We start from the raw sequence: 56,005 nt of genomic DNA, 5'->3' as shown, positions 1-56,005 counted from the left end.
GTCGTCGATGCGGCTGTTGGGATGGCCGTTGACGATGCGGGTGATGGTCTCAGTGAGGTAGGCCTGGGGTTCAACGCCGTTCAGCTTGCAGGTCTCGACGAGCGAGGCGATGACGGCCCAGTGTTCGGCCCCGCCGTCGGAGCCGGCGAACAGGGCATTCTTCCGGGTCAGTGCCAGGGGGCGGATGGATCGCTCGACGATGTTGTTGTCGAACTCGATGCGCCCGTCATCGAGGAAGATGCCAAGTCCTGGCCAGCGCGAGAGCGCGTAGCGGATCGCCTCGGCGAGCTTGGTCTTCTGGCTGATCAGGGCGAGCTTTTGCCGTAACCACGGCTCCATGGCGTCGATGATCGGCTTGCTCCTTTGCTGCCGTGCGTCCCGGCGCTCCTCGGGGGGACGGCCACGGATATCAGCCTCGACGCGATAGAGCTCGGCGATGCGCAGCAGGGCTTCACTGGCAATCGGCGCAGGGCCGGTCTGGGCCAGCTCGTAGAAGCGCCGCCCAGAACGCCAGGCTGACCGCGTTGCGCCCGGCCAACGTCTTGTAGCCGCCATAGCCATCGACCTGCAGGATGCCCGTAAACCCCTCTTTGCGGTCGGGGCATAGACATAGGCGACGGCGGGCGGATCGGCTCCGCCCCAAGGCCGGTCATCGCGGGCATAGGCGAAGAGCTGGCCCGTCTTGGTCTGGCCTCGCCCGGGATCGAGCACCGGCGCCGTGGTCTCATCGGCGAACAGCTTGGGCGAAGCTTTCAGCACCGCCAGCATCCGCTCGTGCACGGGCCGCAGCAGGAAGGCCGTGCGCCCGACCCAGTCGGCCAGCGTCGAACGATCGAGCGTGACATCCTGACGGGCATAGATCTGGGCCTGACGGTACAGCGGCAGATGATCGGCGTATTTCGAGACCAGCACCTGGGCGACCGTCGCCTCGGTCGGGATACCACCCTCGATCAGCCGGGCCGGCGCGGGCGCCTGCACCGCGACGTCTTGGCAGGACCGGCAGGCGTATTTCGGCCGGCGCACCACCAGCACGCGGAACTGCGCTGGCACGATGTCGAGCCGTTCCGCCACATCCTCACCGATGCGATGAAGCCGACCGGAACAGCAGGGGCAGATATCGCTCTCGATATCGACCACCGTCTCGATCCGCGGCAGATGGGCGGGCAACGCGCCGCGGTTTGCACGACGCTTTGCGACCCGCTCGGCCCTCGTAGCCGGCGCGTTCTCCTCGCATGCCGCAAAACCTGCGGCCTCGACCTGCTCGGCCTCTTCCAGGGCGAGGAGAAGCTGGTCCTCGGGTAGCGTCTCGGCGCGACGGCCGAAGCGATGGCGCTGCAATTCCTTGATGATCTGGCGCAGCCGCTCGATCTCCGCTTCCCGGGCGATCAGCATCGCCTGGAGCGTCTCGGGATCACGGGGAAGCTCGGAGCGGAGCGAAGCCATGACACAGATTCAATCATATTTGCCAGTGGCTTGCGAGGGCTTTCAGCTCGCCGCGACCGGTATCGTTGTCCGTTGTGGCTCATGCACCCGGCGCCAGTCCAGCCCCTCGAACAAGGCTTCCAACTGCGCCGCCGTCAGCCGCAGCGCGCCGTCCTCGATCTTCGGCCAGCGGAACTCGCCATCCTCCAGGCGCTTGGCGACCAGCACCACGCCGGTGCCGTCCCAGAACACCAGCTTCACCCGATCAGGACGCTTGGCGCGGAACACATAGACCGTGCCCGAGAATGGATCGGCACCCATCGTCTCGCGCACCAGGGCGGCCAGGCCTTCGGCCCCCTTGCGGAAGTCGACGGGCTTTGTGGCCACCATGACCCGGACCGCGCCGGTCGGCCCGATCACGACCCGGCCTTCAACGCGCCGAGCACCGCCGCGATGGTCGCCGGTGAGGCCCCGTTCTCGATCGTCACGCGGGGGTCGGCGACCTCAATCTCGATGGCCGCGGCGCGACATTGCCGGCCACGCCTCTTTGGGCGCGGGGGTGCAGACGGGGGCTCGGATGCCGGAGCAGGTTCAGGCGCGACCACAGCCGGCACGAACGCCGGCAGCGTCTCCGCCGCCTTGCGTGCTTCGCGTCGCCAGGTGAACAGCTGCTGCGGCGTCAGACCGTGGCGGCGCGCCACGGCGCTCACCGTCACATCCGGCTCGAAACTCTCCGCCACGATCCGCGCCTTATCTTCGGCCGACCAATCCCGACGGCGCCCCGCGCCCGTGAACACCTCATACCGCCGAACCGGGTCGGCGACGCTGGATTTAAGCGTAAGCTCAGAAATCGTCATGTGTCCAAGCCCTCGGGGCTCAGAACATCAACGATCACGCCAGCGCGCGATAGGTGGGGCCAAGACGACGCTTACTCCGCTTCAATAGCCGCATTTGTCCTTCCGGCCACAGATCGCCTTCTCGTCACCTTCCATTGTTTTGGTAGTCGTCGAGGTAACCGTAGAACTCAGGCGATATTTCGTTGAGGGCAAGCAGTGTCCGAGACTCCTTCGGGCGAACGCAAATGCTATCCGCCCAACCTCTCGGCCGGCGTCTCCCGCAGGAAGCTTGCCGTCGCCATCAAGGCGCGTTGGCTGTGCGAAAAGTCCCAACAGCAGATGTAGGAGGATTGGGCCTCGATCATTTCGAGGGCCGCTCTTGGCGCTGCCTTCACCACCATGCCCTGACGAGCATGATCTATGCCTGCCTCCAGCATCAACGCCTCGCAGAGCAGAGCCATCCTCAACGCGATGACCTCGGTCTGACCGTGCACCTGTTCCCACTTCTGGGCCATCTGAAGACCCAACCTGATACAGCCAGTATACCAGACCTCACCACCCGAGCCTGACAATAACGGGCTGCACGATCGCCCTGGCGATCAAAATGCCAAACAACGCCCCGAGGCTGCTGGCGAGCCAGTTCTCGAAAAGAGGGCTGCGTCCGGGAATGAGAATCTGCACGAACTCGAATATGGCCGAGGCCGCGAAAAAAGGGAGCGCTAGCCAGATAGTGGGCGTGGAGCGGAACGTGAGCGCTGTGATGGCCCCGGTGCCAAAATAGGCCATGAGGTGCTCCATATCGCTAGAATAGCCGGTATGGGGCCGTTCGCTTCCGGGCACCAGTGAGAGCCCGGCTATCACAATCCATAGCGCTGCGGCGACTGTCAGCCAGACCGAAAAATCGCGGCGCACCATCTCCTTCGACACCTCCACCTCCGCTACCTCCGCATTTTGTTGCGGTGCAGGATAGGATACGTTCAGTGCATCTCCAAATCCAATCGAGCAACTGTCCCGTCCGGGGCGACTCTTTTCGCCACCGGTAGACCGAACCGCCCCGGCTTCACCGGAGGCCATTTGGTTTAAGTCATGCCGCCATGGTTGTCTCACCGAGCATGGCGTAGTAGCGTTCCTCGGTTTCGGCCGGCGGGATGTTTCCGATAGGCTCCAGCAGCCGGCGATGGTTGAACCAGTCAACCTAGGTTAGCGTGGCGAACTCGACGGCCTCGAAGGATCGCCAAGGCCCCCGACGATGGATGACCTCGGCCTTGTAGAGGCCATTGATCGTCTCGGCGAGTGCGTTGTCATAGCTGTCACCGACGCTGCTGACGGAGGGCTCGATGCCGGCCTTAGCCAGCCGTTCGGTGTAGCGAATGCTCACATGTTGCGAGCCGCGGTCGCGATGGTGCACCAGGCCGTCGCGATGAGCGGGCCGTCGCTCGTGAAGGGCCTGCTCCAGCGCATCCAGCACGAAGCTGGCATGCGCGGTCCTGCTCACCCGCCAGCCGACGATGCGGCGGGCATAGGCGTCGATCACAAAGGCGACGTAGACGAAGCCCGACCAAGTGCTGACATAGGTGAAATCGGACAGCCAAAGCTGGTTCGGCGCCGGCGCATGGAACACCCGTGTGTGGATGCCCCCGGTTTTGCAAGGGGATTCTTCTGACGGGCTTCAGCGGCTCGGTGCTTCTATCGGTCGTGTGTCAGGCCTCTGGTCGTGACCTGCGCCACGGGGCCGGTATGCAGTTCGAAGAACAGGGTCCACATCGGTTCAGAGAGCTTTGCGCTCGAGCCCCGGGACTGGTTTTCCCCGTCCTGAACATTGAAGTCCTTGCCGCATAGGTCGTCAGTCGATCTCCTTGCCGGGATCCGAGGACCCCGAGGCGATAGCTGTCCCCTCCTGAGGAAGGCAACGGCTCACGCCATCCTGTAATTTTCCTCCCTTGTCATGATCGCCCAGATGATCCTGGCCATCTTGTTCGCCAAGGCGACGGCGGCGACCATGCGAGGTTTGCGCCCTACAAGCTGTCCGAGCCAACTGTCCGGTAACACGCCCTTGCGGATGATCCATCGAATCCGGCTCATGGCGCCAATGATCAGCAGCTTGCGGATGTCGGTCTGTCCCATCTTGCTGACCCCGCCGAGCCGTGTCTTGCCACCGGTCGATCGTTGCTTCGGCACGAGCCCCAGCCAAGCCGCAAAGTTCCTGCCGCTCGAGAAGGCGCGCAGATCGGGGGCGAAGGCGAGGACAGCGCCAGCTGTCACAGGACCGACACCGGGGACCGTGCAGAGACGGCGCATCTCGGCATTTTCCTGGGTTGCATCCCTGAGCCGGCGATGCAGCTCTTCGATTTTGCGCGTGAGAACGTCGATCTGATCGAGGTAGAGCCGGACGATCTCCCTGACGGCGTCCGGCACCTCCGGCCCTGCTTCGTCGAGCAGTTCGATGATCTGCTTCAGGTGAGCGGGTCCCTGGGCGACGATCAGCCCGAACTCAGCCAGATGGCCACGCAGGGCATTGATCAGCTGGGTACGCTGGCGGACAAAACACTGGTGGGTCCGGAAGGCTGTACGCCTACGGTCTAAACCGCCTTTCGAACTGACCGGCGCGGTAAGAGACTGCGCGTATGGACGTCCATAAGCACAGTGCCTTCGAGCGTTTGGAGATCGTGGAGACGGGTCGTCGTCGCCGTTGGAGCGAAGACGAGAAGCTCCGGATCGTGATGGAGAGCCAGTCGGCACCGCGTCTGGTGTCGGCGACGGCGCGGCGTCACGGGATTTCGCGCTCCCAGTTGGGGACGTGGCTGCGCAGCTTTCGCACCGAGCAGCCTGCCACAAAGCCGGAGCCGGCCTTCGTTCCGGTTCTGATGGCCCCTGGGGCTATGTCCGACCCCTTTGCGGCCGCCGATGACACGGCGATCGTAGTGGACCTGCCGGGTGGCAGTCGGCTGCGGATTGCCGCCTCGACGCCGCCGGCGCTGGCGGCTGCGGTCCTGAGGGCGCTGCGATGATCCCGTCGCGGGCGCGGGTCTGGATCGCGATGGGTCACACCGACATGAGGCGGGGCATGCAGGGTCTGTCGCTCCTCGTCCAGGAGGGGTTGAAGCGCGATCCGAACGGTGGCGATCTCTTCGTCTTTCGGGGCCGCAGCGGATCGCTGGTGAAGATCCTCTGGCATGACGGGGTTGGGCTGTCGCTTTACGCCAAGAGGCTGGAGCGCGGACGCTTCGTCTGGCCCTCGGCCAAGGACGGCGTCGTGGCTCTGACCCACACGGATCTCGCCTGCCTGCTCGACGGGATCGACTGGAGGAACCCGCAGAGGACGTGGCGTCCGGAAGCGGTGGGATAGCGCACAAAAGTCTTTGCATTGCAGGGCTTGCGTGACAGAATCTGTCTGTCGCGAACGAAACTTTCGAGCGCTGTGCATGGCCGATCTGCCGGAAGACATCACCGCCCTGAAGGCCGCGCTGGCGGCATCGGAACGGCGTGCCGACTTGGCCGAGATCGAGCGGGACGAGGCTCTCGCGGATGCGGCCAATGCGAAGGCGAAGGCCTCCGGCATCGAAGCCCTCGTCGCCCATCTGACGCTGCGGATCGAGAAGCTGAAGCGCGAGCTCTACGGCACGCGCTCCGAGCGCACGGCCCGACTTCTCGATCAGTTGGAGATGCAGCTTGAGGACGCCGAGGCGGCTCTGAGCGAAGACGAACTCGCCGCAGAGCATGCCGCGGTGAAGACGACGACGGTGGCCTCCTTCGAGCGCCGTCGCCGCGGCGGCCGCAAGCCGTTCCCCGAGCATCTGCCGCGCGAGCGCGTCGTGGTACCCGGTCCCTCCGCATGCTCCTGCTGCGGCTCGGATCGCCTGCGCAAGCTTGGCGAGGACGTCACTGAGACGCTGGAGGCGATCCCCCGCCGGTGGAAGGTGATCCAGACGGTACGCGAGAAGTTCACCTGCCGGGACTGCGAACGGATCAGCCAGGCGCCGGCACCGTTCCACCCGACCCCGCGAGGGTTCCTCGGCCCCAACCTCCTGGCGATGATCCTGTTCGACAAGTTCGGACAACACCAGCCGCTGAACCGGCAGTCGGAGCGCTATGCCCGTGAGGGGATCGAGCTGTCGCTGTCGACGCTGGCCGACCAGGTAGGCGCCTGCGCTCATGTCCTTCAGCCGCTGCACGACCTCATTGCCGCCCACGTCCTCGCCGCCGAGCGCCTGCATGGCGACGATACGACGGTGCCGATCCTGGCCAAGGGGAAGACCGTGACGGGCCGGATCTGGACCTATGTGCGCGACGATCGTCCCTTCGACGGCCAGGGCCCGCCGGCGGCCCTATACTATGCCTCCCCGGACCGCACGGCCGAGCAACCCCAAGAGCATCTGGCGGGATGGACTGGCATTCTCCAGGCCGATGCCTACTCGGGCTATGGTCGCCTCTATGCTGAGGATCGAAGTCCCAGACCGCTCATCCAGGCGCTTTGCTGGAGCCATGCCAAACGGAAGTTCTTCGAGCTCGCCGACATCGCGAAGAATGCCCGGCGCGGAAAGAACGCGGCGTCGATCTCGCCGATGGCGCTGGAGGCGGTCAAGCGCATCGATGCACTGTTCGCAATCGAGCGCGAGGCGAACGGTCTGCATGCCGCCGAGCGTCTGGCGATCCGCCGCGAACGCTCCCTGCCGCTCCTCGCCGACTTCGAGAACTGGATGCGCACCGAACGGGCGCGCCTGTCGCGCCACGCCGACGTCGCCAAGGCGATGGACTACATGCTGACCAAGTGGGACGCCTTTGCCCGCTTCACGACCGACGGGCGCATCTGCCTGTCGAACAACGCTGCGGAGCGAGCCCTGCGCGGCATCGCCCTTGGCCGCCGCTCGTGGACCTTCGCCGGTTCGAAGCGCGGCGCCGATCGCTGTGCCTTCATGCTGACGATGATCGCCACCGCCAAGCTCAATGATGTCGATCCGCAGGCCTGGCTCGCCGACGTCCTCGCCCGCATTGCCGACATGCCCCAAAGCCGGCTGCCTGAACTCCTGCCATGGAATTGGGCCGCGGCACCCCATCAGGATCAAGCCGTAGCTGCCTGACTGCGGCCTACGCCGGATGCGTACGGAAGGCTACTGCACGAGCCTGATGCTCGGCACTCTTGACCGCGACGCAATGCATGTTCGGGCGCAGCGCAGCTTCGGCGATCGCGGCCGCGTCAGCGGCATCGTTCTTCTGCCGCTTCACAAAGGGCTTCACGTAGATCGGTGGAACCAGCCGCACGTCGTGTCCAAGGCCTTGAGCAAACCGGCCCCAATAGTGGCTCGTTGCGCAGGCTTCCATCGCCACGATGCAGGGCGGCTGCGCGCTCAACAGCTGGATCAGCTTCGTGCGGGACACCGTTCGGTTGAACAGAACCGCCCCGCCCCGATCCGTGCCGCAAACCTGGAAACTCCGCTTGGCCAGGTCGATCGCAAGGACATGAACATCTGGCATGTGCTCCTCCCCTGAAAGCGCCACCACGGCGCTGCCCGGACACAATACGTGCCCGCTGGAGGGGGCATCCACCCCATCAATTCAATGCTGCTCAGATCTTTGGTACTCTGCCCATGCTCTGTCAACTTCGGCGACGAATTGAGCACGATAACGCGCCGCCGAAAATCGCTCGGCATTCAACCGACAGGCCTCCGACGAAATTTTGTTGCTGTTCGATTCGAAAAGTCGCACTGCATCCGCCAGTGCTTGGGGGGTCTGTTCGTCGAAGAACACCCCTGTCGGTTCTGGGGCATCTAGCCCGCGCATGGAATCGAGCACGCCTCCTTTTCCGAATGCAATCACTGGTATTCCACAAGCCTGCGCTTCGACGGGCGCGATACCAAAGTCTTCCTCTGCCATGAATAGGAATGCCCGCGCACCTTGGATTTCATCGCGCATTGCATCCAGCGGCAAGTATCCTCGGATCTCCACATTAGGGCCCGCGGCCTTTCTGCAAAGGCCCATGTCGGGGCCATCACCGATAACTACAAGCCGCCGGTCAGGCAGGGCCCTGAATGCCTCGATGATCTTATGGATCATCTTGTAGGGGACCATTCGTGAGGCGGTGACGTAATAATCACCCCGCGTGCGGACCGGATCGACCGAAAAATATTCGATATTGACGGGAGGGTGGATTACCGCAGATCGACGCCTGTAAACCTTCCAGATGCGTCGCCCAATAAACTCAGAGATAGCAATAAAGCGATCGACACTATTGCACGTGCGACAGTCCCAGAGTCGGATGTAGTGCAAAAAAATCCGCACTAGCATGGATTTCATTCCGCGTGCAATGCCGGCCTCTTCCAGATAGCGATGCTGGAGTTCCCAAGCATAGCGAATCGGCGTGTAGCAATAGCAGACATGGAGCTGGTCGGGACCGGTGACAACGCCCTTAGCGAGGGCCCAAGAACTTGAGATCACGAGGTCGAATCCGCTCATGTCGAGCTGCTCGACCGCTAGCGGCATCAGCGGCAAGTAGGTGCGATAGTGTTTCTTTAGGAACGGCAAGCGCTGCATAAAAGTCGTCCGTGGCTGGCGCCCGCCAAGGAACGCCCGTTGACCCGCGGGTAGGACATCGAACAGCGCGAACACCACGGCATCAGGGTAGCAGAGTAGCATCTGCTCCAGACACCGTTCTGCACCGGTGTACGTCGCGAGCCAATCGTGGACGATTGCAATTTTCCGCGGGTGGTCCGGAAGCCGCATTCCCGTCTGTCCATCTGCATAGTAAGCACAAGACATCCAACACCCCATTTCGATAGCCCAGCCAATCCAGCTCATTCAATGGGTCTGGCGCCACCGTATCGTCATGCGGTAGCCCCGTGAGTACCGTTGGTCAACCCACTCGGGCGGTCCGCGATCATATCCTCCTTCAAAGGAAAAGGCCCGCCGTTGCCGATGGGCCAGTCGTTCAGGGAGGCGGGTATTCAGTCGCGATGGGGAAGCGTCGTCGACCCCCATAATCTGCGGCGAATGTGCCTTCTCGACCATAGCCGTTAGCCACTGTTTGCAGACAACGCTTAGCCAACTTAGCTGCAGCCAACTTAACCTGTGCAATGTTTCTCCCACCTGCGGCTGGGCCGAAAAGTTGTCAGAGGAGGGTCTCCACCAACGTACTTCCTCATCTGTCACGACCGCCATCTTTTCTCACCGCCGAAGCCGTGGCGCGCATAGCTGTGACGATGCTGCACTTGACGAACCGGATTTGCCTATATTATTCACTTGAGTGGGCGTCGCATCAGTAGCAATAGCTTGGTAGGATTGGCATGAATATCGTTCGCGCCGCTAGCCGCATCTTGATGAGATTTCCGAATCTTAATAAGGCATTAAGAGACACGCGCGAGCAAATGCATTTGAAGTCTCTGAAATGGGGGCGGGTTCCTGGTTACAATTTTAAGATTTTAGGTGGTGGCTGGCTGGTGGCGGGAGTACACGGCGAAGATATGCACGAGCTTAGAGAGCTGGAAATTGTCGGTAAATATTTAGGCACGGCAGATTATTTTATTGATATTGGTGCAAATTCAGGAATTTTCTCGTGCCTTTCCGCAAGTTATGGCATTAAATGCTTCGCATTTGAGCCAATGCCTGCAAATTTGAAGATTTTACTTACGAATATACGGGAAAATAATTTCAATCGTCTCGTTGAAGTGTTCCCGCTGGCGGTTTCTTCCGAGGTCGATATATTGCCAATCTTCAATCGGGGGCAAGGCGCGTCGCTGACCCGGGGATGGGGCGGGGGAGATACAACCGATTGTATTTTCGTCCCCACCAATACACTTGATGGCGTATTGTGGAGTCGGGTTCGTGAAAAAAATGTCGTTCTAAAAATAGATGTGGAGGGAGCCGAGTATTCCGTGCTCTCGGGCGCGTCTAATATTCTGTCCAGGAAGCCGCCCCTTTTGCTTGAGCTGTCGCTAATGCGAAATCATCCGAATGGTTTCAACCCCAATTTTGAAAGGGTGTTTCAATTGCTTTGGTCGTACGGGTATTCTGCCAGTATTGTTGATGAAAAGAGAACCCCGGTCTCTGAGGAGATGGTTAGTGAGTGGGTAAATAGTCGTGATATTGATATTGGAACCGAAAATTTCTTTTTTGAGTAGTTCGAACGCTTCGGTGCGACGGACTAATAATGGGTGTCGGTCGATGTGTGACGTGCTCCCCATTTTTTAGGCCAGTTTGAGCTGGAATTTTCCACTTATGATCCCCGGCTCGGGGACGAGGAGAGTTCCATGAAGGCATCGAAGTTCACGGAGGCACAGATCGCGTTCGTTCTGAAGCAGGCGGAAGACGGAACACCGGTGGCGGAGGTGTGCCGGAAGGCCGGGGTATCGGACGCGACGTTCTACAACTGGCGCAAGAAATATGCGGGGCTGATGCCTTCGGAGATGCGGCGTCTGCGCCAGTTGGAAGACGAGAACGCCAAGCTGAAGCGGATCGTGGCGGACCTGTCGCTGGACAAGGCGATGTTGCAGGACGTGCTGTCAAAAAAGCTCTGAGGCCTGCGCGCAAGCGCGAGCTTGTGGACAGGCTGCGCGAAGACTGGAAGGTGTCGGCCAGGCGCGCCTGTGCCACCCTGGCGGTCGATCGTGCGCTCTATGCCTACAAGTCGAAGCGGGGCACGCAGGCCGAGCTGAACCAGCGGATCAAGGAGATCTGCGAGACACGCGTGCGGTATGGCTATCGCCGCGTGCACATCCTGTTGCGGCGGGAGGGGTGGGCGGTCAATGCGAAGCGGATCTATCGCCTTTACAAGGGCTTGGGCCTTCAGTTGCGGAACAAGGTGCCGAAGCGCCGCGTGAAGGCAAAGCTGCGTGACGACCGGCGTGCGGCGACGCGGAGCAACGAGACCTGGGCCATGGATTTTGTCCACGACCAGCTCGCCACGGGCCGCAAGATCCGGGTTCTGACCATCGTCGACACCTTCACGCGGTTCTCGCCGGCGGTGGATCCGCGGTTCAGCTATCGGGGCGAGGATGTCGTGCTGACGCTGGAGCGGATTTGCCGGAGCACCGGCTATCCGCAGAGCATCCGGGTGGATCAGGGATCGGAGTTCGTCAGTCGGGATCTCGACCTATGGGCCTATCAGAAGGGCGTGGTGCTCGACTTCTCGCGGCCCGGCAAGCCCACGGACAACGGCTTTATCGAGTCGTTCAACGGCAAGCTCCGGGCGGAATGCCTGAACACGCACTGGTTCATGAGCCTTGACGACGCGCGGGCGAAAATGGAGGCTTGGCGTAGAGACTATAACGAGGTTCGCCCGCACAGCGTGATCGGCAACAAGCCGCCGATCGCGCTCATGAATGGCTCTCTGGCATCCCCGCAGGAATGAGCCCTAACCCCGGAATTTTCCAGGTCCGGTTGGCCTAGAAACGGGGAGCACGTCAGTTACTATAACCGCGCGAGGCCCCCCTCGGCCCTCGGTGGCAGAACGCGGAAGGAGGCGCACATGGTTTGCGACGGCACCTACATGGCGTCATATAAGATACCAGAACCAAGCTTTCCAACGCCGCCAAACTGACCGCAGGATGGGAGTGCGTCGGAAGCTAGCTTAACAAGGCCGCCAAAGAGGCTCCTCAAACTTTAGGCGGATCAGATTTATGCGTCCAAATCAAGGATTATGCTCTTAATTCGCTCAGAATTTTGCGAGTCTGTCACGCCTTGCAAGGCGGGCGATCGTGATGATAGACAGTCGAACGCTGCCGTTGTGAACGAGCATTCGCGGGTGAGGTTGTGGGATGAGAAAGAAAGCAATCGTCACGGGCGCCACGGGCCAGGATGGGGCTTATTTGTCCCGCTACTTGCTCTCGCTGGATTACGAGGTACATTGTGCTGTCCGGCGGACATCGGCCTTTCACCCTTGGCGTCTCCAAGAAGTCGGAATCGTAGACCGCGTAAAGTTTTTTGAACTTGATCTCGCCGAATTTTCGAATATTCATCGCTCGATCGATAAGATCAGGCCCCAGGAATTCTACAATCTTGCAGCGCAGAGCTTTGTTGGTACATCGTTCGAGCAGCCGATCTTTACGGGCGATATCGATGGGCTAGGCGTTGCCCGGATCCTTGAGTCAATTCGTCTCGTTGACCCGAGTATTCGCTTTTATCAGGCATCGACCTCGGAAATGTTTGGCAAGGTCCAGGCTATCCCGCAGACAGAGACGACCCCATTCTATCCGCGGAGCCCCTATGGCGTCGCCAAGCTCTATGGCCATTGGATGACGGTGAACTACCGCGAGAGCTACGGTATCCATGCGTCGTCAGGCATCCTTTTCAACCATGAGTCACCGCTCCGAGGACCTGAGTTTGTGACTCGTAAGATCACTATCGCGCTCGCCCGGATTAAGCTGGGCCTTCAGGATGTGCTGGAGCTTGGCAATCTCGATGCAAAGCGCGACTGGGGCTTTGCTGGCGACTATGTCGAGGGGATGCATGCCATGCTTCAGCAAGCAGATGCTGACGACTACGTGCTAGCTACCGGCGAGACACGTTCAGTGCGGGAATTCGTAGACGCCGCTGCCGCTGAGCTCGATCTGCCGATCGAATGGAGCGGCGAGGGGGCGCAGATGATTGGCCGAGACCGAGATACAGGAAAAACCCTCGTAAAGGTCGATCCCGCCTTCTTTCGGCCAGCGGAAGTAGATCTCTTGATCGGGAGTGCCGCCAAGGCCGAAACGAAGCTCGGCTGGCAACGCAAGCAAGATTTTGCAGGTTTGGTCGCCATGATGGCTCGAGCAGACTATGACCGCGCCAAAAGGGCGTGAGTCGCTGACCGGAAATGATTTGGTTCTGTGGTGAGCCGGCATGAATTATCTCTATGTGTGTCGGGGCTTGAAAACGATTCACGAGGGGATGAAGGCGCCTGAAAATTTGAAAGCATCCCGTCAATGCCGATCTCCACACCCGAATTGCGCTCGGGCTGCGCAAGCAACCGCCCATTACGTGTGCTTCTTGTATCGCCTGATTATCCACCGGCACTCGGTGGAATTCAGCGCCTGCTTCATAGGATCACATTAGCCATGCCACAGGCCGAGACCCGGGTGATTACACTTGATCATCCGGCGGCCATGGAGTTCGATTCCACACAAAGTCAGGAAATTATTCGCATCGGCATTGGTGTGACTCGTGCGTCTGTCCGTAATGCCCTTTTCAACGCGGCTGCCATAATCAGGGCTCCTCGATGGCAGCCGGATGTGATCCTGAATGGCCATGTCGTGACGGGTCCTGCCGCAACAGTGTTGGCTCGACGCTATCGTGCGAGGAACGTGCTTTACACCTTTGGTAAGGAGGTTGCCGGCCGACCAGAAATGACTGCATGGACCTTGCGGCGGTCCGACGCGGGGATCGCTGTGAGCGATTTCACTCGGAGCCTAGTCGTAGAGGCATTCGGTGGTCGTCCACTTCCATGTCCGGTGTCAGTGATTCATCCCGGGGTAGAGGTTCCTCCGGCTCCAGAAACTCATTCGACCGTCCGGCCGACAATTTTGACGACGGCTCGCCTGCGCGATTGGTACAAGGGGCATGATAGAATTCTTGAAGCCTTGCCGACCGTACTACAGTCTATCCCTGACGCGCAGTGGATCGTGATTGGGGATGGACCGATCAGGCCGGTTCTGGAAGAGCGCACCCGAAGGCTCAACCTTGGCGATAGTGTACGCTTTCTCGGCGCTGTAAGCGACGAAGAGCGTGATCGTTGGTTGGCCTCAGCCAATGTTTTCGCCATGCCTGCCCGCTACCCTAAAGGTGAAATTGGAGGAGAGGGCTTTCCGGTTGTTTATCTTGAAGCCGCAGCTTGGGCCCTGCCGGCCATTGCTGGCAATGTCGGAGGTCCGCGTGAAGCTGTTTTGAACGATCAGACAGGCCTTTTGGTCAATCCTGAAAGCAGCAACGAGATTGCTCACGCCCTAATCCGCCTGTTGTCCGACCCGACCTATGCTAGGCGGTTAGGCAAGCAGGCGCGATCACGTGTCGAAGACGGTTTTCGTTGGGAGCAGGTGGGAGCACAACTCGAAAATGTTCTCCGTGCGACGATCGGGGTCGATCGGCGATGACCAGAAACATCAGACACGCCGTGGTGATTGGATCGTCCGGATTTCTCGGTTCTTGGCTCGTTGACCGCTTGGTTCGTGAAGGCACTCAGGTGACCGGCATTTCCCGAAGAAAGGGGCCAGTGCTTGATTCCCTTGCGGAACCCAGCACGTGGACTTCAGCTGACATCGTCAATGCGCCACCCGATACCTACCTGCCAGAATGTGATACGGTCTTCTTCTTGGCCGGCATTGCGTCGGTGCCTGCCTCGCTCAAGGATCCGGTTGCGGACCTTGATGGTAATCTACGCTCCGCCCTGCGCATTCTTCAGACGCTTCGCGAACGTGACACTGGAACAAGCTTTATTTTTGCCTCTTCGGCCGCTGTTTACGGCTCCGCTCTCGTGTTGCCGATGGCAGAGTCCCACCCCCTGCAGCCTTTGTCACCCTACGGAGTGTCCAAGTTGGCGGCGGAAGCGTATGTGCGTCTATACGCGACGACCTTCGGTATTCCAGGTGCTTCCGCCCGGGTATTTTCTGTATACGGGCCAGGCCAGCACAAGCAGGTCGTCTATGACTGGGCACTCAAAGTAGCCACCAACACGCCTCAGCTGTCATTCTTTGGTGCACCTGAAGTGTCTCGAGACTTCATTTATGTTTCTGACGCTACCGCAGCATTTGCTCAAATCGCCAAAAACGCCCCTCTCAAAGGGGAGGCGTACAACGTCGCCTCAGGAACCGAAACAACGCTCGAAGGCTTAGCTCGAAATCTCCTGGCAATCAGCGGGGCCTCTGCCAGGTTTTCGTTCTCGGGAGACGTGCGTGTGGGGGATCCTGTTCGGTGGCAGAGCGATATCGCTGCACTTCAGCGATTAGGATTCCAGACTGAGGTCTCTTTGCTCGAAGGTCTGCGAAGGACTTATCTCTGGGCCACGGGTAAGTCTTTCATATAGCCGAGGCAAACGGCGTCTCGTCTTCTATTTTCATTCTTTGTCGGGCAAGGATTCTGGGAATTGACTAGAAAGCTTCCCATCGGTCCCATGGCCCGAAACTTGTTTGCCACAGCGGGCGTGCAGATCGTCGTGGCGCTTCTCTCGCTGATTTCGGGGCCCTTGCAGGCCCGTGGCCTTGGCCCTGAAGGGCGTGGGCAGTTGGCGGTTGTCTTGGTCATCGGTCAGATCGCCGCATTCCTTAGCGATGCGGGAACGCTCGGCTACGTTATTCGCGAACGCGCTCGTGGGCGCCCCCGAGGTGTGCTGATCGGCTCGGTCCTCCCAATCCTCGCCGTTTCGTTTGCGTTATGGGCGATTGCGGCGTGGCCGTTGGCCCTGGTGTTCGGAAAAGGCGATCCGACGCTTACGATTATGATCCTAGCACAATTAACGCTATTGCCGTTTACCGCAGCCACCCAATTGGGTAGCGGAGTCGCGCTCGCCGAAGAACGATGGCGGATCATGATGATCATTCGCCTCACTGTTGCTGTCGTTCCGGTGTTGGGGCTCCTGGTTTTGTTCCTTTCGGACCGCATGAGCGTCCAATCCGCTTGCATTTGCTATTTTGTAGCGACGATTATCGCTGCAATCCCGGCTTTGGCTCTGTGCTTGAGATCGCGTCCACTTGTCTTTAGCTGGTCGATTACGCTGGACGCTTGGCGGTTCGGTCGCGTGTCGATGCTGACCATCCTCATTACAATGGGCAACACGCGCGCCGATGTCCTGATCGTTTCCCAATTTCTGTCTCTTCGGGATGCGGGCCTCTACGCCGTCGCATCCATCCTGGCTAGCATGCCATTGATGCTGACTAGCGCCGTGGCTCAATCGCTCTCGCGGCGTCTTTCGCTCAGCAGCCTCGGCGCAGAGACCGCCCGCGCATCTCGCCTTCTATTGCTCGTCATGGCCGTGATCTGCATCGGTGTTGCAGGTGCTGCTCCATTCGTTTTGCCTTGGTTATTCGGGTCTGCCTTTCGAGAGTCGGTGCCCATTCTGTGGATCCTCCTCTTCGGCACCTTGTGCGCTTCCCCGTCCAATTTCTTGGGTTACGCAACGTCTCTGGCTGGTCATCCCAAGAGTGCGGCCTTCGCCCAACTTATTGGCGTAGTTGTCATGGCGGTTACGATGATCTTCCTCGTGCCGGCGTGGGGACTAATCGGAGCGGCCATCGGTAGCGCACTGAGTTATGCGGCATCCGCCGGCGTTCTATTGCGGAATGCTCACGGTACTTCCGGAATTCAATGGTGTTCTTATATCATCCCGACCGCGCGCGATGTGCGAGATGTTGTTTTGTTGATAAGGCGTAAATTGTCAATCGTGTTTGGACGCCCTTTGTGATCCACGCCCTTTGAATTGTAAGCCGCGCCCTGACTCCACCTTTCGTCAGCGAGGCTGTAACCCTCCGGCGAGGGCCACGGCTGTTACCGGTCTGATCAGTTAATCTGGCCACGGCTTTTGGCGAACGCGGCTTTGCCGATGGCGCGGCGTCGGGCGAGCTTTTCGATGCGCGCCCGGATAACGTCCTCGTCGATAAGAGCCGGATCGAATGGCGCACCATGCCAGCGCATGAGTTCGTCATGCTCCTCATGGCTGGGATCGGCGATGGCTTCGAGGAAGAGTTCGAAGCCTGGGAGCCCGCCGACATCCTCGGGCGGCGCGCGGCGGGCACCATCGATGTAGCGAGGATAATCCATGGCGGGATCGGCCGCGGCGGTCGCCTCGATCGTGATCGTGTGCCGCCAGTCGTCGCCGAAGTCATAGGTGTACCGGCCGGGCCTGGGTGTATGTGCGCGACGATCGGCCCTTCGGGGGCGCCGATCCGCCGGCGGTGCTGTTCCGGGCCTTCCACGACCGCTCGGGCGATCATCCACAGGAGCATCTGACGCGCTTCGCCGGCATCCTGCAGGCCGACGCCTATGCCGGCTATAATCGGTTGCTTGTGCCCGACCGCCAGCCGGGGCCGATCGTCGAGGCGCTGTGCTGGGCTCATGCACGCCGCAAGTTCTTTGAGCTTGCCGATATCGCTGCGAACCGCCGGCGCGGACGCAATGCCGCACCGATCTCACCGATTGCCTTCGAGGTCGTCGCCCGCATCGACGCGCTCTTCAACATCGAGCGCGAGATCAATGGCCTCGATCCCGATCAGCGTCGAGCCGTTCGTCAGGAGCGTAGTGCGCCCCTCGTCGCCGAGCTTGAGCTTCTCGATCGTCAGCTTGAGGTGGGCGATCACCGCCTCGACGGAGGAGGCTGCGGCCTCGGCCTCGATCCGCTTGGCGCGTTCGGCCAGGATCATCGCATGCGCCGCCGCCAGGTCCGCGGGCAGCGAGGGCGATGCGGCGGGCGTGCTCATGGGAGCTATGGAATCACAGCCCATTGCAAACGCAAGGCGAAAAGCATCAGCCGACGGAGGTCGGGCGCCAGGCTTCCACCGGATTGCGCCAGTCGATCCCGGAGAGAAGATAACCCATCTGCGCCGGCGAGATGGCGACCACCCCGTCCGCCGGCGAGGGCCACAGGAAGCGGCCGCGCTCCAGTCGACGCACGTACAGGTTCGCCGCCTGTCCGTCGTGCCAGATGATCTTGACGAGGTCGCCGCGCCGTCCGCGGAAGCAGAAGATATGGCCGCCAAGCGGGTCTCGCCTCAGGACCTCCTGCACTTGCAACGCCAGGGAGGCGAAGCCCTTGCGCATATCCGTGTGGCCTGTCGCCAGCCAGACCTTCACGCCGACCGGGATAGGGATCATCGCGCCCTCAGGGCGGCGATCGCATCGCGCAGCGTTCGGCCATCCACGTCGCCCTCCAGCCGCAGCCGGTCGCCAGAAGCCAGTTCAATCTCGATGCGGCCCTCGCGACGAGCCTTACGCTTACGCGGCGATGGCTCGTCCAGGGGTGAAACGGTCTCCATCGGCGGCTCCACCGTCACCGGCAGGAAGGCTGGCAACTGGGGCGTGACCCGTTCGCAGAGCTGCTTGCGCCAACGGAAGAGCTGGCTCACATGCACCCCCGCCGAGCGAGCGATCTCGGAAGCTGAAGCCCCGGGCTCCAGTGCCAGCGCCACCAGCCGCTCCTTCTCGGTCCGCGGCCAGCGCCGGCGCCACTCCACCGAGGTGATCACCTCCACCCGAGACAGCGTCATATGACTACTCCTAGGATTACCCCTAGGACTCACGTCATCGCCGCCCCTCCGCAAGGCGGCCCTCGCCGGATGGGTACGGTCATGATGGCGTGGGTCCCGGCGCCGTCGGCGCTCAGGAGCACGATCCGGGCGCGCCAGACGTGTTTCTGCGAGGTGTTGCGATCCGCAACCAGGGCGAGGAGCCGTTGCCGGCCCGCCTCGCCGAGAATGATCGTGATCCCGTTGCGCATGCGCCAGACAAGCACAGGCCCGCGTCAAACGGAATCCACCACCGGACTCTTCCGTCTCGGTCAATCCACCAGGCACGCGTCGTCCGTCTTCATGATCGACGGACTTTACTCAAATCTGGAGGAGGATCAGGGGCTCAGGTCACGTGTGCTTACGCGGCCGGGATGTTTCATCAATGACGGCATTGATAGCAGCCACGCTTCCTGCGAGGGAAAAGCGCTGACGTGCCGCTAGCTGAGATGCCTCTCCTATAGTACGGGAAAGGTCTCGCGAGGCGACTAGCCTACCTATGGTTGACGCTAATTCATCAACGCTTCCAGGCGTTACTAGGAATCCCGTTTCGCCATCGTTTATGATCTCGGAAACACCGCCCGCTCGCGTAGCGACCACCGGACGTCCAGCAAGCATGCCCTCGACGACCACGCGTCCGAACGGCTCGGGTGCGATGGAAGTGTGAACGACAACGTCGACCGCCTTCATGAGGCGCGGCACGTCGGATCGGAAGCCGAGAAAATGGCAGCGCCCGCTGAGACCTAGCGCATTGACCTGATGGCGCAGCTTTTCCTCGTAAGCATGTTCCTCGAACAAAGCTCCGCCGACCAGAATCGCATGGAGATTGGGGAGCGCCCGCAAGGCGTCGATCAACACATGCTGGCCCTTCCATTCGGCCAATCTGCTGAAGACGCCGACGATGCGTTGATCCATCAGGCCAAGCTCTGCTCTTAGGCTCGTGCGCGCCTGATCCGCGTCAATGGAGTCGAATGGCGTGCAGTCAATGCCATTGTGGATTACCCTTACATCGGCCGTTCCACCAGCGACGTAAAATGCATTGGCTGTGGCCTGCGAATTCGCGATGATACAAGCTGCTGTACGATTAGCGAGGCCGACCGCCATTGTGCGCATGGCTCCAGCGAAATGATCGGATGTGAGAATATCGCGCAAATGCCAGATCAGTGGGCGGCGGACCAAGATAGCTGCGCATGCGGCAATGATGAATGCCTTCTGCGTATTTGCGTAGATGAGATCCGACTTGCGGGCGCGTCCGGCTAATGTCAGGATCACCCGCGCGAGATCGGGAGCAGCCAAAAGTGCATCTCCAACTCCGCTGCCACGGGTGATTCGCCTACTGCCGTCGAACGGGATCACGACAACTGGCACGCCCACTTCAGCTAGTCGGCTTCGAAAGGGGCCCTCGGCGAATAGGACGACTGATGAAGGGCGAGGGCGAAGCCGCACAATATCGAGCAAAGACAGTTCGGCGCCGCCGAGCTCTCCGGCCTGATCGACGAACAAAACGGATGCTTCGGAAGGAAGATGTGACAACAGCCTATCCCCAGTTTGTATTGGAGCCAAAGGAGAAAACCCCGCCATAATCATGTTGGAAGGCCCATTCGGAGTACCAACGACATTGGTGCCGTTCTCGACATGTCGCCATGATTAGGAAGAGGTGGCGAGGTCCCACTACGGCTCCAATTTCGATAAGTGCGTTGTTGCCGATGGCCGTCGATGACCTGATCCGTAGGCAGCGTTTAGGGAAGCGCAGGGACGCCAGGCGGTTGGTGATCGGGAACTCACGGTGCTCGTCTAGGTTGCTGGCTACATGTACGACCTGACTCCTGCGCATCGTGCCAAACGGTAAGATAAAGATCCACCAGGAGACCCGCTGGGGCCGCCGAGCGCAGCAGCCATATCGGTTCGGAACATCTCTAAATCAACCAATGGACTGAACGACTCGAGCTGATCACCGAATTCGGCAGCCGATCCCCCGTACCAAACCGCCTCACGTCCCATCCATTGCTTCGCTCCCTCTACGCTGCATCCCATCGAAGCACAAAACGCCCCAAACGGCGAGCCTGTTTGAGGTGGGGTGGATGCCCCTTCAGCGCGCCGTATTGTGCCTGAGCAACGCCCGCGGCGGTGAACCGCCCCTAGATTCCTGGACGCCTTCTTCCCTAAATTTTTAGGCAAGGAGGCCCCGATGGGCAAAGCGAACTTCACCGAGGACTTCAAGCGCGACGCGGTCGTTCAGATCACCGAACGGGGCTATCCGGTTGCGGAGGTGGCGGCCCGGCTGGGGATCAGCAAGTACTCGCTCTACGAGTGGAGGAAACGGTACGGCAAGCCTGCTGCCGTGGCCCGCGATGACGATCAGGCCGCTGAGGTCCGCAGGCTGAAGCGCGAGTTGCAGCGCGTGACGGAGGAGCGCGACATCCTAAACGTATGGCCCGCCCCGTCCGCAACGTATGGCCCGCCCCGTCCGCAAGGGGGATGTCAAAGATGGCAAGATGGTCTGCATCAACGTATCCGGTCTCAAGGCTGAAGCCTTGGCCAAGATGGATATCCGCGCAGCCTGATCCTCATAAAAGCGCCGGTGCCGAGCACCACATTTAGGATCAGGTTTTCAGGCTGCCGGTACGACCTGTTATGCCCTCTTTACTTCATCTCTCGCAGACATCTTGAGCGTGCGGCGTTTCTCGCCCGCTGTTCCGGGTGATTAGGCGGCGGCAAGCGCCTGCCGATCGAAGTCCTTCTGCGTGTGCAACACCGCCCAGGCGATGCGCGCCAGCTTCGCCGCCAGCGCCACGACCACGACATTGGGATGCGCGCGGGTCAGCATGGTCTGCAGCCAAGTGCCCAACGGGTTCGGCTTCGCCGCGAGATGTGGCATAGCGGCTCGGGCACCGTGAATCAGCTGCTTGCGCAAATAGCCGTTCCCGCGTTTGCTAATCCCGAGAAGTTTCGTCTTGCCTCCGGTCGAGTGTTGCCGAGGCGTCAGGCCGAGCCAAGCGGCCAGATCCCTTGCCTTGGCGAAGGCGCTCCCGTCGCCGATGGCCGCCAGCAATGCAGTCGCGTTGATGACGCCGATGCCGGGGATCGTCGCCAGTCGCCGAGCCTGTTCATCCTCACGGGTCAGCGCGGCGAGCTCATCGTCATAGGCCTTGATCTTTTGGTCGAGCCCCGCCCATTCCTTGTGGAGGTCAGCCAATAACGTGCGTGTACGCGCACTGACAGCCGGATCGCCGGCCATGAGCTCTTCGAGGCGACGCATCAGGTTGACACGACCCTTTGGCAGGACGATGCCGCGCTCAAGCAGTACCGCCCGCAACTGGTTGATCAGCGCGGTGCGCGCGTTCACCAGCCGCTCCCGCACCCGGTGCAGGATCTGCAGATCGAGCTGAGCTTCGCTCTTCAGCGAGACAAAGCGCATCGTTGGCCGTGTCGCCGCTTCGGCGATCGCCTCGGCGTCACGGTCGTCGGTCTTCTGCGCCTTGACATAGGGCTGCACATATTCCGGCGAAATCAGCCGGATCGCGTGCCCATGCAAAGCCAGCGTCCGGCCGAGAAAATGCGCGCCGCAACACGCCTCCATCGCAATGACGCATGCCGGCAACGTCGCCGCGAATGCCACGATCGCATCGCGTGTCAACCGCTTGCGCATAACCACGGCACCGGTCGCGTCCATGCCTGCCAAGCTGCAGCTATTCTTGCCCAGATCGATCCCGAGCACGGCGATGGGGGCTTCGTCATCGGTCCTCTCCTCCAAATCCGACATCGTCATCATGCCGGGAAGTGAGGGGCGGGCCATTCCATAAAAGCGGCCGCGTACTTCGGAGCGGCCTCCCGATGAAGTTCGGGTTCGTCGATGAGCATCGCGCTGTGTGGCCGGTCCGTGTGATGTGCGAGGCCCTGGGGCTGTCGGCCAGCGGCTACTATGCCTGGCGTGCCCGGCCGGAGAGTTCGCGCGCCCAGACCAACCGGGCGCTCACCAATGATATCCGGCTGATCCATGCCGAGAGTAGCGGGACCTATGGTGCCCCGCGGATCCATGCGGTCTTGTGGGGGCACGGTCGGCGCGTGGGCCGTTCCCGGATCGAGCGGCTGATGCGCCGCGCCGGCATCCGGGGCCTGGCCGCCTTGCCACGGCGCACGCGGACGACCGACAGCCGCCATTCCTATCCGATCGCTCCCAACAGGCTCGCCCGCAATTTCAGGACCTCCGCGCCGAACCAGATCTGGCTGGCGGACCTCACCTACATCCCCACCGGCGAGGGCTGGCTCTACCTCGCCGGCGTACTCGACATGCACACCCGCAAGCTGGTCGGTTGGTCCATGCGCGAGACATTGCATACCCAGATCGCGCTTGAGGCCCTCGCCATGGCCATTGAGCGCCAGAGGCCGCCGCCCGGCCTGATCCACCACTCAGATCGTGGCATTCAATACGCTGCCGAGGCCTACCGTGGGGCACTTGCCGCAGCGGGCATCACCCCATCCATGAGCCGCAAGGGCGATTGCTGGGACAATGCGCCCATGGAGAGCTTCTTCCACACCCTGAAAACCGAGCGCGTCCATCATCGCCTCTATGCCACCAGGGCCGAGGCGCGACGGGACCTGTTCGGGTACATAGAGGGCTTCTACAATTCCTGCCGCCTGCACTCGGCCCTCGGCTATATCAGCCCAGCCGAGATGGAACGCAGAGCGGCTTAACCCCGTCCACTTTTTCGGGGGAAGATCAGAAGCGCAAGGCCGAGGAGGAACGGCTTGAACGCGAGCGGCTGGCCGCGTTGGCGAAAGCCAAAATTGACAGACTGCGCCGCGACGCAGAGGCGTGGCGTGCTTCGGCTGATATCCGTGCTTACGTCGCAGCCGCCTTGGGCACGGTAGGGGAGGGGGACAAGGAGAGGGCGGAAGCTTGGGCACTCTGGGCGTTCGGTGTCGCCGATTCGATTGACCCTCTGGCGTCCGGGAGGGCTGCCGCACGCATCCGCCATTTCCATGACTCGAACGCGCCCGGCTTGAATGAAGCTGATTTCAACGCCCTTTTGGACCGGGGCCTTGAGATCGGTGCCAAGGACAGGTGAACGGCCCGCCCTCGAAGTTCCCGCCCCCGGAACGGTTCGGAGCAAAACAGACGCCCGTTGATGGGAGTATTCACGTGAAATTAATGTAAAATAAGGTTGTGTCAGGTAGGATTTTATCCTACCCTATAAGGCAAGTAGGAGGGCTTGCCGTGCCAAATGCCGAGAAGGTCAGCGTCACCATGACGCCAGAAATGATGCAGGCGATCCGGGAAAGCGTGGAGTCCGGAGAGTTTGCGAGCACCAGCGAAGCCATGCGCGATGCAGTGCGGGTGTGGCGGCGCGAACGGTTGGAGTTCGCCGAGCGGCTTGAGGCCGTGCGTGCTCGCGTGCAGCGGTCAATGAACGATCCCCGCCCCAGCGTGTCGGCCGACGATGCGGACGGCGCGATGGCGCGCTTCATGAAAGCCGAGCAAGAAGCAGCCAAGCGTGCGGCGCGTTAGTGTTTCCTATCGCCCCGAGGCGATCGAGGACCTGCAGCAAATCTATCGCTTCATCGCCGAAGCCAGCCAAAGTCACCGGGTCGCCGCAGGGTTCGTGGAACGGATCATGCAACGATGCCGCGCGATCGGAGATGTGCCGAACGGGGGCCGCTCTCGAGACGATCTGCACCCAGGATTGCGCACCGTCCCTTTTGAGAAGTCGGCCATCATTGCCTATGTTGTGCCCGGCCAGGTGGAAATCACGAACATTTTCTGCGGGGGGCGGGACTATGAGGCGCTCTATCCCTCCGCTGGTGAGCGCGAAAAATAGGTGCCTGCCGAGGAGATAGCTGAAGCTTGGGCATCCTGGCGCTCGGCCGCGCCGATTCGATTGACCCTTTGGTATCCGGAAGGGCTGCCGAACGCGTCTTGGCCTCGGCACGAATGAGGGCTCGCCTCGGCAATGCGTTGTCCGAGGTGCTTGATTCTTAGGCACCAATCGATATGGTTGAAAAGCTCATCGAATCAGTATGTGGAATGAAGGTGCCCGCGGCGGAGCCGGGGGCTAGCAGGTGCGTCATTTACACAAAAATTTACACACGACACATTTTTTGGAGCAGAAAATACATAAATATCAACAAGTTAGGAGAATTATAAAAAGACTTAAAATCCCTCGCCCGCAAGGGCTTGCGGGTTCGATCCCCGCCGCCCACACCATCCGCCGTTCTCCGGGAATCGGACGTGGACCACCCTGGCGGGCGTCGCCGGCGCCCTGCCGGTTCGGTCGGGTGAGCGCCTGGGGCAGGGGAGTTGTGAAGCGTGATCCTCGACCCGGGTTTCTATCTTGCGGCGGTGCCGGCAACCATCCTGGTCGGCCTGTCAAAGGGCGGCTTCACCGGCCTTTCCATCCTTGCCCAGCCGTTGCTGGCGCTGGTCATGTCGCCGGTGCAGGCGGCGGCGATCCTGCTTCCGGTGCTCATCGTGCAGGATGTGGTGAGCGTCTACGCCTATTGGCGCCGCTGGAGCCGGGAGGAACTGGTCCGGACGCTGCCGTTCGCCATGGTCGGCATCACGCTCGGCTACCTGCTGGCGGCGTCGGTGTCCGACCAGGCCGTCACCATGGGCATCGGCGTACTGTCCCTCGCCGAAGCGGCGCGCCGGCTGCTCACCGCCCGCCTGCGCCGTCCCGCCGGAACCGCCGGTCAGCTCTCGGCCGCCGTCTGGTCCGCCATGGCCGGCTTCACCAGCATGATCGCCAATGCCGGCGGACCGCCGCTGATGATCTACCGCTGCGCCGGCCGCGCCTTGCGCCCCAGCAGTTCGCCGCGACGTCTACGGCGTTCTTCGCCGTGGTGAACTGGGTGAAGGTGCCCTTCTTCCTCGCCCTCGGGCAGATTTCCGGCGCCAACCTGGCCACCTCGGCGGTCCTGCTGCCGGTGGCGGTCCTCGCCACCGCCGCCGGCGTGCAACTGGTGGCACGCGTGCCGGCGGAGCGGTTCTTCGGCCTGATCTACCTGATCCTTGCCGCAGTGGGTGCGAAGCTCGTCTATGACGGGCTCGCCAGCTTCTGATCCAGCGGAGCCGGACTGTGAATGGCCGAGGATAACGGTCGGGGCCCCTCAGAACCCCGGCAGCTCAGATACGGGCCGGCCTCAGGCGGCGCGAGCGTAGGGCGGCTGGGCCTCAGGGGCGGCGTCCGCCTGGGTCGCGGTGAGCAGGCGGCCCCGCACCAGCTCCGCCACCTCGAGCAGTTCGTTGTTCCAGGCCAGCGCCGACTGCTGCAGGAAGGCCGCTTCGCGGGAAAGCGCCGCGGAGGGGTTCTGCTCCCTGGAGAGGTCGGCCAGAAGCTGCACCTGCTCCTGCATCTGCCGTCCCACGAACTGCTGGACATGGGAGCTGACGGCCAGCGGGCAGTCGAAGAAGCAGTTCTTCCACAGCGCGATCGGCCACGCCATGGACGGCGTGTTAGCGCTGAAGGCGCGCGCGAGACCCTGGAACATCACGGAATCGTTCATGATTTTCTCTCCCTTGGTCGATGGCCCCCGAGCCGTGCACGCGGAATGGGCGCTTCTACCTGTCAACAGGTTTTCGTTTTTGTGACGAGCCGGCCTTGCGAAAGGTCAAATGCGGGACCGATGTGATGCGCAAAGCTGGTCTTCGACCTGATCATCTCCTGCGCTGACAGGGAGAGACGCCATGTCATTTTCGCACGCATGGGCGAGCGCGAAAACCCGGCGCGATGAGGTCAGCCCCCGCCGGCCGAAGGGAACGCCCTTTCTGGCGGCCTCATCCGGGGCTAAAGCAATGATGGCGTGGCGTGGAATCAGCCGCCGTCAACAAATCGTGAGCACCCGCACGGGTCGCCACCACAGTCAGGCTCGCATGTCCGGGGAGACAGACGCATGTCCCAGTTGCCGCACGGCTTTCGCCAGATCCGCATGGAGCTCGCCCGCGAAAAGGAGCATCCGGAGGGGTCACGCAATTTCGGCTACAGCTTCGTAGCGCCGCTCGATGCGGCAGGCCGCATCGATCCCGTCTTGTGGACGAAGCATCGGGAGGCCTGCCGGGTGGTCAAGTTCCGCCCCGACGAGGCGGACGAGGTGGGTCACCTGGTGCGGCGGCCGGGGGGCAGCTGGGCTTTCCGCTACGATATTGCCGGAACCGACGACGACGAGGCCGGCTACCGCTTCGGCGACGAACGCTTCGAGGTGGGCGAGTATGTCTCGGTCCACGAGGATGACGAGATGCACACCTTCCGGGTGGTGTCCGTCGAGTAGCCGCGATCGAATGAGCCTGAACCGCCAGCGTTCGACGGCCCGCCCGCACCGGGCGGGCCGTCGTTCGGTTCAGTAGCTCTTGTACTCCGCCGTGCCCTTGGAGAGGGCGAACTCCTCCTCCGGCGAGAGCACCAGCTTGTGACGGCCGATGAGGGCGAAATAGGCGATGCCCACGGCGAACCAGATGGCCACCCCGAGCACCCCGTTGCGGTACACCGGATCGGACAGCTGGAAGTAGACCGTGACCAGGGCGATCACGATGGTCAGCGCCGCGCCGGTGATGCCGAAGGGGCTCTTATAGGGCCGGGCGATGTCCGGCATGTTCCTGCGCATGAGGATGAAGGACACCGCCTGCATGATGTAGGAGAGCATGGCGCCGAACACGGCCATGTTCAGCAGGGTGCCGCCGATGGCCGCCGCGCCCGCCTCCGCGCCCAGCGCGAACCAGATGGCCAGCATGATCACGAGGCCCACCACCGCGCCCGCCACCATGGCCACGTGCGGTGTCTTGCGCCCGCCATGGGTGACGGACAGCCCGCGCGGGAAATAGCCGGCCCGCGACAGCGAGTAGATCTGCCGGCCCTGCGCATAGATGATGGTGTGGAAGGAGGCGATGAGCCCGATCACCGCCACGAAGGCGAGCAGCCGGGCGAGCCCGTCGCCATAGATGGCCTTGAAGCCGTCGAGCAGCGGCTCGAGCGACGTGGACAGGCCGAAGGAGCCGTTTGCCACCGATGAGTTGAGCCACAGGATCATGAAGGCGGAGACGATGAGGGTCGCCATGCCCAGCATGATGCCCTTGGGCATGTCGGTTTTCGGATCCACCGATTCTTCGGCCGCCAGCGGCAGCTGTTCGATGGCGAGGAACAGCCACACGGCAAAGGGCAGGGCGGCGAGCGCTCCGCCGAGGCCGAAGGGCAGGAACGGGCCCCCCCCATTGGGCAGCTCCACCGCCGCGCCGTCCGGGCCGACGCCGATGTTCAGCGCCCAGCGCGAGAAGTTCGCCACCGGCAGCGCGCTCACCCAGAAGGCGACGAGGCAGGCCAGCGCCGCCAGGGTCACCACCAGCGTGACGCGGAAGGACAGCTCCACGCCGGCGATGTTGAGCCCGACGAAGATGATGTAGCCGAAGATCCAGTAGACCGGCTGGAACGCGGGCGGGGTGCCGAAAATCGAGCCCATGTAGGAGCCGATGAAGGACACCACCACGGCCGGGGTGATCACGTATTCCACGTTCTCGCACAGGCCGGTGACGAAGCCGCCCCACGGTCCCATGGTGGTGCGGGCGAAGGAATAGGCGGCGCCGGTGTGCGGCAGGGCCGGCGACATCTCGGCGATGGAGAAGGTGAGGCCGAGATACATGATGGCGATGATGACCGCGGCGATGAACATGCCGCCCCAGCCGCCGGAGGCGATGCCGAGGTTCCAGCCGGAGAAGTGGCCGGAGATCACCGCGCCGACGCCCAGGGCCCAGAGCGACCACACCCGCGCATGGCGCTTCAAGGCGCGCTGCTCGAAATAGGCGACGTCCACCGTCGTGTAGGTTACGCCGGCCTTCCTGCCATCTGCCATGACACCAGCCCTCCGCGATCGGAGCGCCCGGGCCTTTCCCGGGTCTCCACAGTGACGCAAGGCAACTTTATTGCCAGTTCTGGTATTGACGTAACGTAAGATTGCGGAAATCGTGCCCTCAGTCGGTGCCCAGCCGGGCCGGCGGGCGTCCGCTCTCCAGCAACAGGTCGCTTTCGTCCTTGAGGTCGACGCCGCTGATCCCGCGCCGGAAGGCTTCCCGCAGGTGCCACGCGAGCTTGAAGGCGGCAGCCTCGTAGCCGAGGCCGTCGGGACGCACATTGGAAATGCAGTTGCGCTCGGCGTCCGTCCGGCCGGTCCTGGGGTCGAAGGTCAGATAGAGGCCGAGGCTGTCGGGCGAGGACAGGCCCGGCCGCTCGCCCACCAGCACCACCAGTGCACGGGCCTTGAGCCGTTCGCCCACTTCGTCGCCCAGCGCGACGCGGGCCTGGGTGGCGATCACCACCGGCGCGAGGCTCCAGCCGCGCTCGGCGATCCACGGCCGGAAGGCGGCGAGGAACGGCTTCGTCTGGGCGTGGATGGCGGCGGAGGAGAGGCCGTCGGCCACCACGATTGCGAGGTCCACCTCCGCGCCCGCCGCTGCCGCCAGCCGGTCGCGGCTGTCCTCGCTCAGGCGGCGGCCGAGGTCGGGGCGGCGCAGGTAGACGTCGCGGGCGGGGGCGGCGCTGGAGACGCGCAGGGTGGTGAAGCCGAGGCTCTTCACCTCCTCTTCCACCTTGTCCGCGTCGAAGGGGGTGTGCACGGCATCGCGCGCCTGGGCATGGGCGAGGGCGAAGCGCAGCACCTCCTGCGTGGGCAGGCTCGCGCCGGTGCGGCCGAGGGCGATGCGGGCGGGGGTGTGGCGGGCGAAGCGGAGCCAGGGGTCGCGCTGAATCACGCTGCCCGCTCCGACACATAGCCGAGGAGGGGATGGTGGGCATCGGCGGGCAGGAGGCGCCCGTCCGGCCCGGTGATGTCCATCTTCTCCAGCCACGCCTCGAATTCCGGCGCACGCTTCAGGCCCAGCACCTCGCGGATGTAGAGGGCATCATGGAAGGACGTGGACTGGTAGTTCAGCATCACGTCGTCGGCGCCGGGAATGCCCATGACATAGGTGACACCGGCCACGCCGAGCAGTGTCAACAGGGTGTCCATGTCGTCCTGGTCGGCCTCGGCGTGGTTGGTGTAGCAGACGTCCACCCCGAGCGGCACGCCGAGCAGCTTGCCGCAGAAGTGGTCCTCCAGTCCGGCGCGGATGATCTGCTTGCCGTCATACAGATATTCCGGGCCGATGAAGCCGACGACCGTGTTCACCAGCAGCGGCTCGAAGGCGCGGGCTACGGCATAGGCGCGCGCCTCCAGCGTCTGCTGGTCCACCCCGTGATGGGCGCCGGCCGAGAGGGCCGAGCCCTGGCCGGTCTCGAAATACATGGCGTTCTGGCCCACCGTGCCGCGCTTCAGGGCGCGGACGGCTTCGGTCCCTTCGGCGAGCACTTCCAGGTCGATGCCGAAGGAGCGGTTCGCCCCTTGCGTCCCCGCGATGGACTGGAAGACGAGGTCCACCGGCGCGCCGCGCTCCATCAGGGCGATGGAGGTGGTTATGTGGGTGAGCACGCAGCTCTGGGTGGGGATCTCGAACCGCGTGATGACCTCGTCCATGAGGTTGAGCAGGCGCTCGATCACCGGAACGCTGTCCGAGGCGGGATTGATGCCGATCACCGCATCGCCGCAGCCGTAGAGCAGGCCGTCGAGGATGGCGGCGGAGACGCCGGCCGCGTCGTCGGTGGGATGGTTGGGCTGGAGCCGCACCGCCATGGTGCCGGGCAGGCCGATGGTGTTGCGGAAGCGCGTGACCACCCGGCACTTCTTCGCCGCCAGGATCAGGTCCTGGTTGCGCATGATCTTGGAGACGGCGGCCGCCATCTCCGGTGTGAGGCCGGGGGCGAGGCGGGCGAGCACCTCGGGGGTTGCCTCATGGGAGAGCAGGAAGTCGCGGAAATCGCCCACCGCCATGGCAGAGACCGGCGCGAAGGCGGCCGTGTCGTGGCTGTCGAGGATGAGGCGGGTCACCTCGTCGCTCTCGTACGGCACCAGCGCCTCGGACAGGAACGCCTTCAGCGGCACTTCCGCAAGGCACATGCGGGCGGCCACGTTCTCCTCGGCGGAGGCGGCGGCGATCCCGGCCAGCATGTCGCCGGAGCGGGGCGGCGTCGCCTTCGCCATGAGGTCCTTCAGATCCGCGAAAACGAAGGATTTCGCGCCGATGCGATGCACGTAGGCCATGGTCGCTCCACGGGTCCTGCTCCACGGCTCCTGTCCCGGGGTCGGGCCGGCCTGCTTTCAGTCCCGTCCTTCCTGCAACAAATATGCCTCAGGGGAAACCGGCATGCTTATTTCGGAACGCCGTTGATGACGAACAGGGCGTTCAGGAACTGGTCGGGGGGAAACTTGCCGAAGCTGCGCGCGTAGATCTCGCGGATCCGCTCGGTGCGGTAGAGGTCGGCCAGGGTCGAATCCACCAGGAGGCGGAAGGCCTGGTCGCCGCGCGGCAAGGCGAGGGCGTAGGTCTCGAAGGTGAAATACTGGTCGGACAGGGTGAGGCCCCGCCCGTTGAGGCTGTTGCTGATGAGATAGTTGAGGATGCCCCGGTCGCCGAAATAGGCGTCGAGCTTGCCGTCGGCGAGCTGGCGCAGGCCGTCCGGATGGTCGGTGACGGTGACGACGTCGGCGGCGATCCTCATCTGGTTCAAGGTGGAACGCAGCGTTTCCTCGGTGGTGGTGCCCTTCAGCACGCCCACCTTCTTGCCCTTCAGGTCCTCCAGCCCCTTCACCGGCGCGCCGCGGGTGACGACGCCTGCGCCGTCGATGAAGGTGGGCAGCGAGAAGTCCACCAGCGCGCGCCGCGACATGGTCATGGAGGTGGGCTCGCACAAGACGTCGATGCGCCCGTCACGCACCGCTTCGAACCGGTCCTCGGCCGTGACCTTGAGGTACTCGATGGGCAGGCTCGGCAGCTTGAGGGCTCGCTTCACGCCGTCGGCGACCTCGCGGCAGAGGTCGACGATGTAGCCGGCCGCCTGGCCGTTGGCGGCGGCGTAGGAATAGGGCGGGGCGAAGTGGCGGTAGCCGATGCGGAACGCCTCTCCGCGCGCCACCCGATCGAGGGTCTGCGCCCCGGCGGGCTGGCCGAGCGCGAGGAGAAGCGCCGCGACAAGGGGCGCGAGGGCAGCCGTGCCCACACCACGACACCGCGCCCGCCCGCCGCGTTCCCGACCCGCCATGCCGCCCTCAACCCCCCGCATCGACCCCTCCTGATCACTTCGGCCAAATCACTCCGGCCAAATCACTCCGGCCAAGGCGCCGGTGGCACCCTCTGGAGCCCGATCCGCCCTGGCTGAGCCGACCTGATCGCAGACGCTGCCTCTCAGAGCCATTCTGGGGGAATTGTCCAGTCCCAGTCGAGAGCCCCCCGCCATGCCCGGGCTTGTCTCGGGCATCCATGCCAAGCCGTCTCCCCGCCGGGGAAAGCGCACGTTATCCGATCAAGGCGGTGCCGCCCGGTCGGCGCATGCTCTTGCGCCGCGATCTTGCCACTCCGCTGCGCCCTTGGCCACGGCGCCGTGCGCTGGGCCCCGGCTCTCCTTGCGCTGACGCTCCAGTCGGCCGGAGCACGGGGGCGGTACGGTTCCCCGGACCGGCGAAGGCGCAGCCTGAGCGCCGAGCCGGGCCCAGGGGAAAGGTTCGCGCAGCGGGCGATCGAAGCGGCGAAGCGTCGCCCCTCGGGGAGATCCCAAGTTTGTTCTTTATATCTACATGGATATAGGAATAGCCTTGCTGCTTTCAGCGACGGCCTCATTTCTCGGGGGATTGCTCATGAACGGATTGCTCACCCGGCGCCAACTCGTCGGCGGTCTCGGCCTGTCGGCGGCCGGCGTATTCGCGGGCGCCTCGCCGCGCGCCTTCGCCAAGCCCGCCACCGGCATCGAGATCCTCGGCGCGCCCAACGGCTCCACCATCGTGCTGCTGCGCCTGTTGCAGTCCGGCGCGCTGGAGGCCTCAGCCCCCGGCGCCAGCTTCCGCCTGTGGCGGGATACGGACGAGCTGCGGGCCGCCATCGTCTCCGGCCGCACCAGCCTGTTCACCACCCCCACCCACGTCCCGGCGAACCTCGCCAATCGGGGCATGCCCCTGAAGCTCCTCGCCATCCTCTCCATGGGCCACCTGTTCGTGGTCTCCGGCGACGCGGGCATCGCCTCGTTCAAGGACCTCGCCGGCAAGGAGTTGGTCGGCTTCTTCAAGAACGACATGCCGGACCTCGTCTTCCGCTCCATCGCCAAGGGCCATGGCATGGACCCGGACAAGGACATGACCATCACCTATGTGCGCACGCCCATGGAGGCGGCGCAGATGCTGGCCGCCGGGCGCGCCACCACCGCCATCCTCTCCGAGCCGCCGGCCACCGCCGCCATCATGATGGCGAAGAAGGAGGGCCGTATCCTCAACCGCGCCGTCAGCCTGCAGGAGGAATGGAAGCAGCAGCATAACGGCCTCGGCCTGCCCATGGCCGGCATCGCTGTCCACGAGCGTCTCATCGAGGAGAGCCCGGAGCTCCTCGCCGCCCTCGGGGCCGGCCTGCCCGGCGCCCGCGACTGGGTCATGGCGAACAAGGCGGAGGCCGGCGCCCTCGCCGAGCAGAAGATGGACGTGAAGGCCCACATGTTCGCCAGCGCCCTCGATCATTTCAACGTGGTGGCCGAAGGGGCGGCGAGCCTGAAGCCAGGCCTCGTCGCCTTCTACGAGGCGCTGCTCGCCCTCCAGCCGGAGGCCCTCGCCGGCAAGCTGCCGCCCGACAGCTTCTACCTGAACCTGTGAGGCGGGCATGGCAGCCGAGCCCCGGCGGCCGCTGGCTGCCGTCTTCTGGGGATTTTTCGGCCTGGCGCTGCTCGCCGCCGCCTGGCAGGCGGGCGCCGTCGCGTTCGGGCCCTTCGTCCTGCCCACCTTGACGGAGACGGGGCACGCCATGTGGCGGCTGGTGGCGAGCGGGACGGCGGGGCCGGCCCTCGGCGCGACCATCGCCCACGCTCTGGGCGGCTGCCTCGCCGGGGGCGCGGTGGGGCTGGTCCTGGGGATCGCCGGCGGCATCGCCACGGCGCGCGCCCATTTCGACCTTCCGGAAACCATGGCGTGGATCGTCCTCGCCGTCCTCGTGCTGCTCCTCGCCGATGTGCTCCTGCTCGCGCCGCTGCGCGGCTGGCGGGCGATGCGCGGGGGCCGGCCGGCCGCCCCGCCGGTGGAGGCCTGAGGCATGCTGGCGCTCGAAGGCCTGCGCCTGTCCTTCGGCGGGGTGCCGGTGCTCGCCGGCATCGACCTTGAGGTGCGCCCCGGCGAACTGGTGGTGCTGCTCGGGCGATCCGGCTGCGGCAAGACCTGCCTGCTGCGCCTTGCCGCCGGCATGGACGCGGCCGACACCGGCCGGGTGGCCAACGGCTTTCGCCGCACGGCCATGGTGTTCCAGGAGCCGCGCCTCCTGCCGTGGGCCCGACGCGCGGGACAATGCCGCCTTCGGCCTCAAGGCTCTGGGCGTGCCCCGATCCGAGCGGCGGGCAATGGCGCAGGCCATCCTGGCCCGCCTCGGCTTCTCCTCCGGCGACCTGGGCAAGCGTCCGGCGGCGCTCTCCGGCGGCATGCAGCAGCGCGTCGCCATCGCCCGCGCCTTCGCGCTCCGGCCCGACCTGGTGCTGATGGACGAGCCGTTCTCCGCCCTCGACGTGGGGCTGCGGCAGGACCTGCAATCCCTGCTGCGGGCCGAGGTGGAGGGGGCGGGGGCGGGGGCGCTGTTCGTCACCCACGACATCACCGAGGCCGTGCGCCTCGCCGATCGCATCGTGGTGCTCGCGCCGCGCCCCGCCCGCGTGGTGGCGGACCTGCCGCAGCTGCCGGTCTCGCCGGAAGCCGGGCCGGAAGCGGTGTTCGAGGCGGCCGCCGCCTTGCTGCGGCGGCCGGAGGTGGCGGCGGCCCTCGCCGCGCCGGCGGCGGCTGGCGCGGCATTCCGGCCAAGCCGCATCCTGTTCACCTAAGGCGCTGCGGCGGCTCGGCCCGCGCGGGATCGCCGGAAGGCGCCGACCGCCGGACGCGCTCGGCGAAGCGGGCGACGGCGTCCTGCTCCAGCGTCCGCTGGATGGCCTTGGCCGCCACCACGCCATCGGCCATGGAGGTGACGCAGCACGGATGCATGCGCTGGGCGATCTCGCCGATGGCGTAGAGGTCGGGGACGGAGGTCTCGCAATCGGCGCTGGTCTCCACGAAGCCGCGGGAGCTGTGGGCGAGACCGAGGTGGCGCGCGTAGGGCAGATAGGGCTCCCAGCCGTAGAACACCAGGATGCGGTCGTAACGCTGGCTGGCGACGGACGGGACATCCGGCGCCACCGGATAGGCGCCGATGCGCACGTCCGCCGGCGGCACCTTCTCCAGGAACTCGCGGCGCGCGCGGATGGTGCGGGCGAAGATGGTGACGCGGGTGGCTCCGCGCTTGCGCACGAAGATATAGTTCTCGAAGGCATTGTCGCCGCCGCCGAGGATGGCCACCGACTGGCCCTCGAACTCGGCATGGAACATGGTGCGGCCAGGCCCGATGATCACCCCGTCCGACGCGGTGAAGCCGCCCTTCACCGGCCGGACGCCCGAGGCCAGCACCGCCGTGCGCGCCAGGATGATCTCTCCTCCCGCCGTGGTGACGCGGAAGCCGCCTTCCACCACTTCGAGCGCGGTAACCGCCTCGCTGAGGCGGCAGACGATGTCGTGTTCGAGCACATGGCGGTGGATGTCGGCGGCGACCTCGAGGCCGGTGCGGTTGAGCACCGGGGCGATCCATTGGTTGGGGTAGGGGTTGTCGTTCTGCAGGCCGCCGAGCACGGGGCGGCGCTCGACGATGCAAGGGCGGAAGCCGAGCATCTTCAGCCACAGGGCGCAGGACGCCCCGGCCGGTCCCCCTCCGATGATCACCGCGTCGAACATGTCCCTGCCACCCGCGCCGCCGCTGGCGCCGCCCCAAGCTTAAGCGAGGAGAGGCATCGCGGCTACCGTCCGCCGCCGAGCTCCACGGCGGCGGACGCGCGGCGGATCAGGTCGACCTTGGCGGTGCGCCTTCCGTCGCGGGGAGATGCGAAGTTTGTCCGTGCATTTAGTCAGTACACAGTCGTTTTCCTGCCTGCGGAGAAGTCAAATCCGCACCAAATATGCGCGGAAAACAGTCGATATGCCCATACCGGCGGCATCTTGGGTGAATTCTGATGTGGCGCATTGACGGCCGAATTAATCAGTGTACATCTTTATTCGAGTCCGCCGGAAGGCGGCTCGTCCAATGTCCAGGGACACTGAGGGAGGCCGGCATGGCGCAGGAGCCGCTCGCGACGAAGGGCAACTACCTTCATATCTATGACTTCACCATCCACCCCGGCGTGGAGGAGGAGTTCATCCGCGAGTTCGAGGCGTTCGATTATTCGGATGGCAACCCCATGCACAAGTCATGGGCGCAGGTTAAGGATGGTGTTCTCCTTCGGGATGAAGAAGATCCGCTTCGCTTCTATCTCATCGCGGAGTGGAAGGATATCGAGGAGCACGCGCGCATCCGCAGGATCCTCGCCGAAGACATCAAGCCCAGCTTTATCCGCCATATCGTCGGCGGCAAGTTCATTCCGCGCTACGCCAAGGTCGTGTCCAGCACGCCGGAAGAGATCTTGAACAAGGCGGCGGAAGGCTGAGGGCAGCTTGGGAAGAGGGCGATTGCGCGCACGGCGTCGTTGCCCGTCTTTTCATCGCCCGTCTTTTCTTGGTCGCTCTTTTCTTGGCCGGGCGTGTCCCGGCCAGCCCCGCCCGGCGGCCGGGACGTCCTTTGTGAAGCCGCCGAGGCGGTCCGGGGTGGATGCCTGAGGACATGGAGGTGGCGTGCTGAACGGTGCGGGTGATCGGATCATTCTGGCTGGGACGGCCGAAGGTAAGCTTGTGTTGCGCAGTAAATATGTTGGACTATTATTAAAATAATATTTAAATAATTCTGCATTTGTTGTTGTATTATTATGCAGCGTTTCGCTGCATTTAAGCTCATCTGGGGCCATAAGGTGTTTGAGGCGCCCTAGAAAGATTGGAATAATACTTATTATTTATCTGATCCGTGTTTGCGTCAAATGGGGCGTGCCGAGCCTGAACTGTCAGGGCGCGCCCGGTCCGGTCGGCCGACGTCTTGAATCGGGAGCGTGGGCGTGAAGAAATTCCTTGGTCTGGCCTTTGCCATCGATCGCCTGAATGCCTTCGTCGGGCGGGTCGCCTGCTGGGCGATCCTCGTGGCCATCATCGTTTCGGCCGTCAATGCGGTGGTGCGCAAGGCGTTCGGCGTCTCGTCCAATGCCTGGCTGGAACTGCAATGGTACCTGTTCGGCGCCGTGTTCATGCTGTGCGCGCCGTGGACGCTGCAGCTGAACGAGCACATCCGCATCGACATCGTCGCCAGCAAGCTGTCCAAGCGGGTCACCAACATCATCGAGGTGTTCTGCCACGTCTTCTTCCTGATGGTCTTCTGCGGCCTGATGGTATGGCTGTGCATTCCCTTCGTGCTGAACTCCCTGGCCTCGGCGGAGGCGTCGGTGAATGCGGGCGGGCTCATTTTGTGGCCGGCCAAAGCGCTCATCCTTCTGGGCTTCGCCCTCGTCTTCCTGCAGGGCGTCGCCGAGCTGATCAAGCGCGTGGCCATCATGCGCGGAGCGCTTCAGGAGGATGCCGCCGCGGACCTCCACGAGGCGGAGGCCGAGCGCATCCTCCATGAGCTCGCCAACGTCGATCCGCGCATCTCGCAGGGCGGGATGCAGCCATGAGCGCGCGCCACCTCTCCTGCCTGTCCGAACGCTGCGGGTCCGTCGTCCGATGACGCTCTTCATCGCCCAGAACCTGGCGCCCATCATGTTCGCGACGCTGGTCGCGTTCATGCTGCTCGGCTATCCGGTGGCCTTCGCGCTGGCGGCCAACGGGCTGCTCTTCTTCTTCATCGCGGTGGAGCTCTCGCCCTACGCGCCGGAGACGATCACGCTCTCCTGGCCGCTGCTGCAGGCGCTGCCGGAGCGGGTGTTCGGCACCATGTCGAACGAGGTGCTGCTCGCTATCCCGTTCTTCACCTTCATGGGGCTGGTGCTGGAGCGCTCCGGCATGGCGGAGGACCTGCTGGAGACCATCGGCCAATTGTTCGGCATGGTGCGCGGCGGCCTCGCCTATGCGGTGATCTTCGTCGGCGCGCTACTCGCCGCGACCACCGGCGTGGTGGCAGCCTCGGTCATTTCCATGGGCCTCATCTCACTGCCGATCATGCTGCGCTACGGCTATGACCGGCGCCTCGCCTCCGGCGTCATCGCGGCATCGGGCACGCTGGCGCAGATCATCCCGCCCTCCCTCGTGCTCATCGTGATGGCCGACCAGCTCGGTCGCTCGGTGGGCGACATGTATGACGGCGCCTTCCTCCCCGGCCTCATATTGGCCGGGCTCTACGCTCTGTTCGTCTTCCTCGTCACCCTCGTGTCGCCCAAATCGGCGCCGGGCCTGCCGCCGGAGGCGCTCACCTGCCGCGAGCCGTCCGGAGCGCGTGGCGTGTGGCAGCTCGGCGTGCTGGTGGCCTTCTCCACCGTGGTCGCCATCCTGGTGATGCGCGATACGCAGGTGAAGCCCGGGGCGGACTTCGTCATCCTCTCCATCTGCATCGCCACGGTGGTGGCGCTGGTCTCGGCCCTGTTCAACCGCTTCCTCGGGGCGCATCGGCTCGGCCTGTCGGCGGTGCTGACGGCGGCTGTCGCGGTGGCCTATGTGGCCGCGGGCCGTAGCGGGCATCCGACGCTCGCGCTCTTCGCCGACCTCGTCGGCGCGGGCGTGCTCTATGCCTTCCTCGCCGGGGCGGTGGAGCGTGCCACCGGCGTGTGCCTCGTCTCGCGCATGGCGGAGCGGGTCACCTTCGTGATGGTGCCGCCGCTGCTGCTCATCTTCCTGGTGCTGGGCACCATCTTCCTCGGCGTCGCGACCCCCACGGAGGGCGGCGCCATGGGTGCGGTGGGGGCCATGGTGCTCGCCGCCCTGAAGCGCCGGCTGGAGCGCAATCCGGCGCGCTTCTCGCTCTCCATCATCACCCAGGCGACGCAGACCACCGCCAAGCTCTCCGCCTTCGCCATCTTCATCGTGCTGGGCGCGCGGGTGTTCTCGCTCACCTTCTACGGCATCAACGGCCACCTGTGGGTGGAGCACCTGCTCACCAGCCTGCCGGGCGGGCAGGTGGGCTTCCTGCTGTTCATCAATGCGCTGATCTTCTTCCTCGCCTTCTTCCTCGATTTCTTCGAGCTCGCCTTCATCATTATCCCGCTCATCGGGCCGGCGGCGGAGAAGCTCGGCATCGACCTCATCTGGCTGGGGGTGATGCTGGGCGTGAACATGCAGACCTCCTTCATGCACCCGCCCTTCGGCTTCGCGCTGTTCTATCTGCGCTCGGTGGCGCCGAAGGTGCCCTATCTCGACAAGATCACCGGCAAGCGCATGGAGCCCATCACCTCCGCCCAGATCTATTGGGGGGCCATCCCGTTCGTGGTGATCCAGCTGGTGATGGTCGGCCTCATCATCTTCTTCCCGCAGCTGGTGGTGCGCGACAGGGGCATGGGCGCCGTCAGCGACCCGGCCGCCGCCCAGCGCCAGCTCGACGGCCTCGATGGCCCCGGCGCTCTGCCCGGCCTGCCGGCCATGCCGGGCCTCGACGACCTGCCCAAGCCGGGGGCGGGGCTATGAGCGCCGCCCCCTTCTCCACCTTCCGCAGCACCGTCATCCGCAAGATCCGGTTCTCACCGTCCGGATCGCTCAAGCAACAATGAGGGGAACCAGGATGAAGCGACGTACATTCCTCACCGGCATCGCGGCGGGCGCCGGCGCCACCGCCGTTGCCGCCCCGGCGCTCGCGCAGGGGCAGCCGTCGGTCAAGTGGCGCATGGCCACCAGCTGGCCGAAGAGCCTCGATACCATGTATGGCTCGGCGGTGGCCATGTGCCAACGCATCTCCGAGCTCACCGAGGGCAAGTTCGAGGTGATGCCGTTCGCCGGCGGCGAGATCGTCGGCGCCACCCAGGTGTTCGACGCCACCAAGAACAAGACGGTCGAGTGCTCCCACACCCTCACCTCGTTCTTTACCGGCAAGAACCCGGCCTATGCCTTCGACGGCGGTATTGCCTTCGGCACCAACGCCCGCCAGCAGAACGCCTGGTATTACTATGGCGGCGGCAAGGCCCTCATCCAGGAACTGTTCGGCAAGGAGAACATGGTCTCCTTCCCGTGCGGCAATACCGGCGTGCAGATGGGCGGCTGGTACCGCAAGGAAATCAAGGGCCTGGAGGACCTCCAGGGCCTCAAGATGCGCATCGCCGGCCTCGGCGGCCGCATCCTCTCCAAGCTCGGCGTCGTGCCGCAGCAGATCCCGCCCGGCGACATCTATCCCTCGCTGGAGCGCGGCACCATCGACGCGGCCGAATGGATCGGCCCCTATGACGACGAGAAGCTCGGCTTCAACAAGGTGGCGAAATACTACTACACCCCGGGCTGGTGGGAGGGCAGCGCCCAGATCACCACGCTTGCCAACAAGGAGGCGTTCGACGCCCTGCCGCCGCTCTACAAGGTCGCGTTCGAGACCGCGGCCACCGAACAGAACCTGATGATGCTCGCCAACTACGACACCAAGAACCCGGAGGCCCTGCGCCGCCTGCTCGGCGCCGGCATCGAGCTGCGCGCCTTCCCGCAGCCGGTGATGGAGGCGGTCTACAAGGCCACCACCGAGACCTTCGCCGAGGTCGCGGCCTCCAATGCCGAGTTCAAGAAGATCTACGAGCCGTGGAAGACCTTCCTGAACGAATCCAACGCCTGGATGCGCGTCGCGGATTATCGCCTCGACAGCTTCCGCTTCGCGGCGCCCAAATGGCCCTGACACGCGGCTGACGGACGGGAGCGGGGCGGCAAGGCCGTCCCGCATGAAAAGGGAACGGCCATGGCGGTGGATCACAGGGTGGTTGAGGGCGAGGGGGTCGGCGCACGCGTCCGCCGCAAGGAGGATCACCGCCACCTCATGGGCCGCGGGCGGTTCGCCGGCGACATCCGCATGCCGGGCATGTGCGACGTGGCCTTCCTGAGGAGCCCGGTCGCCCATGCCCGCATCCTCTCGGTGGCCAAGCCGCGGGGGCGCGAGGACCGGGTGTTCACATCCCTGGACGCGGTGGGGGTGGGCGACATCGTCACCCGCTCCACCATTCCCGGCTACAAGCTCTCCGCCCATCCGCCGCTGGCGCGGGACAAGGTGCGTTTCGTCGGCGACATCGTCGCCATGGCCTATGCCCCGACCCGCGCCGAGGCGGAGGATTTGTGCGAGGCGACGGAATTCGACTACGAGGAGCTTCCCGTCGTCGTCGATTGCGCCACCGGGCGCGCGCCGGGCTCGGCGCTGCTGCACGAGGCGTGGGGCGACAACCTCTTCCTCGAAACCAGCTTCGATTCCGGCGGCATGGACGAGGTGGCCCGCACCGCGCCGGTGAAGGTGGAGAAGCGCTTCCGCACCGGCCGCCAGTGCATGCACCCCATGGAGGGCAAGGGCCTCGTCGCCTGGTGGGATTTCCAGGCGAACCTGCTGGTGGTGCACACCTCCACCCAGGTGCCGCACATGATCCGCACCGGCCTCGCCGAGACGCTGGGCATTCCCGAAGGCCAGATCCGCATCGCCCCGCCGGACGTGGGCGGCGGCTTCGGCTACAAGTGCCTGCTCCAGCCGGAGGAGATCCTGGTGGCGTGGCTGGCGCTCACCCTGAAGCGCCCGTTCCGCTGGATCGAGGACCGGCGCGAGCACCTCACCGCCGGCGCCAATGCCCGCGAGCATGAGTACGTCATCACCGCCTATGCGGACGAGCGCGGCCGGCTGCTGGGGCTCGACGCGGAAGTCAGCGTGAATGTGGGCGCCTATTCGGTCTGGCCCTTCACCGCGTGCCTGGAGGCGGCGCAGGCCGGCGGCAACCTGCCGGGGCCGTACATCTGGCCGGTCTATCGCTGCAAGACCTGGTCGGTGGCCACCAACAAGCCGCCGTTTGCGCCCTATCGCGGCGTGGCGCGGCCGGGCGTGTGCTTCGCCATGGAGCTGACCATCGACGCCATCGCTGCCGCCGTAGGGCGCGAGGCGGTGGACGTGCGGGCGGAGAACCTCGTGCCGGGCTCGGCCATGCCCTACACCAACATCACCAAGAAGTATTACGACAGCGGCGACTATCCCGCCTCGCTGGCCACCGCGCGCGAGATGATCGGCTTCGATGCCGTGCGCGAACGCCAGAAGACGCGGGAGCCGGACGGGCGGCTCATCGGCGTCGGCTTCTCAACCTATACGGAGCAGTCCGCCCACGGCACCAAGGTGTTCGCCTCCTGGGGCACGCCCCTGGTGCCGGGCTATGAGCAGGCCACCATCCGCCTCAACCCCGATGGCAGCGCCGACGTGCGGGCCGGCATCCACACCATCGGCCAGGGGCTGGAGACGACGCTGGCGCAGATGGCGAGCGAGATCCTCACCCTTCCGGTGGCGCAGATCCGCGTCATCCTCGGCGACACCGCGACCACGCCCTTCTCCACCGGCGCCTATGCCTCGCGCGGCATCGTCATGGCCGGCGGCGCGGTCTCGCGCACCGCCGAGAAGCTGGCGGAGAAGGTGAAGGCTCTGGCCGCGCACCTGCTGCAATGCACGCCCGCCGACATCCGCTTCGACAAGGGCGTGATCCACGGCCTGAACGGCTCCACCACCTTCGCCGAGGTGGCGCGGGCCTGGTACACGACGCCGGAAGTCCTGCCCGACACCGTGGACACCGGCGGCCTCGAAGTGACCGAGGGCTACAAGCCGCAGGTGGATACGGGCCTGTTCTCCTATGCCACCCACGCCGCCCTGGTGGCGGTGGACCCGGCGACCGGCGCCACCGAGATCCTCGACTATGTGGTGGTGGAAGACTGCGGGCGCATGGTGAACCCCATGATCGTCGAGGGGCAGGCCTATGGCGGCGTCGCCCAGGGCATCGGCACGGCGCTGTTCGAGGAGAGCACCTACGACGCCGAAGGCCAGCCGCTCGCCTCCACCCTCATCGATTATCTGCTGCCCGGCCCCACCGAGTTGCCGAAGACGCGCATCGCCCACACCGAGACGCTCTCGCCGTTTTCCGCCCACGGCATCAAGGGGGTGGGGGAAGGCGGCGCCATCGCCCCCGCCGGGGCGATCGTGAACGCCATGAACGATGCCCTGCGCGGGCTCGGCGCCGTGCTCTGCGAGATCCCGGCGACGCCCGACCGGGTGCTCGCGGCCATCGCCGCGGCCAAGGGCCCGGACACGAGCGGACGGAGCGCCGCATGAAGCCCGCAGCTTTCGATCTGACCCTCGCCACCAGCCTCGACCAGGCCCTCGCGGCACTTGCGGGGGAGGGGGCGAAGCCCGTCTCCGGCGGCTGCTCGCTGGGCCCCATGCTGAATTTGCGCCTCGCGCGCCCCGCTGCCCTGGTGGACCTGCGCCGCGTCGGCGAGCTGCGCACGCTGACACGCGGCACGGATTTCCTGGAGATCGGCGCCGGCTGGACCCATGCCGAGATCGAGGATGGCGTGGTGCCGGACGTGACCGCCGGCCTGATGCGCCGGGTGGCCCACGGCATAGCCTATCGCGCGGTGCGCAACCGCGGCACGATCGGCGGCAGCCTGGCCCACGCGGACCCGGCGGCGGACTGGATTTCCACCTTGAGCGTGCTCGATGCCCGCCTCGTCATCCGCAGCAAGGCCGGCACGCGCGAGAGCGCCATGGGCGATTTCATGATCGCCGCCTATACCACGACTCTTCAGCCCGACGAGGTGCTCGCCGCCGTGCGCGTGCCCGTGCTCTCGGCCGGGGCGAAGGTCGGCTACCACAAGCTCTGCCGCAAGACCGGCGAGTTCGCCCAGGCCATCGGCGCCGTGGTGGTGGATGGCGCGCGGGGCTTCGCGCGGGTGGTGGCGGGAGCGGTGGAGGCGCCGCCGCTGGTGCTGCCTGGTGCGAGCGAAGCCCTCGGCGCCGGGGATGCGGCCGGCGCATTGGCAAAGGCCGAAGAGGAAATCGAGGCGGCGCTGGCCGGCCATCCGGAGGCGTTCCGCGCCATCCACAAGGTGGCCGTCGCGCGTGCCTTCAGCGATGCGGGGATCGCATGAACGCCATTACCCTCACCGTCAACGGCGAGCGCATCAGCGCTTTGGTGGAGCCGCGCATCCACCTTGCGGACTTCCTGCGCGAGCAATTGTCGCTCACCGGCACGCATCTGGGCTGCGAGCAGGGGGTCTGCGGCGCCTGCACCGTGCTCATCGACGGCAGGCCGCAGCGCTCCTGCATCGCCGCCGCTGCCGCCTGCGACGGGGCGGACGTGCGCACCATCGAGGGCTTCGACGCCGACCCCGTCATGGGCGAGCTGCGCGAGGCTTTTTCCGAGCATCACGCGCTTCAGTGCGGTTTCTGCACGCCCGGCATGCTCATCTCCTCGCGGGACATCGTGACCCGGCTGGGCGAGAGCTCCGAGCGGACGGTGCGCGAGGAGCTCAGCGGCAATCTCTGCCGCTGCACCGGCTATGTGGGCATCGTCAACGCCGTTTGCGCCGTCTCCGCCGGCAAGGCGCCCGCCGCCGCGTGCGTGCCGGCTCCGGAGGTGGCGGTCGCGGAAGTCGCGCGCGCAGCCGCGCCGGTGAAGCCTCCCGTGGCACAGCCGGCCCCCGCCGCCGTGTCGGCGGTGGGGCCGGGCGGGAGCGAGATCCGCCAGAGCGTGCATATCGATGCGGCCCCCGAGGCGGTATGGGCGGCGCTGAAGGACATGGACCTCCTCGCCCTCTGCCTGCCGGGGGCGCAGATCACGTCCTTCGACGGCGAGCGGGTGGAAGGCCGCATGGTGGTGACCTTCGGCCCCATCAAGGCCTCCTTCGGCGGCGAGGCGACGGTCGCGTTCGATGACACCGCTCATACCGGTCTGGTCACAGGTTCAGGCAAGGACGGCGGCTCAGGCTCGCAGGCCAGGGGCGAGATCGCCTTCGCCCTGAAGCCGGGTGCGGATGGCGGCTCGGACCTCGACGTGGCGCTGCGCTATCGCATCACCGGGCCGCTGGCCCAGTTCTCGCGCGGCGCGCTGGTGCAGAACCTGGTGGGGCATCTCACCGGCGTCTTCGCCGGCAACCTCGCGGCCGCGCTGGGCGGCCGTGCGCCGGTGGCGCAGCCGGCGGGGCTAAGCGCCTTCGGCCTGCTGGCGGCGAGCCTGCGCGGCTGGCTGCGCCGCCTCTTCGGCGGCAGCTGACGCGGGCGTGAACGCTCGATGCTTGTGCCTGGAAAAATGAAAAGTACACTGACTAAAATCGAGATGTGAGGGAACAACGCCATGGCCTGGCGGAAGGTGGCTCGGTTTGATGCGCTGCGCGACGGCGGGGTGACCGGCGTGGAGGTGGAGGGGGTGCCCGTCGCCCTGTTCCGCATGGGCGAGGCCGTGCACGCGACCCATGGCATTTGCACCCACGCTCTGGCTTTCCTCAAGGACGGCTATGTGGAGGACGGCACCATCGAGTGCCCCCTGCACCAGGGCGTCTTCGACATCCGCACCGGCCGCGCCCTGTGCGCGCCGCTGACGAAGGACCTCGCCACCTATGCCGCAAGGGTGGAGGCGGGGGAGGTCTTTGTGGATCTCGAATTAAGCAGTGTACAACGTAATTTGGCGCCGGACGTGAGCGAAGGGACGGAAGAGGTCGCCGCTGTGGCGCTGCCGCCGCTGGTCATCGTCGGCGCCGGACAGGCCGCTGCCGCCGCCATTCGCGCCGCCCGTGCTGCCGGCCTTGCCGCCCCGATCCACCTTGTCGGCGACGAGGCGCATCTGCCCTATGAGCGCCCGCCCTTGTCCAAGGATGCGCTCGCCGGGACGTTCGGCCTCGCATCCGCCACCCGCCTGCCGGCGGAGGATGCGGCGACGCTCGACGTCGCCCTGCATCTGGGCGTCCGGGCCGAGGCGGTGGACCCTGACGCCCGCACGGTCACCCTTTCGGGCGGCACCGTCCTGGCCTACGGCGCGCTGCTTCTCGCCACGGGCGGGTCGGCGCGGCGGCTGGCGGTTCCCGGCGCGGACCTGCCGGGTGTCCATCATCTGCGCACCATCGAGGATGCGCAGGCCATCGCCGCGTCCCTGGCAACCGCCGGCCGCGTCGCGGTGGTGGGGGGTGGCTTCATCGGTCTGGAGCTCGCCTCCGCCGCCCGGGCGCGCGGCGCCGAGGTGGTGGTGCTGGAGCGCGAAGACGAGCTGATGGCCCGCCTGCTGCCGCCGGCCCTCGGTGCTGTCTTCCGCCGGGTGGCGGAAAAGGCCGGCGTGACCGTCCGCCGCGGCGTTGGCGTGGAGGCCATCGCGCAAGACGGCCGGGGGCTCGCCCTCGCCACTACGCTGGGGCCGGTTGAAGCCGATGTGGTTCTGGTCGGCGTCGGCCTGGTGCCGGAGACGGCGTTGGCGGAAGCGGCGGGCTGTGCGGTGGACGGCGGCATCGTGGTGGATGCGGCCGGGCGCACCAGCGTGCCGGACATCTTCGCGGCGGGCGACTGCGCGCTCCACCACGCCCCCATTCGGGGCCATCGCCGCCGGCTGGAGAGCTGGCAGAATGCCGAGGAACAAGGCGCCGCCGCCGGCCGCGCCATCGCCGGGGAGGTCGTCTCCCCCTCCGCGAAGGCGCCCTGGTTCTGGACCGACCAGTTCGGCCTCAACATCCAGATGGTAGGCACGCCCGGCGCCGCCGACGCGGTGGTGGTGAGCGGGGCGGACGGCACCGTTGGCGCCGTCTACCGCACGCTCGATCCCGAGACCGGGCGGGTCACGGCCGTGATCGCCTTCGACGATCCCGCCGCGATCCGCGCCGGCCGCGCCGAACTCGCCGCCGAGACCCCGTTCGACCCCGCCGCCCACGGCGCACGGCCCGTGGACGTCGCCGAAGACACTCCAGAGGAGGACGACATGAGCGCGAGCCCCGACGTCCAGTTCGCGAAGACCTATGTGTGGCCCGAGGAAGGCCTCTCCGTCATTCCGGACTGGGTCTATACTGACGATGCCATCTACCAGCGCGAGGTGGAGCGGATCTTCCATGGCCGCACCTGGAACTTCGTGGCGCTGGAATGCGAGGTCGAGAACCCCGGCGACTTCATTCGCTCCAATGTGGGCCCGACCCCGGTGGTGGTGGCCCGCGCCGAGGACGGCACGATCCACGCGTTCGAGAACCGCTGCGCCCACCGCGCCGCCGAGTTCTGCCGGGATTTGTCGGGCAACGCCAGGGAGTTCGTCTGCCCCTATCACCAGTGGTCCTACGACCTGAAGGGCAATCTGGTCGGGGTGCCGTTCCGCCGCGGCGTGGACGGCAAGGGCGGCATGCCGAAGGACTTCAAGCCCGCCGACCACGGCCTCAGGCAGCTCAACGTGACCACCCATCGCGGCGTGGTGTTCGCGTCCTACGTGGACGACATGGAGTCCTTCCCGGACTATCTCGGCCCCGAGGTGCTGCGCGAGTTCGAGGCCACCTTCGACGGGCGCAAGCTCAAGCTGCTCGGCCACTACCGCCATAGCCTGCCGGGCAACTGGAAGCTCTATCACGAGAACCTGAAGGACCCGTACCACGCAACGCTTCTGCACACCTTCCTCGTCACCTTCGGCCTCCTGGTGGCAGGCAACAAGTCGCTGATGCTGGCTGATCCCTCCGGCCGGCACGGGGTGATGGCCTCGGCCAAGTCGGATGCCACCGTCTCCGAGGACAAGAAGAAGGAGATGCGGGCCTACAAGGAAGGCATGACGCTGGAAGAGCCGCGCTTCATGAATTTCATCGACGAGTTCGACAGCCCCTGGTCGGTGACCATGGCCACCATCTGGCCGAACCTCATCGTCCAGCGGGAGATGAATACCCTCGGCATCCGCCACATCGTGCCCACGGGCCCGAACGAGTTCATCATGAAGTGGACCATGTTCGGCTTCGAGGGCGACGACGAGGAGATGACCCGCCACCGCCTGCGCCAGGGCAACCTGATGGGCCCGGCCGGCTTCCTCGGGTTGGAGGACAACGAGGCCATCAAGTTCGTGCAGGACGGCATGATCGGCGTGCCCGGCGGCGAGCATCTGGTGCAACTCGATCCGCAGGTGGAGGCCGGCACCTCCGACACCCTCATCTCGGAAGCGGCCATCCGCGCCATGTACCGCCACTGGCGCGACGCCATGGGCATCGCCTGAGGAGGCGCCGACATGCTGAGCACATCCCTGAAGCCGGCGCCGAGCCGGGACGACCTGATCTCCGCTTTGCTGCTGAAGGCGGAGGTGGAGGCCTTCAATGCCGCCTATTGCAGCGCCCTCGACGAACAGCGCCTCATGGACTGGGCCGAGCTGTTCACCAAGGACGGCTTCTACACCGTGGTCTCGCGTGAGAATTACGATCGCAAGCTGCCCGTCGGCCTCATCTATTGCGAGAACCGCGGCATGATCCGCGACCGGGCGTTCGCGCTGGAGAAGACCGCCATGTTCGCCCCGCGCTACCTGCGGCACATGGTGAGCAACCTGACGGTGGCGGAGGAAGAGGACGGCAGCTTTTCGGCCGCCGCCAACTACGTGGTGTTCCAGGTGCTGTTCGACCGTCCGGACGCAACCATCCATCAAGTGGGACGCTACATCGATCGCTTCCGGCGGACGGAGGAGGGGCTGAAGCTCGCCTCGCGCACCTGCGTCTATGACAGCCTGCTCATCGACAATGCCCTGTGCATCCCGGTGTGAGCATGCCGGCTGAAGGCCCGGCGGTCGCGCGCCTCGCGGCGGACCATGCGGCTGGGACGCGCACGGCGCGGGCCACGGTCGCCGAGGCGCTGCGCCGCGCCCATGCGGTTCAACCGGCCCTCAACCCCTTCGCCGTGATCGACGAGGCGGGCGCGCTGGCGGCGGCGGATGCGCTCGATGCGCGCATTGCGTCCGGCGAACGTATCGGTCCGCTGGCTGGCGTGCCGGTGAGCGTGAAGGACATCCTCGACTGCGCCGGCCTTCCCACGCGCTGGGGCTCGCCTTTGTTCGCCGATGCGCCACCGGCGCAGGTGGACATCACCGCCGTGGCACGGCTGAAGGCGGCGGGGGCGGTGGTCGTGGGCAAGACCACCACCACCGAATTCGCCCATGCCCCCCTCGGCTTCTCGCCGCTGATGGGGATGACGAGAAACCCGTTCAATCCCGCGCTGACCTGCGGCGGCTCCTCCTCCGGCGCGGGGGTGACCGTGGCCATGGGTGTCACGCCGGTGACGCTCGCCACCGATGCCGGCTGCTCCACCCGCCTGCCGGCGGCGGCGACCGGCGTCTACGGCTTCAAGCCGACGCTGGGCCTCGTGCCGCACGAGCGGGTGCCGGACGGGTTCGGCAGCTTCATCCATCTGGGCCTGCTGGCGCGGCATGTGGCGGACATCGCCGCCACCCTGCCGGTGGTGGCGGGGCCGGTGGCGGCCGATCCGTGGAGCCTGAAGGCTCCGCCCGCGCCGGCGCCGGAAGGATCGCCCCTCGCCGGCCGGCGGGTGGTGATGTGGATGCGCACCGGCAACCGCAAGGTGGCCGCCGAGGTGGAGGCCGCCACGCGCCGTGCGGCTTCGGTGCTGGAGGTCCTCGGCGCCACGGTGACGGAGGAGGCCTATGGCTTCGCCCATCCCGACCCCATCTGGACCACCCTCCAACAGACCAACTGGGCCATGCGCTTTTCCGCGACGCCCGACACGGAGATGGCGCGGCTGTCGCCCACGCTGCAGACCGGCATCGCGGCGGCGCGGGGCTACAGCGCGCTCGACCTGCAACGGGCGCAGGTGGCGCGCACGCTGCTGTTCCGGCAGGTGCAGGGGGTGATGGGGCGGGCGGATTTCATCCTCACGCCCTGCGTCTCCGCCCCGATGGTGGCGGCGGACTTCGATCTTGCCGGCCCCCTGGCGGTGGACGGGGAAGAGGTGGGCCTGCTGCGGGCGGAATGGACGACGGCGCTTTCCCTCTTCGACCTCACCGGGCATCCCGCCATCGCCCTGCCGGCGGGCGTGGCGGACAATGGCGGGCCGCTCGGCGTGCAACTGGTGGCCGGCTGGGGGGCGGACGCCCATCTCCTCGCCGCGGCCGCCGCGTTCGAGGCGGCGCTGCCGCCTCCCGTCTGTCCGGGCGCCTTCGCGCCGCTTTGAAGACCTCGCCCCCGGAAGACCTCGCCCCCGTCATGCCCCGGCTTGTCCGGGGCATCCACCTGGCCGAGCCTCGATCCCTGCCGCAGGGTGGATCCCCCGGACAAGTCGGGGGATGGCGGCGGGGAGGCATGTGGTGGCCACCGCCCCGCGCTCAGTGTCCGCCCGCCGCCGCCCTCGCGCGCCACGGCAGCGCGCGCCGTTCCACCGCGTCGATCACGGCGATGAGGCCAAGGCCCAGCACCGCGAGGATGAGGATGGCGGCGAACACGCGCGGCGTGTCGAACATGCCCTGCGCGGTCATGATCACGTAGCCGAGCCCCTGCTGCGCCGAGACGAACTCGCCCACGATCGCCCCCACCAGCGCCAGCGACATGGTCACCTTCAGGCCGGCGAAGATGTGGGGCAGGGCGCAATAGAGCTTGATCCGCAGCAGCACCTTCAGCCGCGATCCGCGCAGGGCCCTGGCGAGGTCCAGCGTGTCGGCGGGCACCGAGCGCAGGCCCAGCGCCGTATCCACCACGATGGCGAACACCGCCACCAGGAAGGAGATGGCGATCTTGGGCTCGGCGCCGGTGCCGAACCAGATGATGAAGAGCGGCGCCACCGCCACCTTGGGCACGCTGTTGAGGGCGATGAACAGCGGGAAGAGCAGGCGGTCGAGCAGAGGCCATTCCACGATGAGGACGGCGAAGAGGATGCCGAACACGGCCGCGCAGGCGAAGCCCGCCAGCGTGATGACGGCGGTGAAAGCGGTCTGCTGGGCGAACCAGAGCGGCGCCGACGCGATGTCGGCCAGCACCAAAGAGGGCGGCGGCACGAACACCGGCTGGACGCCGAGGACGCGCACCACCACCTCCCACAGCACCAGCACCGACAGGGCGCCGGCGAGCGGGGCGGCGGCGCCCTTCAGGGCGGATGAGAGCTTGTCGATCATTGTGCCCGCTCAGTCATGGATGAGGCCCATGGTCTCGAACAGATGCCGGAAGTGGCGGGTATAGCTGAGGAATTCCGGCGTCTCCTTGACCGCGAGGCGTCGCTCGGCGGGCAGGTCCAGCACCACGTTCTCGACGATGCGCCCGGGGCGCGGGGAGAACACCACGATGCGGCTCGACAGGAACACCGCCTCCGAGATGGAGTGGGTGACGAACACGGTGGTCATCCGCCGTCGCAGCCACAGATGGTGCAGGTCCACGTTGAGCTGGTCCCGCGTCAGGGCGTCGAGGGCGCCGAACGGCTCGTCCATGAGCAGGAGGCGCGGATCCATCAGCAGGGAGCGGCAGATGGCGGCTCGCTGGCGCATGCCGCCGGAGAGCGCCGCCGGGTAGGCGTGGGCAAAGTCCTTCAGCCCCACCATCTGCAGCAGTTCCCGCGCCTTGGGGACGAAGTCCGCCTTGCGCTTGCCGCCGAAATCGGCGGGCAACAGCACGTTCTCCAGGATATCGAACCAGTCGAGCAGGGCGTCGCGCTGGAAGGCGATGCCGAGGGCCTCGGGCGGGCCGCAGATGGGGCGGCCTTCCAGCGCCAGCGTGCCGGTGCTCGGGGTCTCGAGCCCGGCGAGGCAGCGCAGGAACGTGCTCTTGCCGCAGCCGGAGGGCCCGAGCAGGCTGACGAACTCGCCCTCGCCGATCTCCAGCCCGATGGCGTCGAGCGCCAGCACGCCCGCCGCCCCGCCGAACCGCTTGCTGACCCCGCGCGCTTCGATGAAGGCGGAGGGCACCTCAGCGCCCGCCCGCCGCGGCACGCGCCACCAGGGCAGGGTCGATCAGGTCGTTGGTGAAATAGGCGGCCGCATCCTGTCCGGCGGGCACGAGGCCGCCGTCGGCGAGCACGCTCAAGGCCTCCGCCCAGTCCGCCTGCGCCATGACGCCCATGGGCTTGCCGTTGGTGGCGGGGGTGGCGACGAAGCCCTTCAGCGTCTCGATCTGCGTCCGCAGCACGGCGGGATTGAGCTTGGCCTGCGGCCGCGCGTCGATGATGGCCTGAACCGCCTCGTCCTCGTGGCCGTCGAGGATGTAGGTCCAGGTGCCGGCGACGATGCTGGAAAAGGCCTTCAGCGCCGGGCCCTTGGCGGCGATGCTCTTCTCGGTGGCGAACAGGCCGAAGCTGGGGAAGGTGAGGCCATAGTCGGCGAAGCGGATGACGGAGGAGGGCCGCTGCGCGCTCACCAGCGGCAGGATGAAGGGCACGGTGGAGAACACCCCGTCGGCGCGTCCCATCATATAGGTGCCACCCTTGGCGGCGGCGTCCACCGCGATCAGGTCCACGTCGGCGCGGGTGAGGTTGCCGGCGGCGAGGAAACGGTCAAGGAACGGCGCCTCCAGCGAGCCGGCGGTGAAGGCGAGCTTCTTGCCCTTGAGGTCGGCCGGCTTGGTGATGCCGCTGTCCTTGGGCACGAGGAGGCCGATGTCGTTCTGCCGCACGAAGCCGGCGATGGCCTTCACCGGCAGGCCCTTGGCGCGGGCGATGGCCATGGGGGCGAGGGAGGCGTGGCCCACGTCGAACTCGCCATTGCCCACGATCTGGACGGTGGCCACCGAACCGTTGCCGTCGACGATCTCCACGTCGAGGCCGTTGGCGGCGAACAGGCCCTTCTTGGCGGCAAGGTGGAAGGGGGCCTGGTTGCCCCACGGCGTCCAGTCCAGTCGGACACGGATGGTCTCGGCGGCGGATGCCGTCGAAATCATCAGCATACAGCCTATAATTGATGCAAGAAGCTTGGAGGCAGACTTGGCGCGCATCTTGAACGTCCCTCAATTTCAGCATTTCCGAAGTGCTGGTGAGCTCCGGAAAGGGCGTATCAAGCCAGATACAATGTGGTACACTGCATGAAGCGTGCCCGCGTGTGCAAGCGGCCGCGATGCGGCTTCCGCCTCATCGGACATCCGGCCGGCCCGCGCTTGCGGCTGCCGCATCGGGCGTGCTCCCATGGGGTGGGAACGCGGCGATACGGCGTTTCGGGTTCGGATCCAGGGGATTTCCCGCTTGTGGGGCGGGGCGCGAAACGGGATCGAGGGAAGGGGCGGCCTTGAAAGGGAAGGATACCAGCATCCTCGCGGACGCGCAGCCGAGGCGGGATGCCCCTGCGGACACGGCGCGGCGGGCGAAGACGGCACAGCGGGAGCATCCGGACCACCTGCCCCCTGACCACCTGCCCCCTGATCACGTGCCCCCGACCACCTGTCCCCCGACCATTTGCCCATGCCGTTGTGGGAACGCCCCGGCTTTCTGGTGCGGCGGCTGCACCAGATCCATTCCGCGATCTTCCTGGAGGAGTGCAAGGCGTTCAGCATCACCCCGGTGCAATACGGGCTGATGACCACGCTGCTCCAGCATTCCGGCAGCGACCAGCGCACCATCGGCGTGGAAGTGGGCATCGACCGCACCAATGTGGCGGACGTGCTGGAGCGCCTCGCCGAACGCGGGCTGGTGCGGCGCGAGCGCTCCGACCGGGACCGGCGCTCCATGAACGCCTTTCTCACCGACGAGGGCCGGGAACTGGTGGAGAAGATGTACGCCGGCATGGTGAAGGCGCAGCAGCGCCTGCTCGAGCCGCTGGATCCGGAATATCGCTCCGCCTTCCTCGCCATGCTGACCCAGCTGGTGGAGGGCAACAACCACTACAGCCGCGCCGAGCTGAAGGCCGACTTCAAGACCCGCAAGCGCCCCCGGCGCGGCGAGGACTGAACACCGAGGCCCTGGCCGCCACCGCGCCACCCGCGCGCCGCGCCGGCCCTTGCCTTCGCCCTCCACCCCGTCGCCCTGCCGCGCTTGGTGCGGGGCGACGGTGCATGGTAACGGACGGCATCGGGATTTGCCTGGAGGCGTGCGTGCTCTCGTTCGTCGAACGCCATGTGGTCGCCTGCCTGCTGGGCGCGGTCGCGGCGGTCTTCCTCATCTATGAAACCTCCGTCCACTTCTTCGCCTATACCGGCGATGCCTATGTGGACAGCAACGTGATCTTCCTCGCCCCCGAGGTCTCGGGACCCCTCGTCGCCGTGCCGGTGAAGGACGACGCGTCCGTGGCGACGGGGGCGAGCGTGGCGCAGATCGAGCGCGATCCGTTCGCGCTCGCCGTCGCCTCCGCCGCGGCGGAGGTGGCCCTCGCCGAGCAGCGCACGAAGATGGCGCGTGACGCCATCGCCGAAAGCATGGCGATGGTGGCGGCGGCGCAGGCCTCCTGGGAGAATGCCGACCGCGAGCGCCAGCGCGTGCAATCCCTGGCGCAGACCGGGGACGCATCGGCCGCCGCCCTCGACGAGGCGAACCGCAACGCGCTCGTGGCCAGCGCCGAACTGCGCAAGGCGCAGAGCCTCCTCGCCGTCGCCGAAGGCCTGGTTTCGGTACGGCAAGCCGAGCGCGAGACGGCCGTCCGCGCCCTCGACAAGGCCCGCTACGATCTCGACCGCACCCGCGTCGCCGCGCCGGTGGCCGGGCGGGTGGCGCCGCTGGCGATGCGGGCCGGGGATTATGCCCATGCCGGCAAGCCTTTGGCCGCGCTCGTCTCCAATGACAACTGGCACATCGTGGCCGCGGTGAACGAGCGCCACCTGGCCCGCCTCAGGGTGGGGCAGACGGTGTGGTTCACCATCGGCTCGGATCCCTGGCGCCTGCACGAGGGCACCGTGCGCTCCATCGCTCCGGGCATCGCCCGCACGCCGTCGGAGGAGGGGGCTCTGCCCTACGTGCCCCTCGACACCGACTGGATTCGTCTGCCGCGCCGCTTTCCGGTGCTGATCGACATGGGTCCCCTGCCCGGGACCCAGCCCCTCTATCGCGGTGCCGACGCCCGCGTGCTGATCTGGTTCTGAGCGGTGGCGGGCTCCCCTCCCGGATGGAGCGCGCGGCAGGGCGCCCTTACCGCATCGAGCGTGGTGCTGGCGGTGCTGGTGGGCGCGGCGCTGGGACTTCAGGACATGTGGTGGGCGGCCATCTCGGCGTGGGTGGTGGCCAATCCCGATTTCGGCGCCCTCTGGCGCAAGGCGGTCATGCGGGTGGTCGGGACGATGGCGGGGCTCGCGCTGGGCTATGCCCTGGCGATCGTCATGGAGGGGAGGGTCGCGTTCCAGGCTCTGGCCCTGTTCGCCGCGTGCGCCCTGGGCTCCTACCAGCGCTTCGCCAGCCGCTACGGCTATGCCTGGTTCTACGGCACGATCACCATCATGCTCATGGTGACGGTGAGCATCGTCGAGCCCCGGGTGCTGTTCTCCTTCGCCCAGTTCCGCTTCGTCGAGATCGCGTGCGGTGTCCTCGCCAGTGCTTTCGTCCACGCTCTCGCGCGCCCCCCGGCGCCGGCCCATGCCGCGGTGGCCCCGGCGGCGGCGCATGCGCCAGACCTCGACCTCACCCGCCTCGCTTTGGTGGGCGGCTTGTCCGCCGTGGGCATGACGGCGATCTGGTCGTGGTTCGACATTCCGTCCCTTCCCCAGGCCATCGCGTCCGCCCTCGTGGTGCTCGACCGGGACTTCGCCGCCATCCGCGCCCGGGCGCGGCAGCGTTTCCTGGGCTGTGCCCTCGGCGCGGCGCTGGGCGTCGCGGCGTTGTCGCTGGACCTCGATGCCCTGCCGCTCTACGGGGCGGTCCTGTTCGCGGGCATCTTCTATTTCTCCCGCCTGCACCATGGCGGCGGGTCGCAATCCTATATCGGCACCCAGGGCGGCGTGGCCTTCATCACCGCCATGGTGACCGGAAGCGGGCCGCCGGCGGCGCTGCTTCCGGTGGTGGAGCGCCTCGCCGGCATCTTCGTGGGCGTGCTGCTGATGGTGGGCGTGTCCGTCGTCCTCGCCGCGGTGCTCAGGCGGAAGCTCCCGGCGACGCCATGAGCGGGGCGGCGGATGCGCGGCGCAGGGGGGTGCCAGGATAACGCCGCGGAGGGCAAATGGAGGCGGGCGGCGCTATTGCGCTGCACAATCGCTCCGCGCCGCCCCGGCGACCCTGCGGCGTGATGCCTTCAGGGACAACGCTTTTCCGGGCGCGGCCGCCCGCCTGCCCCGCCTTTCTGCACCACCCGCGTGCTGGACGGTCTATGTGCGGTGTGTCAATTCTAGGCGGAACGGCCGGGGTCGGCCGACGCGGCGCATTTCGAGAGGAATGAGATGAAGATCGTCCCCGTCGTGCTCGCCGGTGGTACCGGAACCCGCCTCTGGCCGCTGTCGCGCAACGCCCTTCCGAAGCAGTTCATCGCGCTCACATCGAATCTCTCGCTATTCCAGGAGACCCTGCTGCGCACGCCGCCGGGGCCTGATTTCCTTCCGCCGGTGGTGATCACCAACGGCGACTACCGCTTCTATGTCCAGCGCCAGGCGCAGGAGGTGGGAATCGAGCCCGCCATCATCCTCGAGCCGGCGCGGCGCGACAGCGCCCCGGCGCTGGTGGTGGCCTCGGCCTATGTGGCGCGGCGCTACGGGCCGGAGACGCTGATCCTGGCGCTCGCCTCCGACCATGTGGTGCGGGAGCCGGAGAAGTTCCGC

51 protein-coding genes and 8 pseudogenes (1 of these 59 cut by a window edge) are annotated in these 56,005 nt (G+C 65.5%); 35 read left to right on the top strand and 24 right to left on the bottom strand.

Going from position 1 to position 56,005, the window contains the following annotated elements; translation table 11 throughout:
- Positions 1 to 183 precede the first annotated feature (183 nt).
- The 7 genes and pseudogenes from tnpC (EZH22_RS23755) to EZH22_RS23725 all read right to left on the bottom strand — a co-directional run.
- A pseudogene (tnpC, locus tag EZH22_RS23755) lies at positions 184 to 1,392 on the bottom strand (IS66 family transposase); the annotation flags it as partial.
- A gap of 93 nt (positions 1,393 to 1,485) precedes the next feature.
- Positions 1,486 to 1,842 (bottom strand): IS66 family insertion sequence element accessory protein TnpB, encoded by a 357-nt coding sequence (gene tnpB / locus EZH22_RS23750; protein ID WP_203192854.1) that lies wholly within the window; start codon positions 1,840 to 1,842, stop codon positions 1,486 to 1,488.
- Positions 1,839 to 2,279, bottom strand: a complete 441-nt coding sequence (tnpA, locus tag EZH22_RS32980; RefSeq protein WP_203192853.1) for an IS66-like element accessory protein TnpA — start codon at positions 2,277 to 2,279, stop codon at positions 1,839 to 1,841. The genes tnpB (EZH22_RS23750) and tnpA (EZH22_RS32980) overlap by 4 nt, the downstream gene beginning before the upstream one ends.
- Before the next feature lie 227 nt (positions 2,280 to 2,506).
- The gene (locus EZH22_RS32975; protein ID WP_203192852.1) at positions 2,507 to 2,773 is read right to left on the bottom strand and encodes a hypothetical protein; all 267 of its coding nucleotides are present in this window, start codon (positions 2,771 to 2,773) and stop codon (positions 2,507 to 2,509) included.
- A gap of 37 nt (positions 2,774 to 2,810) precedes the next feature.
- Entirely contained in the window at positions 2,811 to 3,185 is a 375-nt protein-coding gene (locus EZH22_RS23735; protein WP_203192851.1) for a VanZ family protein, read from the bottom strand.
- Positions 3,186 to 3,342: 157 nt separating this feature from the next.
- A pseudogene (locus EZH22_RS23730) lies at positions 3,343 to 3,882 on the bottom strand (IS3 family transposase); the annotation flags it as partial.
- A 290-nt stretch (positions 3,883 to 4,172) separates the two neighbouring features.
- Entirely contained in the window at positions 4,173 to 4,997 is an 825-nt protein-coding gene (locus tag EZH22_RS23725; protein WP_231711118.1) for an IS110 family RNA-guided transposase, read from the bottom strand.
- Between EZH22_RS23725 and tnpA (EZH22_RS23720) the strand changes: the two genes are divergently transcribed.
- The 3 genes from tnpA (EZH22_RS23720) (at position 4,883) to tnpC (EZH22_RS23710) (ending at position 7,336) form a co-directional block, all read left to right on the top strand.
- Positions 4,883 to 5,266, top strand: coding sequence for an IS66-like element accessory protein TnpA (tnpA, locus tag EZH22_RS23720; RefSeq protein ID WP_132036247.1), 384 nt, complete (start codon positions 4,883 to 4,885; stop codon positions 5,264 to 5,266). The two genes, EZH22_RS23725 and tnpA (EZH22_RS23720), sit on opposite strands and share 115 nt — an antisense overlap.
- A gap of 56 nt (positions 5,267 to 5,322) precedes the next feature.
- On the top strand, positions 5,323 to 5,604 hold the full coding sequence (gene tnpB, locus EZH22_RS23715) for an IS66 family insertion sequence element accessory protein TnpB (protein WP_408647643.1): 282 nt from the start codon (positions 5,323 to 5,325) through the stop codon (positions 5,602 to 5,604).
- Positions 5,605 to 5,680: 76 nt separating this feature from the next.
- Positions 5,681 to 7,336, top strand: a complete 1,656-nt coding sequence (gene tnpC / locus EZH22_RS23710) for an IS66 family transposase (protein ID WP_203192850.1) — start codon at positions 5,681 to 5,683, stop codon at positions 7,334 to 7,336.
- 19 nt (positions 7,337 to 7,355) lie between these two features.
- On the opposite strand, the pseudogene EZH22_RS23705 reads toward tnpC (EZH22_RS23710), so the two are convergent.
- A pseudogene (locus tag EZH22_RS23705) lies at positions 7,356 to 7,730 on the bottom strand (IS110 family transposase); the annotation flags it as partial.
- Between the two features lie 81 nt (positions 7,731 to 7,811).
- Positions 7,812 to 8,975 (bottom strand): glycosyltransferase, encoded by a 1,164-nt coding sequence (locus EZH22_RS23700; RefSeq protein WP_203192849.1) that lies wholly within the window; start codon positions 8,973 to 8,975, stop codon positions 7,812 to 7,814.
- Positions 8,976 to 9,535: 560 nt separating this feature from the next.
- Here EZH22_RS23700 and EZH22_RS23695 point away from each other — a divergent pair.
- The 6 genes from EZH22_RS23695 (at position 9,536) to EZH22_RS23670 (ending at position 16,617) form a co-directional block, all read left to right on the top strand.
- Entirely contained in the window at positions 9,536 to 10,369 is an 834-nt protein-coding gene (locus tag EZH22_RS23695; protein ID WP_203192848.1) for an FkbM family methyltransferase, read from the top strand.
- A 129-nt stretch (positions 10,370 to 10,498) separates the two neighbouring features.
- Positions 10,499 to 11,598 (top strand): IS3 family transposase gene (locus tag EZH22_RS23690; RefSeq protein ID WP_203192847.1). Its coding sequence is split into 2 segments (ribosomal slippage): positions 10,499 to 10,751 and positions 10,751 to 11,598, totalling 1,101 coding nucleotides; the frame shifts between segments, so codons are not numbered across the junction.
- A gap of 406 nt (positions 11,599 to 12,004) precedes the next feature.
- Complete coding sequence (gene gmd / locus EZH22_RS23685) at positions 12,005 to 13,027, top strand: GDP-mannose 4,6-dehydratase (protein ID WP_203192846.1); 1,023 nt, start codon at positions 12,005 to 12,007, stop codon at positions 13,025 to 13,027.
- A gap of 123 nt (positions 13,028 to 13,150) precedes the next feature.
- Positions 13,151 to 14,314, top strand: coding sequence for a glycosyltransferase family 4 protein (locus EZH22_RS23680; RefSeq protein WP_333473621.1), 1,164 nt, complete (start codon positions 13,151 to 13,153; stop codon positions 14,312 to 14,314).
- On the top strand, positions 14,311 to 15,243 hold the full coding sequence (locus EZH22_RS23675) for an NAD-dependent epimerase/dehydratase family protein (protein ID WP_203192844.1): 933 nt from the start codon (positions 14,311 to 14,313) through the stop codon (positions 15,241 to 15,243). The genes EZH22_RS23680 and EZH22_RS23675 overlap by 4 nt, the downstream gene beginning before the upstream one ends.
- A 60-nt stretch (positions 15,244 to 15,303) precedes the next feature.
- Positions 15,304 to 16,617 (top strand): lipopolysaccharide biosynthesis protein, encoded by a 1,314-nt coding sequence (locus tag EZH22_RS23670; protein WP_203192843.1) that lies wholly within the window; start codon positions 15,304 to 15,306, stop codon positions 16,615 to 16,617.
- 95 nt (positions 16,618 to 16,712) lie between these two features.
- Here the strand turns inward: EZH22_RS23670 and EZH22_RS23665 are convergent, their stop codons facing one another.
- Complete coding sequence (locus tag EZH22_RS23665) at positions 16,713 to 17,150, bottom strand: plasmid pRiA4b ORF-3 family protein (protein WP_231711116.1); 438 nt, start codon at positions 17,148 to 17,150, stop codon at positions 16,713 to 16,715.
- Between EZH22_RS23665 and EZH22_RS23660 the strand changes: the two are divergent.
- Positions 17,045 to 17,476 (top strand): annotated as a pseudogene (locus EZH22_RS23660) (IS66 family transposase); the annotation flags it as partial. The gene EZH22_RS23665 and the pseudogene EZH22_RS23660 sit on opposite strands and share 106 nt — an antisense overlap.
- A gap of 199 nt (positions 17,477 to 17,675) precedes the next feature.
- Here EZH22_RS23660 and tnpB (EZH22_RS23650) read toward each other — a convergent pair.
- The 4 genes and pseudogenes from tnpB (EZH22_RS23650) to EZH22_RS23635 all read right to left on the bottom strand — a co-directional run bounded on the left by tnpB (EZH22_RS23650) (position 17,676) and on the right by EZH22_RS23635 (position 19,966).
- A complete protein-coding gene (gene tnpB, locus EZH22_RS23650; protein WP_203192842.1) occupies positions 17,676 to 18,023 on the bottom strand; it encodes an IS66 family insertion sequence element accessory protein TnpB in 348 nt (115 codons plus the stop codon).
- Positions 18,020 to 18,415 (bottom strand): IS66-like element accessory protein TnpA, encoded by a 396-nt coding sequence (gene tnpA, locus EZH22_RS23645; protein ID WP_203192841.1) that lies wholly within the window; start codon positions 18,413 to 18,415, stop codon positions 18,020 to 18,022. Before tnpA (EZH22_RS23645) ends, tnpB (EZH22_RS23650) begins: the two co-directional genes overlap by 4 nt.
- Before the next feature lie 80 nt (positions 18,416 to 18,495).
- A pseudogene (locus EZH22_RS23640) lies at positions 18,496 to 18,645 on the bottom strand (IS630 family transposase); the annotation flags it as partial.
- A gap of 139 nt (positions 18,646 to 18,784) precedes the next feature.
- Positions 18,785 to 19,966, bottom strand: a complete 1,182-nt coding sequence (locus EZH22_RS23635; protein WP_203192840.1) for a glycosyltransferase family 4 protein — start codon at positions 19,964 to 19,966, stop codon at positions 18,785 to 18,787.
- A gap of 655 nt (positions 19,967 to 20,621) precedes the next feature.
- Between EZH22_RS23635 and EZH22_RS23630 the strand changes: the two are divergent.
- A pseudogene (locus EZH22_RS23630) lies at positions 20,622 to 20,858 on the top strand (transposase); the annotation flags it as partial.
- Between the two features lie 279 nt (positions 20,859 to 21,137).
- Here the strand turns inward: EZH22_RS23630 and EZH22_RS23625 are convergent.
- A complete protein-coding gene (locus EZH22_RS23625; RefSeq protein WP_231711575.1) occupies positions 21,138 to 22,151 on the bottom strand; it encodes an IS110 family RNA-guided transposase in 1,014 nt (337 codons plus the stop codon).
- An 83-nt stretch (positions 22,152 to 22,234) separates the two neighbouring features.
- Here EZH22_RS23625 and EZH22_RS23620 point away from each other — a divergent pair.
- The 5 genes and pseudogenes from EZH22_RS23620 to EZH22_RS32005 form a co-directional block, all read left to right on the top strand.
- A pseudogene (locus EZH22_RS23620) lies at positions 22,235 to 23,128 on the top strand (IS3 family transposase); the annotation flags it as partial.
- A gap of 523 nt (positions 23,129 to 23,651) precedes the next feature.
- Positions 23,652 to 23,942, top strand: a complete 291-nt coding sequence (locus tag EZH22_RS23615) for a ribbon-helix-helix domain-containing protein (protein WP_203192838.1) — start codon at positions 23,652 to 23,654, stop codon at positions 23,940 to 23,942.
- Positions 23,929 to 24,252, top strand: a complete 324-nt coding sequence (locus EZH22_RS23610) for a type II toxin-antitoxin system RelE/ParE family toxin (protein ID WP_203192837.1) — start codon at positions 23,929 to 23,931, stop codon at positions 24,250 to 24,252. The genes EZH22_RS23615 and EZH22_RS23610 overlap by 14 nt, the downstream gene beginning before the upstream one ends.
- 488 nt (positions 24,253 to 24,740) lie before the next feature.
- On the top strand, positions 24,741 to 25,277 hold the full coding sequence (locus EZH22_RS23605; RefSeq protein WP_231711115.1) for a sulfite exporter TauE/SafE family protein: 537 nt from the start codon (positions 24,741 to 24,743) through the stop codon (positions 25,275 to 25,277).
- On the top strand, positions 25,271 to 25,492 hold the full coding sequence (locus EZH22_RS32005; RefSeq protein WP_231711114.1) for a hypothetical protein: 222 nt from the start codon (positions 25,271 to 25,273) through the stop codon (positions 25,490 to 25,492). Before EZH22_RS23605 ends, EZH22_RS32005 begins: the two co-directional genes overlap by 7 nt.
- Before the next feature lie 81 nt (positions 25,493 to 25,573).
- Here EZH22_RS32005 and EZH22_RS23600 read toward each other — a convergent pair whose 3' ends face one another.
- Positions 25,574 to 25,936, bottom strand: a complete 363-nt coding sequence (locus tag EZH22_RS23600; protein WP_203192836.1) for a hypothetical protein — start codon at positions 25,934 to 25,936, stop codon at positions 25,574 to 25,576.
- A gap of 387 nt (positions 25,937 to 26,323) precedes the next feature.
- Between EZH22_RS23600 and EZH22_RS23595 the strand changes: the two genes are divergently transcribed.
- Complete coding sequence (locus EZH22_RS23595) at positions 26,324 to 26,698, top strand: hypothetical protein (protein WP_203192835.1); 375 nt, start codon at positions 26,324 to 26,326, stop codon at positions 26,696 to 26,698.
- Between the two features lie 69 nt (positions 26,699 to 26,767).
- On the opposite strand, the gene EZH22_RS23590 is transcribed toward EZH22_RS23595, so the two are convergent.
- The 4 genes from EZH22_RS23590 to EZH22_RS23575 all read right to left on the bottom strand — a co-directional run bounded on the left by EZH22_RS23590 (position 26,768) and on the right by EZH22_RS23575 (position 31,569).
- A complete protein-coding gene (locus tag EZH22_RS23590) occupies positions 26,768 to 28,270 on the bottom strand; it encodes an amino acid permease (RefSeq protein WP_203192834.1) in 1,503 nt (500 codons plus the stop codon).
- A gap of 118 nt (positions 28,271 to 28,388) precedes the next feature.
- Positions 28,389 to 29,165 carry an ethanolamine ammonia-lyase subunit EutC gene (gene eutC, locus EZH22_RS23585; RefSeq protein WP_203192833.1) on the bottom strand — a complete coding sequence of 259 codons (777 nt, stop codon included), beginning with the start codon at positions 29,163 to 29,165 and terminating at the stop codon, positions 28,389 to 28,391.
- Complete coding sequence (locus EZH22_RS23580) at positions 29,162 to 30,550, bottom strand: ethanolamine ammonia-lyase subunit EutB (RefSeq protein ID WP_203192832.1); 1,389 nt, start codon at positions 30,548 to 30,550, stop codon at positions 29,162 to 29,164. The genes eutC and EZH22_RS23580 overlap by 4 nt, the downstream gene beginning before the upstream one ends.
- Before the next feature lie 107 nt (positions 30,551 to 30,657).
- Complete coding sequence (locus EZH22_RS23575; protein WP_203192831.1) at positions 30,658 to 31,569, bottom strand: amino acid ABC transporter substrate-binding protein; 912 nt, start codon at positions 31,567 to 31,569, stop codon at positions 30,658 to 30,660.
- 571 nt (positions 31,570 to 32,140) lie between these two features.
- On the opposite strand from EZH22_RS23575, the gene EZH22_RS23570 reads away from it, so the two are divergent.
- From EZH22_RS23570 to EZH22_RS32445, 4 genes and pseudogenes are all read left to right on the top strand, one after another.
- Positions 32,141 to 33,139 (top strand): ABC transporter substrate-binding protein, encoded by a 999-nt coding sequence (locus tag EZH22_RS23570; RefSeq protein ID WP_203192830.1) that lies wholly within the window; start codon positions 32,141 to 32,143, stop codon positions 33,137 to 33,139.
- A gap of 7 nt (positions 33,140 to 33,146) precedes the next feature.
- A complete protein-coding gene (locus EZH22_RS23565; RefSeq protein ID WP_203192829.1) occupies positions 33,147 to 33,569 on the top strand; it encodes a hypothetical protein in 423 nt (140 codons plus the stop codon).
- A gap of 3 nt (positions 33,570 to 33,572) precedes the next feature.
- Positions 33,573 to 33,902: pseudogene (locus EZH22_RS32970) on the top strand (ATP-binding cassette domain-containing protein); the annotation flags it as partial.
- Positions 33,874 to 34,344, top strand: a complete 471-nt coding sequence (locus EZH22_RS32445; protein ID WP_269902891.1) for an ATP-binding cassette domain-containing protein — start codon at positions 33,874 to 33,876, stop codon at positions 34,342 to 34,344. The pseudogene EZH22_RS32970 and the gene EZH22_RS32445, both read left to right, overlap by 29 nt.
- Here EZH22_RS32445 and EZH22_RS23555 read toward each other — a convergent pair.
- Positions 34,337 to 35,281, bottom strand: coding sequence for an NAD(P)/FAD-dependent oxidoreductase (locus EZH22_RS23555; RefSeq protein ID WP_203192828.1), 945 nt, complete (start codon positions 35,279 to 35,281; stop codon positions 34,337 to 34,339). The genes EZH22_RS32445 and EZH22_RS23555 overlap by 8 nt on opposite strands.
- 374 nt (positions 35,282 to 35,655) lie before the next feature.
- Between EZH22_RS23555 and EZH22_RS23550 the strand changes: the two genes are divergently transcribed.
- The 10 genes from EZH22_RS23550 (at position 35,656) to EZH22_RS23505 (ending at position 49,538) form a co-directional block, all read left to right on the top strand.
- The gene (locus tag EZH22_RS23550) at positions 35,656 to 36,027 is read left to right on the top strand and encodes a hypothetical protein (protein ID WP_203192827.1); all 372 of its coding nucleotides are present in this window, start codon (positions 35,656 to 35,658) and stop codon (positions 36,025 to 36,027) included.
- A 498-nt stretch (positions 36,028 to 36,525) separates the two neighbouring features.
- Positions 36,526 to 37,134, top strand: coding sequence for a TRAP transporter small permease subunit (locus tag EZH22_RS23545; protein ID WP_203192826.1), 609 nt, complete (start codon positions 36,526 to 36,528; stop codon positions 37,132 to 37,134).
- A 49-nt stretch (positions 37,135 to 37,183) separates the two neighbouring features.
- Complete coding sequence (locus tag EZH22_RS23540; RefSeq protein ID WP_203192825.1) at positions 37,184 to 39,073, top strand: TRAP transporter large permease; 1,890 nt, start codon at positions 37,184 to 37,186, stop codon at positions 39,071 to 39,073.
- Between the two features lie 94 nt (positions 39,074 to 39,167).
- Positions 39,168 to 40,256, top strand: coding sequence for a TRAP transporter substrate-binding protein (locus tag EZH22_RS23535; protein ID WP_203192824.1), 1,089 nt, complete (start codon positions 39,168 to 39,170; stop codon positions 40,254 to 40,256).
- Positions 40,257 to 40,316: 60 nt separating this feature from the next.
- Positions 40,317 to 42,698, top strand: a complete 2,382-nt coding sequence (locus EZH22_RS23530) for a xanthine dehydrogenase family protein molybdopterin-binding subunit (protein ID WP_203192823.1) — start codon at positions 40,317 to 40,319, stop codon at positions 42,696 to 42,698.
- Complete coding sequence (locus tag EZH22_RS23525) at positions 42,695 to 43,516, top strand: FAD binding domain-containing protein (protein WP_203192822.1); 822 nt, start codon at positions 42,695 to 42,697, stop codon at positions 43,514 to 43,516. Before EZH22_RS23530 ends, EZH22_RS23525 begins: the two co-directional genes overlap by 4 nt.
- A complete protein-coding gene (locus EZH22_RS23520; protein ID WP_203192821.1) occupies positions 43,513 to 44,640 on the top strand; it encodes a 2Fe-2S iron-sulfur cluster-binding protein in 1,128 nt (375 codons plus the stop codon). Before EZH22_RS23525 ends, EZH22_RS23520 begins: the two co-directional genes overlap by 4 nt.
- An 81-nt stretch (positions 44,641 to 44,721) precedes the next feature.
- Positions 44,722 to 47,583: an FAD-dependent oxidoreductase gene (locus tag EZH22_RS23515; RefSeq protein ID WP_203192820.1), complete on the top strand. Its 2,862-nt coding sequence runs from the start codon at positions 44,722 to 44,724 to the stop codon at positions 47,581 to 47,583.
- A gap of 12 nt (positions 47,584 to 47,595) precedes the next feature.
- Positions 47,596 to 48,117 carry an aromatic-ring-hydroxylating dioxygenase subunit beta gene (locus tag EZH22_RS23510; RefSeq protein ID WP_203192819.1) on the top strand — a complete coding sequence of 174 codons (522 nt, stop codon included), beginning with the start codon at positions 47,596 to 47,598 and terminating at the stop codon, positions 48,115 to 48,117.
- A gap of 2 nt (positions 48,118 to 48,119) precedes the next feature.
- Entirely contained in the window at positions 48,120 to 49,538 is a 1,419-nt protein-coding gene (locus EZH22_RS23505) for an amidase (RefSeq protein WP_203192818.1), read from the top strand.
- Positions 49,539 to 49,689: 151 nt separating this feature from the next.
- On the opposite strand, the gene EZH22_RS23500 is transcribed toward EZH22_RS23505, so the two are convergent.
- The 3 genes from EZH22_RS23500 to EZH22_RS23490 are packed head-to-tail and all read right to left on the bottom strand — an operon-like array spanning position 49,690 to position 52,222.
- Positions 49,690 to 50,472 (bottom strand): ABC transporter permease, encoded by a 783-nt coding sequence (locus EZH22_RS23500; protein WP_203192817.1) that lies wholly within the window; start codon positions 50,470 to 50,472, stop codon positions 49,690 to 49,692.
- A gap of 9 nt (positions 50,473 to 50,481) precedes the next feature.
- Positions 50,482 to 51,255 carry an ABC transporter ATP-binding protein gene (locus EZH22_RS23495; RefSeq protein WP_203192816.1) on the bottom strand — a complete coding sequence of 258 codons (774 nt, stop codon included), beginning with the start codon at positions 51,253 to 51,255 and terminating at the stop codon, positions 50,482 to 50,484.
- Position 51,256: 1 nt separating this feature from the next.
- Positions 51,257 to 52,222: an ABC transporter substrate-binding protein gene (locus tag EZH22_RS23490; RefSeq protein ID WP_203192815.1), complete on the bottom strand. Its 966-nt coding sequence runs from the start codon at positions 52,220 to 52,222 to the stop codon at positions 51,257 to 51,259.
- A 514-nt stretch (positions 52,223 to 52,736) separates the two neighbouring features.
- Here EZH22_RS23490 and EZH22_RS23485 point away from each other — a divergent pair.
- From EZH22_RS23485 to EZH22_RS23470, 4 genes are all read left to right on the top strand, one after another.
- Positions 52,737 to 53,222, top strand: a complete 486-nt coding sequence (locus EZH22_RS23485; protein ID WP_203192814.1) for a MarR family winged helix-turn-helix transcriptional regulator — start codon at positions 52,737 to 52,739, stop codon at positions 53,220 to 53,222.
- A gap of 143 nt (positions 53,223 to 53,365) precedes the next feature.
- Entirely contained in the window at positions 53,366 to 54,346 is a 981-nt protein-coding gene (locus EZH22_RS23480) for an HlyD family secretion protein (RefSeq protein ID WP_203192813.1), read from the top strand.
- A 3-nt stretch (positions 54,347 to 54,349) separates the two neighbouring features.
- Complete coding sequence (locus EZH22_RS23475; RefSeq protein WP_203192812.1) at positions 54,350 to 55,357, top strand: FUSC family protein; 1,008 nt, start codon at positions 54,350 to 54,352, stop codon at positions 55,355 to 55,357.
- A 273-nt stretch (positions 55,358 to 55,630) separates the two neighbouring features.
- Positions 55,631 to 56,005: the beginning of a mannose-1-phosphate guanylyltransferase/mannose-6-phosphate isomerase gene (locus EZH22_RS23470; protein ID WP_203192811.1), read on the top strand. It continues 1,038 nt past the right edge of the window; 375 of the gene's 1,413 nt are visible here — the first part of the coding sequence; its start codon is at positions 55,631 to 55,633; the stop codon falls past the right edge of the window.

The organism is Xanthobacter dioxanivorans (genome assembly GCF_016807805.1).
Taxonomy (GTDB): domain Bacteria; phylum Pseudomonadota; class Alphaproteobacteria; order Rhizobiales; family Xanthobacteraceae; genus Xanthobacter; species Xanthobacter dioxanivorans.
Note: the sequence above shows the minus strand (reverse complement) of the source record. Positions and strands in the feature narration are given on the sequence as shown.

What these genes read in the sequence shown, in the direction of transcription:
- tnpA (WP_203192853.1), bottom strand. Translation starts at nt 2,279, where the DNA reads ATGACGATTTCTGAGCTTACGCTTAAATCCAGCGTCGCCGACCCGGTT.
- EZH22_RS32975 (WP_203192852.1), bottom strand. Translation starts at nt 2,773, where the DNA reads ATGGCCCAGAAGTGGGAACAGGTGCACGGTCAGACCGAGGTCATCGCG.
- tnpA (WP_132036247.1), top strand. Translation starts at nt 4,883, where the DNA reads ATGGACGTCCATAAGCACAGTGCCTTCGAGCGTTTGGAGATCGTGGAG.
- tnpB (WP_408647643.1), top strand. Translation starts at nt 5,323, where the DNA reads ATGCAGGGTCTGTCGCTCCTCGTCCAGGAGGGGTTGAAGCGCGATCCG.
- tnpC (WP_203192850.1), top strand. Translation starts at nt 5,681, where the DNA reads ATGGCCGATCTGCCGGAAGACATCACCGCCCTGAAGGCCGCGCTGGCG.
- EZH22_RS23700 (WP_203192849.1), bottom strand. Translation starts at nt 8,975, where the DNA reads ATGCGGCTTCCGGACCACCCGCGGAAAATTGCAATCGTCCACGATTGG.
- EZH22_RS23695 (WP_203192848.1), top strand. Translation starts at nt 9,536, where the DNA reads ATGAATATCGTTCGCGCCGCTAGCCGCATCTTGATGAGATTTCCGAAT.
- gmd (WP_203192846.1), top strand. Translation starts at nt 12,005, where the DNA reads ATGAGAAAGAAAGCAATCGTCACGGGCGCCACGGGCCAGGATGGGGCT.
- EZH22_RS23680 (WP_333473621.1), top strand. Translation starts at nt 13,151, where the DNA reads ATGCCGATCTCCACACCCGAATTGCGCTCGGGCTGCGCAAGCAACCGC.
- EZH22_RS23675 (WP_203192844.1), top strand. Translation starts at nt 14,311, where the DNA reads ATGACCAGAAACATCAGACACGCCGTGGTGATTGGATCGTCCGGATTT.
- tnpB (WP_203192842.1), bottom strand. Translation starts at nt 18,023, where the DNA reads ATGATCCCTATCCCGGTCGGCGTGAAGGTCTGGCTGGCGACAGGCCAC.
- tnpA (WP_203192841.1), bottom strand. Translation starts at nt 18,415, where the DNA reads ATGACGCTGTCTCGGGTGGAGGTGATCACCTCGGTGGAGTGGCGCCGG.
- EZH22_RS23600 (WP_203192836.1), bottom strand. Translation starts at nt 25,936, where the DNA reads ATGAACGATTCCGTGATGTTCCAGGGTCTCGCGCGCGCCTTCAGCGCT.
- EZH22_RS23595 (WP_203192835.1), top strand. Translation starts at nt 26,324, where the DNA reads ATGTCCCAGTTGCCGCACGGCTTTCGCCAGATCCGCATGGAGCTCGCC.
- EZH22_RS23590 (WP_203192834.1), bottom strand. Translation starts at nt 28,270, where the DNA reads ATGGCAGATGGCAGGAAGGCCGGCGTAACCTACACGACGGTGGACGTC.
- EZH22_RS23580 (WP_203192832.1), bottom strand. Translation starts at nt 30,550, where the DNA reads ATGGCCTACGTGCATCGCATCGGCGCGAAATCCTTCGTTTTCGCGGAT.
- EZH22_RS23575 (WP_203192831.1), bottom strand. Translation starts at nt 31,569, where the DNA reads ATGCGGGGGGTTGAGGGCGGCATGGCGGGTCGGGAACGCGGCGGGCGG.
- EZH22_RS23570 (WP_203192830.1), top strand. Translation starts at nt 32,141, where the DNA reads ATGAACGGATTGCTCACCCGGCGCCAACTCGTCGGCGGTCTCGGCCTG.
- EZH22_RS23565 (WP_203192829.1), top strand. Translation starts at nt 33,147, where the DNA reads ATGGCAGCCGAGCCCCGGCGGCCGCTGGCTGCCGTCTTCTGGGGATTT.
- EZH22_RS32445 (WP_269902891.1), top strand. Translation starts at nt 33,874, where the DNA reads ATGGCGCAGGCCATCCTGGCCCGCCTCGGCTTCTCCTCCGGCGACCTG.
- EZH22_RS23555 (WP_203192828.1), bottom strand. Translation starts at nt 35,281, where the DNA reads ATGTTCGACGCGGTGATCATCGGAGGGGGACCGGCCGGGGCGTCCTGC.
- EZH22_RS23550 (WP_203192827.1), top strand. Translation starts at nt 35,656, where the DNA reads ATGGCGCAGGAGCCGCTCGCGACGAAGGGCAACTACCTTCATATCTAT.
- EZH22_RS23540 (WP_203192825.1), top strand. Translation starts at nt 37,184, where the DNA reads ATGACGCTCTTCATCGCCCAGAACCTGGCGCCCATCATGTTCGCGACG.
- EZH22_RS23535 (WP_203192824.1), top strand. Translation starts at nt 39,168, where the DNA reads ATGAAGCGACGTACATTCCTCACCGGCATCGCGGCGGGCGCCGGCGCC.
- EZH22_RS23530 (WP_203192823.1), top strand. Translation starts at nt 40,317, where the DNA reads ATGGCGGTGGATCACAGGGTGGTTGAGGGCGAGGGGGTCGGCGCACGC.
- EZH22_RS23525 (WP_203192822.1), top strand. Translation starts at nt 42,695, where the DNA reads ATGAAGCCCGCAGCTTTCGATCTGACCCTCGCCACCAGCCTCGACCAG.
- EZH22_RS23520 (WP_203192821.1), top strand. Translation starts at nt 43,513, where the DNA reads ATGAACGCCATTACCCTCACCGTCAACGGCGAGCGCATCAGCGCTTTG.
- EZH22_RS23515 (WP_203192820.1), top strand. Translation starts at nt 44,722, where the DNA reads ATGGCCTGGCGGAAGGTGGCTCGGTTTGATGCGCTGCGCGACGGCGGG.
- EZH22_RS23510 (WP_203192819.1), top strand. Translation starts at nt 47,596, where the DNA reads ATGCTGAGCACATCCCTGAAGCCGGCGCCGAGCCGGGACGACCTGATC.
- EZH22_RS23505 (WP_203192818.1), top strand. Translation starts at nt 48,120, where the DNA reads ATGCCGGCTGAAGGCCCGGCGGTCGCGCGCCTCGCGGCGGACCATGCG.
- EZH22_RS23500 (WP_203192817.1), bottom strand. Translation starts at nt 50,472, where the DNA reads ATGATCGACAAGCTCTCATCCGCCCTGAAGGGCGCCGCCGCCCCGCTC.
- EZH22_RS23490 (WP_203192815.1), bottom strand. Translation starts at nt 52,222, where the DNA reads ATGATTTCGACGGCATCCGCCGCCGAGACCATCCGTGTCCGACTGGAC.
- EZH22_RS23485 (WP_203192814.1), top strand. Translation starts at nt 52,737, where the DNA reads ATGCCGTTGTGGGAACGCCCCGGCTTTCTGGTGCGGCGGCTGCACCAG.